Consider the following 57,671-nt stretch of genomic DNA (forward strand, 5'->3'; position numbering starts at 1 on the left):
CCTGAGGTATCCCCAGAAATTTTGTAGTTAAAATAAAAATTTAGGTGATTAGGGAACATTCATGGCGGTTCCCGATCTGATCATTCGCCAAAAATCCCACACCGCGGATGCTCGCCATGAATGTTAAAACTATGCTCGCTGATTTCCTCCGATTTGTCACCCCAAAAACCATGCATAAAGCCAGATTTTCTGTCTTGTTAGATGCGGTTACTGCTCTTGCTAAAGACGCTCGTTGCACCGTTACAGCAATTGGTCGCGCTATGCCAGGGCCCTCAGACAAAATCAGCATCAAGCGAGCCGACAGATTACTCAATAATGCCAATCTGCAACGAGAGCTACCATTGATTTATGCCGCGTTGACTGCTTCTGTTGTAACCCCCCATTCCCATCCAACGATTTTAGTCGATTGGAGTAATGCGGATACCGCCAAGCGTCACTTTATTTTACGAGCGAGTATTGCTGCGGACGGCAGAGCATTAACGTTGTTGCAAAAAATCGCTGCTGAAGAAGAGTACACCAGCCCCCGTTTGCATCAGGCATTCTTAGAACAACTTAAAGCTATGTTACCAGAAGGCTGCAAGCCAATTATCGTGACAGACGCCGGATTTAAAGTGCCTTGGTTAAAACAAGTACGCGAATTCGGCTGGCATTATGTCGCCAGAGTCAGAGGGAATGTGAAGCTGAAAGTGGCAGAGCAGGAAGAGTTTATCACTGTTAACCAATTTTATCGTAAGGCCAAAGCCAAGCCCAAGCATGTCGGCAACATCTTACTCACCCAATCTCAGAGCTATGAAACACAAGCTGTTTTGGTTGGAAAAGGTTACAAGTTATTGAAAAGAGATAAAAACAGGCAATACAAAGAGCCTTGGCTATTAGTTTCCTCTTTACCAGAAAGTCATGGATATGCCGAGAAAATTGCCAAATGCTATAGCTGCCGAATGCAGATAGAAGAAAGCTTCCGGGATCAAAAAAGTTACCGTTACGGGTTAGGTAGCGATCTACATGGTACTCGCAAGAAATCACGCTTGGAGATCTTACTGCTCTTGGCAGCCCTGGCTAACTGGTTTCATTACCTGCTTGGCAGTGCGGGTGAGAAGGCTGGCTTACAACGACGTTATCAGGCTAATACCGTTAAGCATAGACGAGTGCTCGCTCTTTGTTCCCTTGGGATACTGCTCTGTAAAGAGCAAAAGCTTAATATAAGTAGGCGATATTATCAGCAAGGGCTAAAGCAAATTTTGCAGTGGATAGCTCAGTGGTGCTGGACACCGGACGATCTGATAGAGTGTGGATAATATGGGGGAGCAATTTGTGGGGATCCCTCAGCTATTTCGCTTTATTATCATTTATTTTGCAATCTCACAATCCATTCGACAGCCGCCCTGCGGTGTAACTACCCCGTAAAATAATACAGCTCGCTCGTAGAATTTCTTTTAAACTAAAGCAAAGGAGTTTTACGATGAGCAAACGCATGACTGAAAGCCAAATTGTGGCGATTTTAAAAGAAGCCGAAGCCGGGATGCCGGTGAAAGATATTTGCCGTAAGTACGGCATCGGTAATTCAACGTTTTACAAATGGCGCGAAAAATACGGTGGTATGGAAGCGTCTGATGTGCGCCGCTTAAAAGAACTGGAAGAAGAAAACCGCCGACTTAAGCAGATGTATGCTGAGTTAAGCCTCAAGTCACAGATGCAAGAAGACATCATAAAAAAGCTTTAGCACCTGTGGCAGAAAGGAAAGTCTGGGCACGCGAGTTACAGGTGCGGTATGACGCAAGCGTTGTAAAGTGCTGTGATGTAGTCGGCATCAGCCGTACTGCTTACTATTACGAGCCAAAATTGACCGATGATGACGAAATCATTGATGCCTTGAATGCTTTAATCGACAAGCACCATCGGTGGGGGTTCCCGAAGTGCTTTAAACGCCTTCGAAAGCTAGGCCATCGATGGAACCACAAGCGTGTTTATCGCGTTTATACTGAGCTAAAACTGAACCTGCGACGCAAAGGCAAAAAGCGATTACCCAACCGCAACCCAGAGCCATTGGCTGCACCGAATGCATTGGGTAAGTCCTGGTCAATGGACTTTATGAGTGACAGCTTGCACAACAAAGTCAGGTTTCGCACATTTAATGTCATTGATGACTTTAATCGCGAAGTTTTAGGTATCGATATTGCGACCAGCATGCCGTCGTTGCGCGTCATACGCTATCTTGACCAACTTGCTGAGTGGCATGGTTACCCTGAGAAAATTCGGGTTGATAATGGCAGCGAATTCACCTCGGAAGTGTTTGTAAATTGGGCAAAAGCACATGACATTATGATTGATTACATTAAACCTGGTTGCCCATATCAAAACGCCTACATTGAACGATTTAACCGAACTTATCGTGATGATGTACTCGATTGCTACATCTTCAACAACCTGAACGAAGTGAAGCAAATAACCGAAGATTGGATTGAGCTATACAACAACGAACGACCGCACGATTCACTCAATGACATGACGCCATTTGAGTACCGAAATGCGGCATAAATACTCTACGAGATGACTGTGTTAGAAATGGGGTATTTACACAACATCGCTATAAACACTCTATATCTAAAGGGAAAAGGTCAGGCTAGTAGCCGAATGTTGGCGATTTTTTACGTTTGCTCTGATTAGTCAATGTCGATTACTTTGTTCGGTTATACTCGCTTTCGGAATTTCGAACATCGAAGTATTTACGTTGCGATCTGCTTTTCTTCTTTAATGCTAAGATAAACTTCTTCACGATGAACGTTAACATCTGTCGGTGCTTTAATACCAATCCCAACTTGATTACCTTTCACTTCAAGAACCCTAACATCTACTTCATTCCCGATTTTTAAAGTCTCACCGATTCGTCTTGTTAAAATTAGCATATTTTTGATTCCCTTTAGTTAACTACATTGTATCGCTTAATTTCATCTTGAATACAGCCAGAGTGCGATTGTGCATGAAAGCGTACAATCATTTACGACATATCATGACATGCTGTGTCCTAGAATCTGCAATGCAGAATCACTAGGCTCTGCCAGTGGTATTTAGAGGTTTAATAAAACCTCCCTTGGTAAAGTCCACTACTCGTTTGAGTAGATCAGAGCTGAGAAATTCGTGTGTTGAATTGTCTGATTAGATTCATTGTCATAGGAAGTTTGTGTCTATAACGTGTTAGCCACCCATGATTTCCGACAACTTTGTCTAGCTTTGTGAGAGAAATCGGCGTTTCAGAAATTGTCAGGATAGGCTTTAATCTTTCTTTAAGCTCAATATCTCGCCTATGCCAATTAACTTTTGGATGTGACTGAGGCTTGGTCGCTTTCGGTAGTGTGGAATTCAACCAATCTCGCTCATGTCTGTAGAGCCAATAGAATGCAGCATAACAAAGACTCTTTATGTCTTGTCTAATGGCTGATGGATTTTTTTCTAACTCCCTACGTATTGAATGTTTGTGCCTTCGTCTATTCGACTCGTACTTATAACGCTTGCGCCTTTTTACCAAACCACACTCGGTCGAGATTATTTGCTCTACGCTCCCTGTCGAAATTCCAAATTGTTTAGCTATCGCTTTTCGGTGGAAGCCTTTATAAGCCATTACTAATACAGATGTTCTCATTCTCTCATTTATAATATTCGGTTTGAGCCGAGCTGTTATGTTATTTCTTATCGCAAGCGACTTTAAGTAGCATCTACTTTTACCGGTGATAGAACTTATTTTAGCCAACGTATTACCAGCCTTAAGCATACTTAGGCAAACATCTAGGCTCTTTTTGTCTGGCGAACTGTGGTTGTTATTAATTGCCTTGGGCTGAGCTTCAGACAAAACGAATCGATTGTTATTTAACCAAAACAAAATTAGCAGATATTTGAACGGATGTTGACCAACATTGCCTGAAAGTAAGTAGGATAAGTATCGATAATCAGTATTAGAGCTAGGCAAAAGTTTCGTTGGTGTGCGCTCCAGAGCTTTTGTAAATCTAAAGAAATCTGAAGTTAACTCTTTTCTTTTAAAGCGACCGGTATCCCGAAGATAGCCCTGTTTTTTTAAGAGCAATAAGAGCGTTGTATTGCTAAAAAACTCCTCTTTTGCCGCTATCGCCGTTAGAAACTTCTTTGTAAACTTCGCAAATTGATAACTTAGCTGAGTACAGTTAACGGCTTCCTTTGAATACGAAGGCAGAAATAGTGGTTTCAAATGTGGCCTCTTAGGCAAATCTTCATGAATCAGCCAGACCTCATGAATGGGGCAGGCTTCGACTCCAGGGACTTGATGGATTAAGTGCCAGTAGGCCACTCCAAAATTTATTATATCTTGCGTGCAACAAGTAGGACAAAACTTTAAGGATAAAACTTCAGATTCTTTGAAAGTGACTAACTGACTTGCTCTTAATGCTTTACTACTATCGTTTGCAAGGAGGGAATCATAGATAGCCTGGGAATGTTGTGGTAAGAAATATGCGAAGAATCTAGCTAGTGTTTGTTCATTATAAATTTTAGAAACCGAATCCCCAGATATTTGCGAAGCCTGTTTGATGCCTATGGTTAAGTAGGGGTGTATGCTGGCTCTAGGTTCCTTTAATAGGCGTTGAAGGTATTCGGTTTCACTCAAACCAAGCAAGGACATATGTCGAATAAAACGACTGAAAAGTGTTTCGTCTGGAAGCGAATTTGGAAGTTGCATTTGCACCTCGCTAGCCAATATTCGTTTTTATACTTTAGTCCATCTTACTTAAAGTGCTTTAATGGTGAATCGCACAGAATTTGATTTTCCCTTAAATACTGAAGGGAGTCATTGGCATCAATTGCTCGTCGCATTAGATCTGGGTCAGATATGCGAGCGGGTATGTCGATTGCGTATTGTAACTCTCGAAGTTGGCGAGCGAACTCCGAGTGTTGAGGGCGAGTGATATCACCTACGATCACTTTAGCATCGCTTACAACGTCTCCGTTTGTAGTCGGGGGGCTAGATGTTGGTGTATTTCTCCTCCTCGGGAGAGGGTTTTCTTGACGTAACTTCTTCACGTCCTCTGTTTGTGATGATAGCCCACAAGCAGCGACATAGGCGTGCTCCAGAACGGCGGTTGTTATTCTTTCGTCCCCAGTTCCAATAACCAACCTCTGGGCATTGCGATAAATTCGGTGTGCCATATCAATATTTCCAACCGAAAGCTCGAATATTTTATCGTTTAGATGGTCAGTCAGTTCAGTTGAAACGTTAGTCCAATGTAGTTCCCAGAGCTCATGAATAAAGCTGTTCCACCCATCGCTATTGCGAGCTAACGGCTCCATCACAAAATACCCACCACTTTCCGCGCGCCGGGCAGCCTTTAGAGTTCGCGCTAATGTTTCATCAAATGGGGGATTGGCGCAAAAGAATAAAGGCACTCCTAGCTTATTGACGAGACTGTGCAAAAAATTCAGTAGGTTATTTTCTCCACCAGTCCGTCTAAAGACTAAGCGTTGCATTTCATCTATGACTAAAATACCCAAAAAGTTAGTCTTTATCCTTTGCTCTATTTGTCGAGTGAGTTTACCAATGGTTTTCTCCGGGGAAGTTCGTCTGCTACCGACGGCTAAATCAAGAGCTAATAGAATTTCCTCACACAGATCTCTAACACTGGAATTGTTTGGGCAGTCTACTTTTAACCAGACTATTTGAAGCTTTTGCTCCATACTCTGACCTTCATATTCATCATGTTCGATCACATTCGGAAAATAATTTAGTACCTGTTCCAGCATACTTGACTTCCCAACACCGCTTTCGCCAATGAGGGTGATACCGTCACCTTTTGGTACAAAGTACCCCGTTTTTGGGGCTACGTTCGGTCGCTCGTCAACTGGGTAATGTAAATACTGAGCTGTTGTGGGACTTAATGGATTTTTAACAGAATATCCAGCCTTTATAGCCATTTCGATCGCTCTGAAACACTCATAATAAAGCGGTAGTGGCTGTCGTAAGCTTTTTAAGCGGGCTGTATACTCTTCTCTTACCAACGGGTTAGGATGCTTCCGTATCTCTTTATCGAGCTGAGGATAGTTACTAAAAGACTCCATCACCTCTATTTGAGTAGCTTTGGGCTTTAAAGCTTCAATAAGCGGATTACCTTGGTGTTCTGGTAAGATAGCTTTATTGTATTCGGCTTTTTCTCTACGCATCTTTCACCACCTTACGATCGCCTACGAGGCAAATAAACAACTCGATTGAGTGTGGTAGCGTTATTGACGGGTATATCCTTTGTTGAAGTAGAGTTTTCCTGTATTTGGTTGGCGATTTCACTTATCTCCGCTTTGCGATGTGTTCTAGTATCCTTTATTTTTTCATTTGGAGTTAAATCGTCATTTTCAGCTCTAGTTCTTGCTTTTTTGTCAATATTCGCTCTTGCTACTTTACTGTCGATAGACTCGCTACTGATGGGCTTTGTCTCTTTGCTTCTATCAAGCCAATCCAGAATGAATTCTGATTCGTGCATGGGGTTATCTTTTAGCATGCTGCTCTTGCCAAGCAGGTTGCATTTGATAAAGCCACTTTTTTTATCAAATTTAACGTAAATGTAGTTAGTAGTATTCTCATTAATCCGAGCATCTAACTGCCATTGACCATATATTCGCGCTCTCGATGCCAAATTTTCTTTTATGACATGATCACAAGAGTAAAACATGTTGTTATATTCAACTCCGTCACGAGTCATTCGAACTTTAGCAGGCGGATACAATTGACTAATAATTTGGTCGCAATCTGCAAGTTTAAGTGCATGTTTATGCTCTAGTACGTGTGCTTTCCAGAAATTTAAAGGAGTGGGCGAAAGGTCCTTCTTAATCAATAAAGGGCTTGTGGTAGCTAAGGCAGTGTACATACTGCGGTTTAATTCTAACGTGGCATCTATTAACAAGGCGGTGAACTCCTTCAAAGTAAAAATCGCGTCTTTTCTAGGGTCCTTATCACCACGTATTACTATTCCACCTCTAGTTGTACCTTGTAGTTTATGAATAACTTCATTATTTAATAACCCAAACCGACGTTCGACCATGGCTTTAAAAACTGGGCAGTATGGCGGCGATAATTGTAATTCAGTTAATGGAACGACTAACTTTTGAGGTTGTAAGCCAATCATTTCACCATTATCGCACATTAGTCTTAAGGGAACATGAGCAGAAGGCCAGTCTGAGTCCAAAATATCGATACCAAACTCTTTACAATATGATGATTTTGGCAAAAATGTATTTGCTAGCGCCTGCCGAGCTGCTCGCCATGATGCATGATAGAGTGATACGTTCAGCCCTACCACCATGCCGCTAGCGCGATCAACAACGGAATATATTGTCGGTCGACCTAATACATATTGCTTTCCAAAGCTAGACACTATGTGAACGTCAGCGACCGTGGCGTCAATTTCAAAACAACTTCCAGGCACGGGCCATTTTTCTCGAGCACTTCCCAATAAACCTTTTTTATTCAGATAGTAATCTCTTTCAGTAGTGGACTTTCGAGAAATTTCATCGGCAGAAAAAAGTTTGTTTTTCCAAGAAGCGACTTGTTTATAGCTTGGCACATAAGGAGCGTCGCCGAGAGCTTCTGCCTTTTTTATTTCTTCAGCATAGTAGGTTCTTAGTAGTTCCTTTCTAGTTTCGACTAAATTCTTGCCATGAGGCTTTAAGTGATGTTTCTTAAGAGCTTTGCGAATATTCTCCTTATCTAAATCGGTAAGGATAAAAGTTTTGGCCCGTTTAATGGCCAATGTCCGAGAGGTCTTAGGAGCACCAAGAGCTTTGGATGGGCTTCTACGTTGCTGTCCTGCTCCGCCACTATATTGATATGCAGGTAACAGAGCATTTTTTTCTTGGCCGTAACGCCAGTAGGTATTTAGTAATCTTGCTAAGGTAGTACGAGATTTGTTCTTCTTTTTTGCGTGCTCCGCAAGGTCTGGCAGCCTTTTCCTTGTTGCATAATCAAATAGAAACATGGGCTTAGTAATGAGGTCAATTAAGAGACTGAAATTTTCATTTCTTATTCGTAAATGGGTTTTATCTATTTCTTCTTCGCTACAGCTCAGATGTGGCGGGAGCGTGTAATGGCCTGCCACAATCGATCCTTCTTTTATACCTTGCTTAAACCTTTCGATATCTATTACTATCGGCCGAATTAGCGCTTTTGGATTATTCAAATCGAACAGAATCAAGCACGAAATGTCATCAAAAACCTGCAGCAGGCGATACTGACTCGGTTCGACTCCATCGATCTTGCTAAGGCTCCATACACTATTTCTAATAAGTTCCACTCATCAAGCCCTCTTGTGCATGGTCTATATTTAAAACGTCTATGAAATCAGCTTGTTCTAACGAATACGATAGGTCGACGGTGATTCTCTTTGTTCCTATTAGGCATCTCAACATATTGAAGGCATTTTCATGTCGCATATTCATATTGCTGACAAATAGGTCGCAAATATCACTAATCGCATATTTTCCTTTATTTAGAAACGATAGAGCGAAGTTGAAATCATGTTCTGAAAAAAGTTCTCTGTCTGACCGCAGGGGGTGAGTAGCCCAGTTGATGTTGTTACTCTGAACCAAAGTTAGCTCATTACCAACAAAATAAGAAAATTTTACACCAAGCAAGTCCCACCAAACGCGCTCTAGCTCAATCTTCTCTAAAACTCTAATCTCGTCTGACTTTTTTTCGGGTTTAACCGAAACAGCCTCGTAAATTATTTTCCCTTCAATCATTCTCGTAATGAGAAAGTCTGTCGTAACAATAATTGGGGTTTTCGTTTTAGGATGAGCCGGATGTTCGATGCCCAATGACTTTGCAATTTTTATCGACAAGTTGATAGGCAGTAGAGGGAACTGCTCTCTGATGTCAATTACAGAGTCTGAATACTCAACTAAGTAAAAAAACTCGGTCTCGATAGAGGAAAGTGTATGGTGAATTCTATTGGTTTTTAGACCTGCTATCTGGGAGCGTACACCTCTAGACATTACATCCTGAACACGATACCACGGCTTGTAGAGCTCGCCCTCACCAACTCCATATTTGTTCTTCAATGCTCGACTGAAGTCTTCGAAAGTCTCAAGCTTTCTGCCTGCCATGAACGTTCCTCAATGATTGCTTCATACGTTGTAGATTAGTAATACCTTCCCTTTAGTGCAAACTTTTCGGGGAATATTGGTGCTATCGTGCAATCTTTAGAGTCTTCGTGCGGACTTTATTGTCAATGCACAGAATCACACACTCTCGCCACAGGCGTAGGCGCTGCTCCAGGCCCACTGGAAGTTGTAGCCGCCGAGCCAGCCGGTAACGTCGAGCACTTCACCGATGAAGAACAAACCAGGCTGCAGCTTACTTTCCATGGTTTTGGAGCTGACTTGATCAGTATCAACGCCACCTAAGGTGACTTCGGCGGTACGATAGCCTTCAGTGCCATTGGGTTTGATGGCCCAGTGATGCAGTGTGCCTGCTACCGCTTGTAGCAGCGCGTTGTTGCAGTCTGCGAGGTTTTTATCGGGCCATTGAAACTGCTCGGCTAAGGTCAGCGCTAGGCGCTTCGGGAACCATTGCTGCAGGGCGGTGCGTAGGCTCATTTTAGGGCGTTCGCGGCGCAAGGTTTGCAGCGCCTCAAGTAAGTCAGCTTGCGGGTGCAAATCAATGATCAAACTTTCACCTGGCCACCAATACGAAGAAATCTGCAACATGGCTGGACCACTTAAACCGCGGTGGGTGAATAGCATGGCCTCTTTGAAGCTGGTGCGTTCGTTGCTGGCCAGCACATCCACGGCGAGACCAGAAAGTTCGGCAAAGCGTTGTTTATCGGCATCGTGCAAGGTAAAGGGCACCAAGCCGGCGCGCACCGGCAAAATACGGTGACCAAACTGTTCGGCTAATTGATAGCCAAATGGAGTAGCGCCCAGCGCTGGCATGGATAAACCACCGCAGGCCACCACCACCGATTGCGCGCGAATACTGTCATGGCTGGTGCCGAGCAAATAACCTTGAGCATCATGTTGCACGGTGTTGATGCTGGTACGCAGTTGCACTTCAGCGCCATGATCAGCACATTCGCGCAGTAGCATCGCCACAATGTCTTTGGCGCTATCATCACAAAATAGTTGGCCTAAGGTCTTTTCGTGGTAACCGATACCGTGTTTTGCCACCAGCGCAATAAAATCCCACTGGGTATAGCGTTTGAGCGCCGATTTGCAAAAGTGTGGGTTGGCCGATAGGTAGTTTTCTGGGCTGGCGTAGATATTGGTAAAGTTACAGCGTCCGCCGCCGGAAATGAGGATTTTCTTGCCGGCTTGTTTGGCGTGATCAAGCACCAACACCGAGCGACCACGGGCTGCGGCAATTGCGGCGCAGTGCAGACCTGCTGCACCAGCGCCGATAACCACTACATCAAATTGACGCACTAGCCTTTAAGCGCAGCCAATACGTGTTCAGCGCTTGATACGCCAAAGCTCTTCTCGTCTTCAACAAACAGGTGGGTAACCACGCCATTGTCGATCACCATGGCATAACGCTCGGCGCGCAATCCGCCGAAGCTACCGGTTTCTTTGGTCAGGCCAAGAGTTTGATGATAGCTGCAGTCACCATCTGACAATAAACGTACGCTATCGTTGACGTTGAGCGCTTGGCCCCAGGCTTTCATCACGAAGGCATCATTGGTGGCAGCACAGCTGATGCTATCAATGCCAGCGGCTTTGAAGTCAGCAGCATGGGCGACAAAGCCCGGTAAATGCTTCTCTGAACAGGTTGGCGTGAACGCACCAGGTACGGCGAACAAAATGTGTTTGCCGTTAGCGAATAGCTCGGCTGGGTTGAGGTTTTGTAAGCCCAATTCACCTAATGCGGTGAGATTTCCTGCGGCGATACGGTCGTTTACCTTAATCATGCTGTACTCCTGTGAGATAAATATCAAAACGATGTTTGCTACCAACCACCTGCAAATCAGGCTTACGTTGGTTTAAGAAATCGGCATGCTGCGGGCGTTTTACCACAACCCGTTTGCGTGCAATGGTTAAAGCCGGTGTTAACAAATCATCGGCATCATGGTCGGCGCCAATGAGCTGTTGAAACATCTGCATGTCTTTTTTTACCGCGGCTTTAGCTTTACGGTCACCCTTAGGATACATGGGATCGAGATAAACCACATCATAGCTGCCGGCTAAATCGCTGCGATTGAAGCAATCGGTTCCAGCAAAATACAGCCGCTCGGCTAGTTTTGGATCAGCCTGTTGTAACCGTACTAAGGCATCTTGCAACAGTGCAACCACCATTGGATGACGCTCATTCAGCCCCACTTTGGCACCCAGTTGCGCGAGCACCAGGGCATCGCGGCCTAGACCTGCGGTGCCATCCAAAATATGCACATTGGCAATCTTACCCAAGCCGCAAGCGCGGGCAATTGCTTCATCTTTACGGGTGGCTTGAGCGGCACGATAAGCGCTTTTGCCGCTACAAAAATCAATTCGTAGTGGTAGCATTTTAGGCTGTTCTAGCCACCGTAATGCTAACCCTTCAGCGCTGTGCTCAAGGGCAAAGTTCATGCTGGGCGTTCCATATCAATATGGGGAATATCGTCTTCGAGGTATTCTTCACCTACTTCGATAAAACCAAAGCTGGCGTAAAATTCGCGCAAGTAGGTTTGCGCACTTAATACCACAGTGATTTGCGGCGCATGATGTGCGCAAAATGCCAGCGCCTGGTGCATCAGCTCGCGGCCAATGCCTTGCCCGCGTACCCGAGGTGAACTCACCACTCGGCCAATGCGCACTTCACGGCTGAGCAGCTCTGGTAAAAATACCCGCGCGCAAGCGACCATTTGCTTAGCACCGTTGTAGGCAAACAGATGCCAGGCGTAGAAGTCTTTGCCATCAGCGTCTAAATAAGGGCAGGTTTGCTCGACCACAAATACTTCTTGGCGCAATTGCAGCAGGTCGTAGAGCTCACGTGTAGTGAGCTCATGAAAGGGTTTGGCATACCAGTTCATGGTGCTATCTTCCGTTGCAAAGGGGTGAGAGCCACGACATTGCTGGCGGCAGCGGGGCTCGTATAAAGCGCCAACAACTCGGCCACTTTGCCGCGGCTGGCGCCGTTCTGGCTGATAAAACGCGACACTTGCAGACTATGCAGGTCGGCATCGGCGTAAAGTAAGCGCGTTAGGTCAGTATCATGGTTGCTAATAAGTACCGGAATTCCGCGTTTGTGCGCGGTATGGGCAGCGCGTCGCGCGAGTTCGTGCTGATGTTCAAGGCTGAAACCGGTGCTGGCGTAACTGGTGAAATTAGCGGTGGTGCTGAGTGGCGCATAGGGTGGGTCGCAATAAATCACGTCGCCTTTGCGAGCGCGGCGAAACACCTTCTCAAAGCTCAAGCAGGTGAAGGTAGCGCGTTGTGCTTTTTCCGCGAAAACTTCAATTTCGGCTTGCGGAAAGTAGGGCCGCAAATATTGCCCAAACGGTACGTTGAATTGACCGCTACGATTGTAGCGGCACAAGCCATTGTAGCCATGTCGGTTAAGGTATAAGAACAATAATGCGCGCCGGTAGGGGTCGCTACAGGCGTTGAATTCACTGCGCAGGGCGTAATAGGCGCTGGCGTTATTGTTGAGCGGAGAAAACAGCGCCGCGGCGTCGGTAATAAAGCGTTGTGGGCGCCGTTTGACAATGTTGAATAAATCAATCAGGTCGGGGTTCACGTCATTCAGCAGATAGCGTTCATAATTGCTGTTGAGAAACACTGAACCAGCACCCACAAAAGGCTCAATCAGGCGGGCGCCGTCTGGTAGCAAGCGATTGATCGGTTCGACCAAGCCGAATTTGCCACCCGCCCATTTGAGAAAAGCGCGTTGCTTAGTCATGCGTGGTCGCCACGATCGCTTGATAGACACCTGACCAATCTTTCACCATCCGCAGTTCTGCCGCACCAATGGCGGTGGGCAGGACTAGCCGCAGCTGACCGCCTTTGACCTTTTTGTCGCGCAGCATGTAGCTGCGCCAGTCGTGCTCGGGCATGATCGGTGCTTGGGTTGGTAAGCCGCAACGGCCAATCAGGGCAACAATACGCGCGGCATCGGCAGCATTAAATTGCTGCTGTTGCAGCATATATTGGGTGGCCATCACCATGCCTACCGCAACCGCCTCACCGTGACGCCAATGCTCATAATCGTGAGCTTCTATGGCATGGCCAAAGGTGTGCCCGAGGTTGAGTAGCGCGCGTACACCTTGTTCGGTTTCATCGGCGCCAACAATGGCGGCTTTAATGTCGCAACTGCGGGCGATGGCGTAACTTAATGCGGTGGTGTCGCGGGCCATTAAATCGTTAGCGTGACGTTCTAACCAAGCAAAGAACTCCGCATCGTAAATGATGCCGTACTTAATAATTTCGGCCAGCCCACAGGCGTAATCGCGGTCGCTCAAGGTGCTGAGGCACTGGGTGTCAATGAGCACCCCAAGCGGCTGATAAAACGCGCCAATCATGTTTTTACCGTCGGGATGATTGACCGCGGTTTTGCCACCCACCGATGAGTCGACTTGTGCCAACAAGGTAGTGGGGATTTGATAGAAGGCTACGCCACGTTGGTAGGTGGCGGCCACAAAACCGGCCAAATCACCCACTACACCGCCGCCGAGGGCAATAATGGCGCAATCGCGGTTCAAACCCCAAGCCATCAGGGTATCCATGACTTCGCCGTAGTGCTGCAGGCTTTTATACTGCTCACCATCGCCAATCAGATGCACCACCAGTTCATGGCCAGCCAAGGCTTGTTTCACCGCAGGCAGGTAGAGCTCGGCAACAGTTGGGTTGGAGATAATTAGTAGTTGTTTGGGCAGGGCCGGGAAATGCTGTGGTAGCTGAGCCAGTACATGGCTGCCAATAATAATCGGATAACTGCGCTCATCCAAACCCACGGTTACAACCTGATGAATCTGTTGCGTGGAATTATGCATGAGCGCCTCCGCGGTTTATAAGCCGACTTTTTCGATAATCTCGTCGATTACAACTTTTGTGCTTTGTTCATCGGTACGAACCACGATGTCAGCAATTTCTTCATACAGGGCATTACGTGAATCGGCTAATTCTTCTAATACTTCACGTGGATTGTCCGCTTCGGCAATTAGCGGCCGACGTTTGTCACGCTGGGTACGGGCCAATTGCTTATCAATGGTGGTTTGCAGGTACACCACGATACCACGGGCCGATAACCGATTACGACTCTCTTTACTGAGGATCGATCCGCCACCGGTTGCTAATACAATACCTGTGTTTTCAGTGAGTTCTTCAATGACTTTTTCTTCGCGTTGGCGAAAGCCTTGTTCACCTTCCAGTTCAAATACCCACGCAATATCGGCGCCAGTACGGCGTTCAATTTCGGCATCAGAATCAAAGAATTCAAGGTGGAGTTGGCGGGCGAGTTGCCGACCGATGGTGCTTTTACCGGCGCCCATAGGGCCGATCAGAAAGATATTACGTTTTTCAGCCATAGTGTTGCTTTACTTCACTCAATTAAATAGCTGCGAACCACGGAATCTGGAGTGTCTGGTGACCTTCCTTAACCCAACGAAAAAAGATGGGCGATTATCGCAAGTCGCAGCTATTTACGCAAGGATTACGGCGTATTCGTGACAATTCGCGGCGTTACGAAAATCAGCAGTTCACGCTTTTCGTGAATACGGCTTTCATTTCGGAACAACACGCCAACGTATGGAATATCACCGAGCAACGGCACCTTGGTAATGTCATTGAGAATTTGCTGTTGGTAAATACCGCCAAGCACAATGGTTTCACCGCTTTCTACCAACACTTGGGTACCAATTTCTTGGGTATCGATAGACACCGCTGGGCCAGTTGGCGTGGTAACCGTTTCACCACGGGTATTTTGGGTGATGACTAAGTCCATGATGACGCGGTTATCAGGGGTAATTTGCGGGGTCACCCGCAGCCCTAATACGGCCTTTTTAAACTGCACTGAGGTGGCTCCTGAGCTGGAGCTTTCTACATAAGGAATTTCAGTACCTTGTTCAATGTAGGCTTCTTTTTGGTTGGCCGTAGTGATGCGTGGGCTAGCAATGATTTCGCCTTTACCTTCGCGCTCTAACGCAGATAACTCGAGGTCTAACAGGCGACCATCGGCTAACTTGGCAACCTGCATGCCAAAGGTTGCAGCGGGTGCAGAAACCGGCAGGTTCACGTTAAAGCCGCTATCTACCGTGCTACCTGAGCCAAATACCGCCGGCGAGCTGCCATCGGTATTGGATATGCCCCACATGATACCTAGGTCGTCACTAATATTGTCGCGGACGGTGACCATACGCGCTTCAATCACCACTTGGCGCACGGGCACATCAAGCACCGCCACCATGGCTTTAACGTTGTCAATTTGTTCAGCAGTGTCACGCACCAATAAGGTGTTGGTACGCTCATCGACCGTTACCGCACCTCGCGCAGATAACAGGTCAGAGCTTTCGGTGCGCAGAATTGAGGCAATCTCAGCAGCCTTGGCGTAGTTGATCTGAACATACGATGACTCTAGCGGTGCAAGCTCAGTCATACGCTGGCTGGCTTCAAGTTCTTGCTGTTCACGCTGCGCCAATTCGGCCGCTGGTGCCACCATCAAGATGTTGTCGTCGATGCGCTTATCCAAACCTTTCACCCGTAAAATGGTCTGTAATGCACGTTCCCACGGCACGTTTTCAAGGCGCAGTGTGATGTTGCCGCTGACTGATTCACTGGCGACTAAGTTGAGCTGATTTTCTTCCGCCAAAATCTGCAATAACTGACGCACTGGTACATCCTGGAAATTCAGTGAAATCGGTTTTTGCGCGCCTGCAATATGCTCGGTTTGGCTATTACGGGTGACCGCAAATAGTTTTAGGTTGAGCTCATTATCAAGCTGTTCAAGCTGATGACGGAATTCGGTTTTACCGGTGATAACCAACCGTGTATTGCGGCCTTCACGGAAGGTTTCAATGTGCGCCACAGGGGTAGCAAATTGGCTAACATCCAGCACGTAGAGCAATTCTTCAGGCAAATCCGTATCGAACAGGGTCAATTCTAAGCGACGGCCAGAGGCACGTGCTTCATGCTCAGCATCGGCGTTGTTGAGCGCGATACGTAATAAACCTACGTCATCAGGTAGACGGGTAAAATCAACGTTGGTCAATGTAGCAGCGGAGCTCTGAGCTTGGCCCTGGGTGGTGATTTGTGCCTGCTGCTGCGGTGGCTGAGGTTGTTTTACCGGCTGCTCAACCTGTTGCGGTTGGCGCAGCGGTGCTTGCCGAGCATCTGGAATTTTGTCAGAGGCAACAAACACTAACACCATCACATCTTTTGAACGACTGAGTAAATGCTCGAGAGGCTGTTTGGTGGTTACGCGAAGTAATAAATCGTCGCGTTGCTGTTCCACCTCAACTTTGTTTAACAGCGGGTGGTCGCCGATCGCTAATTGGCCAGTGCCGGTGTTACTGCTGGTACCTAACAATAGGAATTCATGCACGTTCGGGTCGGTGGTGCGGCGCACGATAGGGGCGTCAACGCGGCCTTTGAAATGCGCTTCGAGATTGAAGCGGTCATTCGCTAAGGGAACCTGTTCGACGCGGACCAGTTCATTGGCCAATGCGGACATTGGCAGCAGAACCAATAAGAAGAGCGAGCGAAGTAGCTGCGTCATGACTAAAAACTCCTTTGCGAAATACTGATGCGCAATTCGGCATCACGCTGTTGCCAACAACCGTCACCGGTTGGGACCCATTCACGGATGTCAATTTGTTGTGGGTTTACGGCACTTACGCGGCCATAGTTGGGGCCAATGTAATCACCGCGGTTAACCCGATGTAAACGCCCGTCATTACTCATGACTAGGGCTGTGTAACCACTATTTCCGCTGCGCAGAGTGCCAGTAAAGGTTAGCTGGTCTAAGGCAAAGTTCTCTAACCCTGCGCGTACCCGTTCTAGGTCAGGCTGCGGACACGTGCGCGTATCGCTGTTACGGACCGCAACACGCAGGGCTTTGGGTTCAAATGGATTACGTTTTTGCTCACCAATATACTGCACCCGCTCTAGCTCAGGCAGTTCCGGTAACGGCGGAATGCCGGCTACGGTGGTGCGTTGTACCTCGGCCATATACTGTTCTAGATCGCTGTTAGTAGCTGGTGCACAGGCACTTAAAGCGGTGCTACAGGTGATCGCAACAAGAGTCATTGAGAGGCGTTTCATTTGGTCGCCCTCAAGGTTTGTTGCCGATAGGTTTCAGCATTGATCGAGAGGCTCAAGCTACCGTCATCTTCGGCCATTTGTAAGGTGAAATCTTTGACGCTGATAATACGATGTAAACCAGCAATTTTACCCACAAAACTACCGATTTGATGATAACTCCCAGCGAGTTCTATGCGCATTGGCAGGGCGGTATAAAATTCACGCGATTGCGGCGCTATCCACTCGATGCGATCAAATTTAAGCCCGCTTTGCATGCCTACGGCAGTAATATCTTCGATTAATTTTGGCGTTTCATCGTCATTCGGTAACATCGCCAGCAAGGTTTCTAAATCACCGTTCAGTTGCTCCAGTTGTTTACGATACTCCGGCAAATTCACTGCAGTTTGGTATTTGGTGCGGTAATCGTTACGCAGCGTGGTCTCGCGCGCTTGCTCTTTGTTGTAGGCTTTTACCTCGTCAGCAATCAGCAAATAGTGACCGAGACCCAGTACTAGGCCAGCAATAATAACCAGCACGGCGATTCGAAATGGCGCCGGCCAAAACGGTAATTCGTTGATGTCCAGTTCGTTCAGATTCATCTTACTCATTTCGGCTTCACCTCTGCGGCAGTTGCAGTGATGGTAACAATCACCGTGAAGGCGCTAATTTGCTCACCACCCGGCGCCGGTGTCTTATCACTGACGACTTGGCGAATATCCGGCCTGTCAAAAATTGGTGAATCTTTCAGCATGCGTAAAAATTCCGCTACTTGATTATTCGATACGCTGCGGCCTTGTAGCGTCAACACATTGCCTTTTTTGCTGGCGCTGGTTAGAAAAATACCGTCTGGTGTGCGCGCCGCTAACTCGTTAAAAATGGTAATAGCGGTGTTGCGGTCTTGATGTAATTGCTGAATCAGCTTCATACGATTAATGATCTGATCTTTTTGCTTATTAATCTCAGCAATTTCAGCGATCTGACTATCGAGCAGAGAAATTTGGCTTTGCATAAAGGTATTACGATTACGCTGCTGTTGTTTCAAATCACTAATCACGAAATACGCCGCCGCTAAAATCAGTGCTGCCACACCAATGGCAATACCGGCATGGATACCAAATTGTTGTTTGGCGCGTTGTTTTGCCGTTTCACGCCACGGCAGCAGGTTTACATGTGCCATGGGACAAAACTCCGTAATGCTAAACCGAAGGCTTCAACGAACAATGGGCCTTGGTAGTGAAAATGAACCAGCTTATCGGGGAGCGCAAATTGCTCAAATGGGTTGAGAGCCAGCACTGGCACCTCCACCTGCTTGCGAATTGAATCAAGCATCAGCGGTAAGGTGGCGCCAGCATTGATGACCACAACGCCGGCAAACTCTTTTTCAGCCGAGTTACCTTGGAAGGTTTGAATACCGCGGGTCACTTGTGCGGCCATGCTGGCGAGAAAATCTTGCAACACTAGCGCTGACATATCGTCGGTTTCGTTGGCCCGTAATTTGGCCATTAACTGGGCATGCTCAATGGCGCCATCGTCATCAATAGCACCGAGCAGATTATTCAAGCCACCACTTTGATAGCGAGTAAAAATCACTTCACCCTGCTGTATAACAATAATTTGTACGGCGGCGTAGCCAATATCGAGCACTAAAATAGGGTGCGGGCTGGCCACGATTTCTGGTGCTAACTGCGGCAGTAAGTGGTCACAAGCACGCAAAATAGCTTGGTTATCAACATCCATCACTTGCGTTTTAAAGCCAGCATCCTCGAGTGCTTGCACACGCGTATCGACACTAATGGTGCGGGTAGCTGTCACCAAAACCCGTTGCTGGCCGGCCATAGTGGCGTGTTCACCTAAGCTTTCAAAGTCATAACGCACTTCGGCAATTGGGAATGGAATCAATGCTTCGGCTTCGGTTTCAATTTTTTCTGAGATAGCTTCATCATCGAGATCAGACGCCATCAGCACTTGTTTTGAAATAGCTTGGCTACCTGAAACTGCGGCAACGACTTGTTTGACAGCTGTTCCACTTTGCTTACGAAGCTGGGTAAGCGCTTTGGTGAGGCCTTCTAAATCAGTAATTTCGTCATCAACGATGAGCTTTTTCGGCAGCGTCACAGACGCCACACGGGCAACAGTATAACTGTCCGCGGTCGGAAGTAATTCAATAGCGCGAATGGCATCACTGGAAATATCGATACCAAGCCCTGGCTTTTTGCCGAAACCAAACAACCCCATAAATCTCTCCCATCTGGAGTATAATGGCATGTATTATTAATTATGTTCTATGCCGATGATCATAGTACGCATAAATGTAAGCTTAGTGCAAAGCCCTTTGCAATGCATAATTAAGTAATATGATTCTTAAAGTTAACTTTCTATAATAAGCGGCGACTGATAGCAACCGCCAAAGGTGTCTGTGGTGAAATACTTAAAGTGGTCATTTTACGGCTTTCTCGGCTTAATTGCTGCGGGATTACTGACGACTACTGCGCTATATTTCTACTTCGAATCGGAGTTGCCCTCGGTTGAAGAGCTGAAAGATGTGCGTTTACAAACACCTATGCAAGTTTATTCGGCAGATGGCGAGCTCATTGCACAATTTGGTGAAGTACGCCGAATTCCGCTTAAATTAGACGATATTCCGCAACCTTTAATAGACGCATTTCTTGCTACCGAAGACCAACGCTTTTATCAGCACTTTGGCATTGACCCCATTGGTGTTGGTCGTGCCTTCGTGCAGCTGATCCTAACCGGGGATATTCAAGGCGGTGGTTCCACCATTACCCAACAGGCAGCGCGTAATTTTTATTTGAGTTTTGAGCAGACTTGGTCGCGCAAAATCAAAGAAGCCTTTATTGCCCTGCGGATGGAAAGCGAACTCACCAAAGACGAAATTCTCGAGCTCTACCTCAATAAAATCACCTTTGGTCATCGTGCTCATGGGGTTGGCGCAGCTGCGCAAGTGTACTATGGCCGCGATGTCAAAGACCTGACCCTAGCACAAATGGCGATGATTGCTGGTCTGCCGAAAGCACCGTCCACGCTGAACCCTATTTCTAATCCAGAGCGCGCGCGTGAACGTCGTGCGGTCGTTCTTGGTCGCATGCTGACTGAAAAGAAGATCACCATTGAGCAGTATCGTCAGGCGCTGGCGGAACCGATTGAAACTCGCTTCCATGGCCCAGAAGTGACCATGAACGCTCCATACTTGGCCGAAATGGCGCGTGCCGAAGTCGTGAGTATTTACGGTGAAGAAATTGCCTACACCAGTGGCCTCAAGGTCTATACCACCGCTAATGCCAAGCAACAGCGGGCAGCGCAAGCAGCCATTCAAGACAATTTACATGCGTATGATGAGCGCCATGGCTACCGTGGCGCCGAAGCCGTGTGGTGGCAACCCGATAGCGCTGCCCCTGAGCGTGCTGGGTTGGTGCAACGCTTGCGTGAGCTCCCTACGATTGGGTTGACCCTGCCGGCTGTGGTGGTCGCGGTGGGTGAGCAACAAGCGACGGTGTTACTGGGTGATGGTCGCGAACAGTTGCTAGAGTGGGCTGGGTTAAGCTGGGCGCGCGCCTACATGCATGCTGAGCGGCAAGGTCCACCACCCGCTACGGCGACTGAAATTTTAGCCGTTGGCCAGCAAGTGCGGGTGCGCGTGGTTGGCGAGCAATGGCGGCTAGCGCAGGTACCAGAGCCTAGTGGCGCTATTATTGCACTGCGGCCGCACGATGGCGGAATCGCCGCGGCGGTTGGTGGCTACAGCTTTACTCTCAGCCAATACAACCGCGCCACTCAAGCTAAGCGGCAGGCTGGTTCGAACATCAAACCGTTTATGTACTCGGCGGCATTAGAGAATGGCTTTACCTTGGCCACCTTAGTCAATGATGCGCCGATTAACCAATGGAACCCCGGTAGTGGCATTGCTTGGCGCCCGCGCAATTCACCGGACGTTTACGAAGGCCCTATCACCGTACGCGAAGCCTTGGCGAAGTCGAAGAACGTAGTATCTGTGCGCTTACTGCGTGCCATTGGTATTGATACCGCAGTGAATTATTTGACGCGGTTCGGTTTCAATATCAATGATTTGCCGCGTAACGAGTCGTTGTCGTTAGGTTCAGGCTCGCTGACCCCGCTAGAAATGGCGCGTGGTTATGCGGTGTTTGCTAACGGTGGCTATTTAGTGACGCCGTATTTTATTGAGCGCATCACCGACAGTTTTGACCAAGACATATATCAAGCGCGCCCCGCGGTTGCCTGTGTGGAGTGCGAACTCGGTGATCGTGAAGTAACCCAAGCACCACAGGTCATCAGCGAGCAAAATGCCTTTTTGGTCACGCAAATGATGCATTCAGCGGTGTGGGGCGGCGGTAGTTGGGCCCATCGTACGGGATGGAACGGTACCGCCTGGCGGATTCAGCGCTCGGCGGATTTAGTGCGACAATCGAACCGCAATATCGTCGGTAAAACCGGTACCACCAACGACATCAAGGACACCTGGTTTTCTGGCTTTGTAAGCGGCTTAGTGACCTCGGCGTGGGTTGGTTTTGATAACCTCGAGCGGGCACTGGGTAGCACCTCAATCAATACCAATTTGAGTGAAGGCGAGCAGGAAGTATCAGGCGCCGAAGGTGGTGCTAAAACGGCCTTACCGATGTGGATTAAGTTTATGGAGTTGGCCACCCAAGATGTGCCGGCAGAGCCGTTTCAAATTCCACCGGGCTTAGTATCGGCGCGAATTGATTTAAAAACTGGATTGCTGAGCCGGCAGAGTGATCACACCAGCCGCTTTGAGTACTTTTTACCGGGTACCGCACCTACGCAGTACACTGAAGAAACGTCGTCACCGGATCCGTTCGATGACGACGATAGCATTTTCTAGTTAGTGATGATCTAGCTGGTCACTTTGCTGAGGCGGCTGAGTAACTGATTGAGATCAGATTGCACGCCGCCGGCAGTGACTTCCTTGCCAGCCCCTGGGCCACTGATCACTAATGGCATTTCGTGATACCAGTCGGTGTAAATCACAAAGATATTTTCGCCGGGAATCAGGTTGGCTAACATATCGCCTTCAGGGATGTACTCAATACCGACCCGCGCTTGCACGCTATCATCGTCGCGTACCGCAAAGCTAGCCAGCAAACGTGGCACTTTGCCGGTTTGCTGCGCGTCGTGATACAGCGCATCGAGTTCCGCATCGAGCTCTGGCAGCCGTTGCATAAATTCATCCATGGGAATGTCAGCCAGTTGTTCAGGCAGTAAGCTGTCTACATCGATATCGTGCCAATCTAGTTTCAGGCCAATTTCGCGCGCAAGAATCAGCAATTTACGAATAATGTCGCGGCAGGATAAGTCTTCACGCGGGTCTGGCTCGCTTAAGCCTTGTAGTTTAGCTTCGCGGACTAAGTCGCTGAATTTCACCTCAGCGTGGAAATTCTCAAACAACCACGACATGGTGCCGGAGAAAATACCGGAAATACTACGGATGGTATCGCCCGAGTTGCGCAAGTCGTTGAGCGCGTAATTCAGCGGTAAGCCGGCGCCAACGGTGGTGTTGTAATACCACTCGCGCTCGTATTCGTGCTGAATGGTACGAATTTCATCGTACATGCGTTTATTGGCCGAGCCACCGCGCTTGTTGGCACTGATAATATGTAGGCCGTTGGCGAACATGCTGGGGTACTGCTGCGCCACCGCATCGGCATCGGTGAGGTCAAGCGCCACCAGCTCATCATAAGGCGCATTAGGCATGTCGCTAATCAGTTGACCGAGCTCGTACGGAGTCGCCAACTGCTCAAAACTAGCTTCCCAGTCACTGAGTTCGACGCCGTCGTAATCTAGCCAGCAGCGTTTGGAATTCATGATGGCGATGATACGCACATCCATTTGCTCGTTGATCCGTTCACGCAAGCGTTTGTAGAGGGCCAGCCAAGCACTGCCAATGTTACCGCGACCAATTACCAACACGCCTAGGCTACGGCGATCGTTGAACAATTGGCTGTGGACGCGGTTGAGTAGGCGGTTATCGAGTTTCTGCTCAAGAATCGCAATCACCGCAGTGTTGTCTGGGCTAAAGCTGAGTTGACGCAGATTCTGTTCGCTTAGCTCACGTTTAAACACCGCATACTGCTCGGTTTCTTGAATACGATTACCCACCAAGGCCATCATCGAAAAGCCCGTGATGAGCTCCACCTGTGCGGCATCAGCAAGCTGCGCCACCCACTTACTCATGAAGTCGCGATGGTTTTGGTGATAGGCATAGTAGGCGTGTTGCTGCGCTAAGTCATTCCAGCTCACCAGTGGGGTGAGGTCGAGTTCTTCAAATTGGTCAATCAGTGCAGGGTTACGCAAGTCAGCGCGGAATAGCACCACCTCTGATAGCGCGGTCAGCACTTTGCCTTTAGCAGCGGTATCGAGGTATTGGCCAATACGGGTTTGTTGGTTTTCCACTTTTAAGCTAGAGCGCACCGCAATCACCATGCGCTCGCGGTCAACTGGCTGGAAGGTACGCGGATGCAGCACCGGGCTGCCAAGGCGCGCCAGCTCTTCGGCTTCTTGCCAATCGAGCAGGGGTAAACTGACCACGCGCTCTACTTTGCGCGGATCGGCGGAGTACACCCCAGCAACATCTTTCCAGATGGTCACTTGTTTGGAGTCTATGAGGCTGCCGACCAAGGTGGCCGAGTAGTCACTGCCGTTGCGACCTAAAATCAACGAGCGGCCACTCGGGTCGCGGCAAATAAAACCGGTCACAATAAAGCGCGTGCCGGCATGGGCACCGATGCGGTTTAGCAAGCCCACGCGCGATTCAGCCACATGAATTTGCGGCTCGGGGGCATCATCGGCAATCAAGAAGCTGCGGGCATCAATATAATCAGCGGTGGTGCCTTGCTGTTGCAGCAAATGCGCTAATAACCGCGCCGACCACAGCTCGCCGTAAGACAGTAACTCCGGTTGGTGGTCAATCTGTTCCTCACCACGTAGCCAGCCGTACCAACGCACAAAGTCCTGTTTGGACAGCGCCATCACCTGCTGATGAAAGTCACCAATGAGCAAATCGTCAATCAACCCTTGCTGGTACTTCTCAAGTTGTTTGAGCAGCACTTCAGCAATGCCGAGGTCGTCATTCTGTTTGGCCTCAATAATGGCCAAAATGCGGTTGGTGGTGTCACCCGCGGCGGATACCACGACCAGGTCGCTGGCACCGGCGTAATCGGTGACAATACGTGCCACGCGACGGTAACAATAGGCATCAGCAAGGCTGCTGCCACCAAACTTATGGACTTGCACGGTATCTGCTACCGTAGCGATTTGCTCTGGGGTTACGGTCACCTCAACGGTCATGATGCGTGTGCGTTCTCCTTGTGGTAAGTGGCATCAACAGCGATAATTATACACAACCAGTGGCGAGATTCTTTAAATTTCATGGAGCCCTATGCGCCTCGATAAATATATTTGTGATTGCACCGGGCTGACCCGCAGCCAAGCGGGTAAATTGATTCGCCAGCGCGCTATTGTGGTGAACGGTGCTATTGCCAAACAAGCGGCCATGAAGCTCAGTGCTGGCGATGAAGTACAGCTTGATGGTGAGGTCATCAGCCCAATTGGTTTGCGCTATTTAGTGATGAACAAGCCAGAGGGCTATGTGTGCGGTTTAGATGACCCCCATCATGCGGCGGTATTTACCCTGTTGGATGAGCCGGCGGTGGAGAAAATTCACAGTGTTGGGCGGCTCGACGTGGATACTACCGGCTTGTTGCTGCTGACCGATGACGGCAAATGGTCGCACCGTATTAGCTCGCCACGGCATCACATTGCCAAGACCTACCGAGTATGGACTGCTGATGCGATTAGCGAGGATGCCGCCGCGCGCTTTGCCGAGGGCGTGGTGTTGCGTGATGAGCCCACCGCCACTAAGCCGGCACAACTTGAGCTGGTGGGCAGCCATGAGGCCTTGTTGACTATTCATGAAGGCCGCTATCACCAAGTAAAACGCATGTTTGCGGCGTTAGGGAACCGGGTGGAGCGCTTGCACCGTGAGCGTATTGGGCAGCTGCAACTGCCTACCGACCTAGAGCTGGGTGAGTATCGCCCACTCACCGACGCGGAGTTGGCGGCGGTGTTTATTGGTAATGATTAGCGGCAATGTTCAGCAATGAAGACGCATAGCTGTCTATACGGATAAAGTTGACTGTGCCGCTGAGGCTAGTAGAATTCACCACAGTCAGCAGGGTTTTTAGCCGCGTGTAGCGTAAGAAGGGTGCAGCATGAAGTGGGATGGCGAATACATTTATCCGTATGTCGAGCATGGTCAAAAGAGTGAGCGCGTGAAGAAGATCACCGTATCCATTCCTACCCGTGTGCTCAAAGTGCTCACCGACGAGCGTACCCGCCGTCAGGTTAAGAACCTACGCCACGCCACCAATAGTGAATTGCTGTGTGAGGCATTTTTGCATGCCTTCACCGGCCAGCCGCTGCCGACCGATGATGACCTGCGTAAAGATAACCCACAGCGCATTCCTGCTTCGGTGCGTGATGAGCTCGAGCGTCGCGGTTTACCGTTACCGACGCTCGAGTTTGACGACGACTTTTAGAGCGAGTTTTAGAGAAAGTACTCCAGCGCGATCTCGTCACAATTATGCTTTTTCGGGCATATTTCGCAGTCTTTCATGACTTTTTCGGGTAACTTTTCTTTCACCGTGAGGCGGAAGTTCAAGCGCCCGAAAAACTCCGGTACGCGGGTCAGCACGATGGTACGGGTGATACCCAGTTCGCGCGCTTTCCACAGCAACCAGGCGACTAATTCTGCGCCTAAGCCTTTGCCCTGCGCTTTAGGGAACAGCCCCAGCGAGCGAATTTCAGCAAGCCCGGTGCTATACACATAAAGCGCCGCACAACCTACTACTTCATCATCAATTTCTGCTACCGCAAAACCGTGAATAGCTTGCATGATGTCGGCTTTATTGCGCGGCAGGTTTTCACCTTGCTCGGCCCAATAGGCAATTAATTCGCAGATTTTATCGACATCACTCAAGCGTGCTTGGCGTACGTGTTTGCTGGCAGCTTCGGCGGCATGCAGCCAATCTTGCGCATGTTTCAGGGCAATTTTCACCGCCGCCGGAGCAGTACCACCGAGCGCGGTACGCTTATTAAGGCCATAGCGTAGCTCTAACACCGGGTACACATCATCAGCTATCAGTTGATTGACGGCTTGAAACTCGGCCAAGGGTAATTGCTCTAGTGGCAGGCCTAATTGCTGCGCCTTGACCACCAGCTCACCGGTGATGTGATGGGCATCACGGAACGGAATACCCTTGCTGACTAAGTAATCGGCCAATTCGGTGGCGTTGCTGTAGCCCATGGCCGCTTGCTTTTCTGCATGCGCCACGTTGACCGTCAGCTCCGGAATAGCGAAGGCGGTCATAGCTAGGCACTGCTGATAGGTATGCAGCGCGTCAAACAGCCCGACTTTGTCTTCTTGCATGTCTTTGTTGTACGCCAGCGGCAAGCCTTTCAACGTGGTTTGCAGGGCATGCTGGTGACCCAGTACACGGCCGGTTTTGCCGCGTAACAACTCAAACAGGTCGGGATTTTTCTTCTGTGGCATCAGCGATGAGCCGCTACTGATCTTATCACTCATGCTGAAACAGCCTGATTCGCCAGAGCAGTAAAAAATGACATCTTCGGCTAAACGCGACAAATGCAGCATGCCGTTGGCGGCCGCATTGAGTAAATCGAGCGCGAAATCACGGTCAGATACAGCATCTAAGCTGTTTTCTGCCGCCGCGCGGAAGCCTAGCTCATGGGCTAAGGCTTGCCGATCAATACTAGCTGTGGTGCCAGCCAACGCACCGCTACCGAGCGGGCTGACATCCAGGCGCTTGAGTGCTTCGCGCAGACGGCTGACATCGCGTTGCAGCATGTTCACATAGGCTAAGGCCCAATGCCCGGCCACAATTGGTTGGGCGCGTTGCAAGTGGGTATAGCCCGGCAGCAAGGTTTGTTGATGCTGCTCGGCAAACTGCAACAACGCTTGTACCACAGCTAGATTGGTGCTGACCAATTGCTGGGCAAAGGTTTTGCAAAACAGGCGTAAATCGGTGGCCACGAGATCGTTGCGGCTGCGCCCGGTGTGCAGTTTTTTCGCTGTTGCACCAATTTTCTCAATGAGCTGTGCTTCCACCCAACTGTGGATATCTTCTTCCTGCGTTTGCAGCGGCAATTGTGGATTCTTAGCCACTGCTGCGGCCAGCTCACCCAACGCAGTTTGCAGCTGCTGATTTTCTTCAGCGCTGAGTAATTGTGCTTGCAACAGTGCTTGCGCCCAAGCTTTAGAGGCCTGGATATCAAACGCTGCCAGCACATAATCGAAGCTCAGCGAGTCGTTAAATTGTTTGAACTCAGCGGCGCTTGGCTCGCTGAAACGTCCACCCCATAAACTCATTTAGGCGTCTCCACCATGGTTGTCGTTGCCACCGGCTTGGTGCAGCGCACGGATACGTGCGGCCAAGCTGTATAACCGAATAAAGCCTTCGGCGTGCTGCTGGTTGTATACTTCGTCTTCGTCAAAGGTAGCGAAGGCGTTGGAGTACAAGCTGTTTGGGCTACGCCGCTGAGTCACGGTGACATTACCCTTGTAAAGCTTCACTACGACATCGCCGGTTAACGGCTCGGCGATACTGTTGATGGCCGCTACCATGGCCTCACGCAATGGCGTAAACCAGCGACCATCGTAAATCAGCTGGGCAAATTCATGCCCTAAGCGCAGCCGATAATCCAGCACGCTGCGGTCTAGCACTAAACTTTCCAAACCTTGTAAGGCGGCTAGCAGCACCGCGCCGGCTGGAGTTTCATAGCAACCGCGCGACTTCATGCCGACCAAACGGTTTTCCACCATATCCAGGCGGCCAACGCCATGGGCGCCGGCAATGGTATTGAGCAGCACGATGGCATCAGCAAATTTGTGCTGTTCGCCGTTGATGGCGCTCAATTCACCCTTACTAAAGCTAAGCTGCAAATACTCTGGCTTATCTGGCGCAGCTTCAGGCGAAGTGGTCCAAGTCCAGACTTGTTCCGATGGCTCGTTCCACGGGTTTTCCAGCTCACCGCCTTCGGTAGAGATATGCCATAAGTTGGCGTCGCGGCTGTAAATTTTGGTGGCAGACGCGCTGGTTGGGATATTGCGCTCAGCCAAGTAAGCCAGCAGCTGCGGGCGTGAGCGCATGCTCCATTCGCGCCACGGAGCAATAACGGTCAGCTGCGGCGCTAAGGCGGCAAAGCATGATTCAAACCGAACTTGGTCGTTACCCTTGCCGGTACAACCATGGGCCAGTGCATCAGCGCCAACGGCTAACGCACATTCTACCTGGGCTTGGGCGATAATTGGCCGTGCCAAGGCGGTGCCTAACAGGTACTGACCTTCATAAATAGCACCGGCTTTGAGCGCTGGGACAATTACGTCTTGCGCGAACTTATCTTTTAAATCAGCGATATAGCAGCTGCTCGCCCCTGAAGCGATAGCCTTGGCTTCTACCCCAGCCAATTCTTCATCACCTTGACCAACGTCGGCGACAAAAGCCACGACTTCGCAGTCATAATTTTCTTTCAGCCACGGCACAATCGCCGAGGTATCAAGACCACCAGAATAGGCGAGGACAACTTTCTTAACAGACTTATTCATGGCTGGCTCCTTGTAACAGCTTAACTAAAATGGCGTTTTGGGCATGCATACGGTTTTCCGCTTGCTGCAAAATCAATGATTGTGGACCATCGAGCACCTCGGTGGTGACTTCGCGGCCACGGTAAGCTGGTAAACAATGCATAAAGAACTTAGCGTGTAAGCGCTTCATCAATTCACAGTTGACTTGATACGGGGCAAAGTCATGCATGACTTGATTGTTGTCGCGCTCTTGGCCCATGGAAAACCAAGTATCGGTATAAATAGCATCGGTTTGTTGCAGTGCGGTTAAATCGTGCGTGACGGTGATGACGGCACCAGTTTGCGCGGCAATTTGCTGGGTCTGCGCGAGTACCGATGCGGCTGGCTCATAACCGGCTGGGGTGACCACTTGCATACCCATACCCATTTGCGCGGCACCGAGCATCAGCGAATGACACACGTTGTTGCCATCACCGACCCAAGTCAAATGCGCTTGCGATAAGTCACCGAGTTGCTCTTGCAGAGTCAACAAGTCAGCCATGGCTTGGCATGGGTGATCAATATCACTGAGAGCGTTGATGACCGGCTTTGGCGAAGCTGCAGCCAGCTCAGTCAGGGTCTCTTGGCTAAATACCCGCGCCACAATGGCGTCATGCCATAGCGCTAAGTTGGCTCCGACATCTTTGGCTGGTTCCCGCACGCCCATTAAATTAGCTGCATCGAGGTAAATGCTGTGACCGCCTAAGCGGTTAATACCAGCGGCAAAGCTGGCGCGGGTGCGCAGCGATGGCTTTTCAAACAGCAAGGCAATACTTTTGCCGGCCAGCGCTTGCGACCACGCCGCGGGGCGTTGCTTAATGGTATGCGCCAGTTGCAATAACTCGGCGGTTTGTGAGGGGGCTAAATCACCCATCAGCAAAAAATCATTCATGTCATGTATCCAATAATCGAGAGTAAATAAGTTCTGGCGAGTTAAACGCTAATGCGGGTTCCGGCCGCTTCACCCTTAGCCAAACGGGTGAGTGCGTTGGCATCTTGCCAGCCGGCTACCGCGATGCTTCGTCGCGATGCGTGAGCGGCTTTGAGCGCCGCTTCGAGTTTGACTTGCATGCCATCGCGTACAGTGCCGTCAGCAATCAAGGCTGCGGCTTGGTCGGCGTGGATGTGTTCGAGAAGTTGTCCGTGGTGATCAAGAATACCGGGAACGTCGGTTAATAAAATCAAATCAGCGTGTAAAAGTTGCGCAATACTAGCGGCCGCTAAATCCGCATTGACGTTTAAGCGCTCACCGCTAGCGCTCACACCCACGGAGCTAATCACAGGAACAAAACCCTGATCGATCAGTTGCTCCAGTAATTTGCTGTCGCCTGGCTGTGGAATGCCCACGGCGCCACGCGCTGTATCGACTTGGCAGCGCACACTATGACCAGCAAATAAGGTCAAACCTACAGCATTGAGGCCGTGTAACTGCGCTTGCGCACACAGTTGTGAATTCACATCACCGGCTAATACCCCAGCAACAATAGGAATATGGCTAGTCGGCGTAATACGCTGCCCAGCTGATTTAATACTTTGCTGACCGAGTTGCTCTAACAGTTGCTGTACTTGATCGCCACCGCCGTGCACTAGCACCAACGCACGAATGACTGCGAGCTTGCTGATGATGCGCAGTAAATGTTGCAGGCTGTGTTGGTCGGTAAGCACTTTACCGCCGAGTTTAATGACCAATGGCGTACTCATACGATACCCCCGGTCAAGCCCAGCCCTTGCGCGCTCGGTAGCCCAAAATATTGGTTGGCTAATTGCACGGCTTGGGCTGCAGCACCTTTCAATAAGTTATCAATGGCGGCACAAATGATCAGTTGCTGGCCCGCTTGCTGCCAATGGATATCGCAAAATGGCGTACCCGCCACTTGGCCGATGCTAGGTGGTTTGTCACACAAGCGCACTAGCGGCTGCTCTGCATAGGCATTGTGATAGGCATGTGCGACCTGTGCAGCATCTACCTGCTCCGCCAGTTGCACATAAATAGTCGCCAAAATACCCCGTTTAAAGTTACCTAAATGGGGTACAAACAGCACCTCACGGCCTACGGCTTGGCTGATTTCAGGCTGATGGCGGTGACTGGCAACGCCATAGGCTTGCAAGCTTACTTCGCAAAAGCTGGTGTGTGTATGGGCTTTACGACCAGCACCAGAAACACCACTGACGGCATTAACAATAGGTGTGCAATGCTCAGCTAACAGCGGTATCAGCGGTTTCAATGCCAAGCTTGCCACAGTGGGGTAGCAGCCAGGCACCGCAATCAGCGGCTCGTTACCCTGTAATTGCGTCCACTCAGCAAGACCATAAGGCGCCGCTTGTGGTAGTTGTGGTTGGGTAAAACCATAGGTTTGTTGGTGCAGGGCAGCATCGTGCAAACGAAACGCGCCAGATAAATCAAATACCACCAAACCAGCCGCAATCAATGCTGGCGCAAGTTCGGCACTGGCTTCATGAGGCAGCGCTAAAAAAACCACCCGCACTTGCTGCGCCAAGTGGCTCAGCAAGCTCGGGTGCCAAGGTTGCAGGGTTAAATCAAGCCGTCCAGCCAAAGCCGGATACAAGCTAGCTAGCGACTCTTCCTCGCGTGCGCTGGATGAAAAAGTATGACTGAGGTGAAATTGTGGATGATTATGCAGTAACCAAGCCAGCTCGACACCGCTATAACCTGAGGCCCCAAAAACAGCACAAGATAGGCTGTCAGCAGATTGCTCTGATGCCTTATTTGCAGATGTCTGTAGTGGTAATTCAGTAGCCATAACTCAGGTCATTCCGTCAGCATTAAAAAAAGCGCTTTACAGCGCTAAAAGTGAGTTGATTATAGTGAATACAAATTCATAAAACAAGCATAAATATATTTAATTGTCATTAGTCGCTATCATTAGCTAAGCTAGAGTTGAACACGTTGTAAGAGGAAGGACACCATGGCCGCAAGTGACAATCGTTTCACCCCCGTACAGCCGCCGAGCGACAGTGAGCTAGCTGTTTTTGCTGGCTTGCACGTGCTGGTATGCGAAGACAATCATGTCAGTCAGCTGGTGATTCGGCACATGCTATCGAGTGTGGGGGCTGAATGTGTGGTGGTCGGGGATGGTGAAGACGCAGTTCGACAGTTTGCATATATCGAGTTCGATCTGATTTTGATGGATGCGATGATGCCGAAAATGGATGGTAGTCGTGCCATTGCGGTATTACGTGACATTGAGCGTCGCGAGGGGCGCAAACGTGTGCCGTTGCTGATGCTCACGGCTGATTCGGTGGGTGTCGCTCGAGGTCGTTACGACGGTGATGGTGTCGATGGTTTCATGACCAAGCCGTTTACCCGTAACGAGTTATTATTTATGTTGATTCGCCTGCTGGCGGAGCGTCAACCGTCAGCGTAAAGGTTGAGCCTTCGCCCGGGCGGCTTGAGCACAGTAAATCGCCGCCCATCAAGCGGGCTAATTGGCGTGAAATCGTTAATCCTAAACCGGTACCACCAAACGTCTTAGTGGTGGATAAATCAGCTTGTTCGAAAGGTTCAAAAATAGCATCAATACGCTCAGACGAAATACCAATACCCGAATCGGTGACGCTAATTGACAGTATCGGCGCACGGTAATCCAATTTAACCTCAATCAGCCCCTGCGCGGTGAACTTAACCGCATTACTGAGCAGATTATCGATGATTTGCCGCAGCCGTGTTTGATCGACGAGGACTTGCTCAGGCAATTCTGCGCTTATCAGGTGAATGGTTAAGCTACTCTCTGCGGTACGCTTTTGGTAACTCGTAATCAACGGCTCAACGAAGGCTAAAACCGCTGTCGGCACCGGTTGCAACGGTAGTTTACCTGCCTCAGTTTTGGCGAAATCAAGAATATCATCGACGATACTTAGTAAGTGCCGGCCGGATTGCTCGATCAGCTCTAATTTGTCGTGGAATTGCTCAGCGCTTGGGTCGGCGAGCAAAATTTCCGTCAGCCCCAACACCCCATGCAATGGAGTCCGTACTTCATGACTCATATTGGCCAAGAATTGCGATTTTACATTACTCGCGGCACTGGCCGAGTGCAGGGCAATTTCAAGCTGCTCGGTGCGCTCTTGCACACGCTCTTCTAACAGGTCGTTGGCTTGCTGTAAGCGTTTGTTCAACTCACTGTTCATGCTGTTACTTTGGCGCAGGTCGGTTAAGGTATCGCGTAACCGATTGGTGAAATTACTAAAACTTTGCTGCAGCTCAGAGAGTTCATGCACGTAGCGGGTCGTGCCGGTGTGGGTGAGTCTGGATAGGTTACCGAGATCATGGTGATTATGCAGTTTTTCGACCAACTCCGCGATAGGGCGAGTGAGTGAATTGGTGAGTCTAAAAATCGCCATAATACTCAGCATAGCAAGCCCAGCTAAGAGCACGATAGAGCCGAGCAAATACTCGCCAAGACTCTCTTCATAGCTATCCATCGACCCCGCTACCGTGATCAACCACTCCTTTTGCGACATTAGCTGCCGCTCGATGATAAAACCATGGACGCCCTCGGCACTATTCATCATTAAACTGCTTTGATCAGTTGTAAGCAGCGCTGAACCGCTGAGTTCATCAAGAAAATCAAAACCAAATTGCGGAGATGCAAAGACAACGCGGTTATTGCTATCGGTGATCAGGTAATAGTGTTGGTCTGCACCGATACCATTGCCAAGCTGTGCCAGCATAGTCAGGTTCAGTGAACCCTCAACAACACCCGCGAAATTGCCGTTATTAAAATAAGGCACACTCAACGCCACAATAGGATCGTTACCAAAGCCGCGGCCACGAAACGCATTCGAGCTAAAAGGTAATAGCGTTTGCTGTACTTGATAGAAATAGTCTCGATCGGCAACGTTGATTACGTCAGTAGCGCTAGCCAGAGCGTCTATGGGTGAAGTAACCAGAATGTCGCCGCGCTCATCGGTGACAAGTAGGGTAATAAATTCGGGATACTTGTCATGAATGGCGCTTATGGAACGCTGCAGTTCTAACAGCGTTGGCTGCTCAGATAGTTGCTGCGCAGCCGCTGCTAAAGCCAGATGATTTTGCTCAAAGTGAGTATTGGTGCGATCTGCAATCAGCTGAGTAACGAACTGAGTTTGCTTTTCTGTTTGTAAATACAACTCAACGTTAACAGCGCGCAGCCAAAAATAAATCACCAAGCTTGCCACGAACAGCACGGTAAATAAGCCGGTATTGACCAGCATTTCAGCCAGCTCGGTGCGATATCTAACCCGCGGCTCTGCATTGATTGCGCGCAGGCCGTGAAAAATAGCAAAGCCCAACAACACGGTGAAAAAGCCATTGAGAATATATTTGAGGATGATGCCGCGCAGCACGACTTCGGAATAGTCGCCCAAACTGCCGTAGAGCAATGCCACAACAAGCCAGCCAATAGTCAGCCAATAAATTACACCGATCAGCAAAATACTTCGCTGACGGTGCATCGCCAAGGCAATGGCGAGCACTTCAAGGACAAACGGCGTTATGCCGTAAAAGTGCTCCCACTGATAGAAGCTCACCAAACTCGCCAGCAGGGCAACCGGCAAGCCAACGCGAATACCATAGATAATGGTCAGCGCAATAGCGAAGGCGTTACCAAGTAAGATTTGGTTATCGTCAAACAGTGGGATACGCAAAAAGTTGACCGCGACAGCGAGCAAACTTAAGCCAGCGATTAGCCAATAATTTGATTTTTTGCTGCTATCAACAGTGCGTTGCACGACGAACCGCCTAGGTGCATGTTCCGTAAATGAGTTAATCCTCTAGATATTTAACCGGTAAGTCAATACGCGCTGTTCCTGAGTTTACAGCGGCCTGAGCCACGGCCCGTGCTACATGAGTTTTTAAGCGCGGGTCGAGTGGCTTCGGAATAATGTAGTCAGCGCCAAATTCTAAACTGTCAACGCCACAGGCAGCTAAGACTTGCTCCGGCACCGGTAGTTTTGCCAGTTCACGTATGGCGGTTACCGCCGCCAACTTCATCTCATCGTTAATGCGTCGCGCGCGCACATCTAAGGCACCCCGGAAGATAAACGGGAAACACAACACGTTATTGACCTGGTTCGGATAATCCGAGCGACCGGTAGCCATAATTAAATCTTTGCGCACCGCCCATGCCAGTTCGGGTTTGATCTCTGGGTCTGGATTTGAGCAGGCGAAGACAATAGGATTGGGTGCCATTAATTTTAATGCTTCGGCGCTCAATAAGTTGGGCCCTGATACACCAATAAAGACATCCGCTTCGGTAATGACCTCTTCCAGCGTGCGCTTATCGGTGTTGTTCGCAAAAGCCATTTTGTATTCGTTGAGGTCATCGCGACGGGTATGGATAACGCCCTTAGAATCGAGCATGTAAATGTTTTCGCGCTGTGCGCCACATTTAATCAGTAGTTCCATACAGGCAATGGCTGCGGCACCAGCACCAAGACAAACGATATGTGCTTTGTGAAGCTCTTTGCCCTGAATTTCTAGGGCGTTCAGTAAGCCTGCCGCGGTCACGATAGCGGTACCGTGTTGGTCGTCATGAAATACCGGAATATCGCAGCGTTCAATCAATGCTTTTTCAATTTCGAAGCACTCAGGTGCTTTAATGTCCTCTAGGTTGATACCACCAAAACTGTCGGCAATGCTGGCGACGGTATTGATAAACTCCTCAGTGGTGTTGTGCGTGACTTCAATATCAATCGAATCGAGCCCGGCAAAGCGCTTAAATAGTAACGCTTTACCTTCCATCACTGGTTTCGATGCCATAGGCCCTAAGTTACCTAAACCTAAAATAGCGGTACCATTGGAAATCACCGCAACCATGTTGCCTTTACCCGTAAAGCGGTACACATCATCAGGATTTTCTGCAATGGCACGTACCGGCTCCGCAACGCCAGGGCTGTAGGCGAGAGCGAGATCTTTACTGGTTTCAGCCGGCTTGCTTAACTCGATGGTGATTTTGCCTGGGCGTGGAAACTCATGATAATCAAGTGCTTGCTTGCGGAAATCGGACATTTTCTGGATACCTTGCAATGATAAATGCGAGTGAATAATGACTATAACATGGCTGAATATGTGAACCATTGTAGATGCTGCGGCGAGATTAACAAATCTTACCTGATAGAATTTCTCGGTAAGCTCATTGCGGGGCGGTAAAGATGTTGAGTGACGTAATTTAAAGCAGGTAAAAATTCAATTAATTCAAATTGATAGTAAATTGCAGGCAAAATAAAGGCGCCTTTTGGCGCCTTTATTAGAAATCTGCACGAAAGCTTTAAAAATATTAAGCTTTTTTGCCCAACACGCTGAAGCGCTTGTTGAACTTCTCGATACGACCACCGGTATCCATGATACGTTGTTTGCCGGTATAAAACGGGTGACACTCTGAACATACGTCCAAGTGCAAGTCGCCGCTTTTGGTAGAGCGAGTTTCAAATGAGTGACCACACGCACAGGTTACTTTCATGGCGGTGTAGTTAGGATGAATACCTTCTTTCATGGGATTACCTCTAGTCAGGCCGCATCGCCATCCGATCTTTTGCCGGACACCATGCGTGGTTAATGTTAATAAGGGCGCGAATTGTACTGCACAGCGCTATTTTGATCAAGCAACTTTGCGCCAGGTACAAGCCACCGCTCGCTGCGCTTGCGTAGGGCTTTATCGCACCGCACAATAGCAGGCTATGACAGTTTCATCGGCGCCGACTTATCGTTATGTGATTCAGGTGGCACTGCCCGTGCCGTTGTATCGTAATTTTGAATACGATAGCAACGAGTTACCGGCGGTGGGTGCGCGAGTGCGGGTGCCATTTGGGCAACGTCAGTTGATTGGTATTTGCCTGGGTGAGAGCCCGCAGCCTGATAGCCGCTTTGCCCGTAAACCAATTCATGAGGTGCTGGATCAGCAGTCGGTATGGCCGCCGGCATTATGGCGCTTGTTGTACTGGGCGGCCGATTATTACCAGCACCCCTTGGGTGACGTGTTGCATCATGCCCTACCGGTATTAGCGCGGCAGGGTGAAGCCCTCAGCTATCAAGCGACTGAGCGCTATGAAGTCACCGACGCCGGTGCCGCGTTAGCTTTGACCGAGCTGGCGCGGGCGCCACAACAGCAACGACTGCTGGCAGCATTGCAACAACGACCGCTGTTGGCCCGCGATGTTCGCGCTGGTGAGTACAGTGTGAGTGCGGTGAACGCTTTGCAGCAAAAGCAGCTCATCTGTAAACAGCGCCATATTCCGCAGCAGCAGAGTGATTGGGCCTTTGGGCTGGATGCCGAGCCGCTACAATTGAACCCGGAGCAGGCCTTAGCCGTGGCTGCTATTGCCGCCTCACGCAAGGCGCAGGCGTACTTACTGGAAGGGGTGACCGGCAGTGGTAAAACCGAGGTGTACTTGCAGGTGATGGCAGAAGTTCTGCGCGCCGGTAAGCAAGTGCTGGTGTTGGTGCCTGAAATTGGCCTGACCCCGCAAACCTTGCGACGTTTTCAGCAGCGCTTTAGTGTGCCGGTGGTGATGTTGCACTCGGCACTGACCGACCGCGAGCGACTCGATGCTTGGCTCGATGCCCAACAAGGTAGTGCGGCGATTATTATTGGCACCCGCTCGGCGGTATTTACCCCTTGCCAACAACTGGGCTTGATCATCATTGACGAAGAGCACGACGGCTCACTGAAACAACAAGATGGTTTTCGTTACCATGCCCGTGATGTGGCAGTACTGCGTGCACACGAAGAAAAAGTGCCGATTATTCTTGGCTCGGCTACACCTTCGTTAGAAACCATCAACAACGCTCAGCAAAAACGCTATGCCCACTTGCGTTTAACCCAACGAGCTGGGCATGCCAAACCCGCTAAGCACGTGATCATTGATGTGAAAGGGTTGCCATTAAAGGCGGGCTTGTCGGCGCCGCTAATTAGCATGATGCGCGAGCAACTGCAGGCCGGTCAGCAAGTGTTACTGTTCCTTAATCGGCGTGGCTTTGCGCCAGCGTTGATGTGTCATGAATGTGGTTGGCTGGCGCATTGTGCCCGCTGTGACGCCTACTTTACTGTGCACCAGCAGGCTCAGGAGTTGCAGTGTCACCATTGTGGCTCGCAGCAACGTATGCCGCGCCAGTGCCATGATTGCGGATCAACTCAGTTGGTCGGTCGTGGCACCGGTACTGAGCAGCTTGAGCAAGTGCTGGAAGAGGTGTTTCCAGAATTTCCGGTGCTGCGTATTGATCGCGACACGACGCGTCGCAAAGGCAGCTTGCAGCAGCATTTGAGCGATGCCCGTGCCAATAAATATCAGCTGTTGGTCGGTACCCAAATGCTCGCCAAGGGCCATCACTTTCCCGAAGTGACCTTGGTGGCGCTACTGGATGTCGATGGCGCACTCTACAGCGCTGATTTTCGTGCCGCCGAACGCTTAGGGCAGCTCTATACTCAAGTCGCTGGTCGCGCCGGTCGCGCCAGTAAACAAGGTACAGTGGTGCTGCAAACCCATCATCCTGAGCATGAGCTAGTGCAAGATTTGGTCAACAACGGCTATGGTCACTTTGCTGTCACCGCGCTGCATGAGCGCCGATTGACCCAATTACCGCCGTTCTCGCAGTTGGCACTATTTCGTACCGAGGCGTTGCAAGCGCAAGCGGCTAGCGATGCGCTGCAAGCTATCGCGCAGCTGTTCCCAAGCGTTGACGGTGCTATGGTTTTGGGGCCAATGCCGGCGGTGATGGAACGGCGTGCCGGCAAATATCGCTATCAACTGTTGCTGCAATGTCGTGACCGCGCCTTGCGCACGCAACTACTGCGGCATATTTTGCCGCGTTTAGAGGGGCTTGCAGAGTTACGTCGGGTGCGCTGGTCGCTCGATGTCGATCCACAGGATTTTAGCTAGCTGCAGGCGCACGATTGCGGTTTTTTTTCTGCCGCCAAACCAGTAAACTATCGCCATATCAGCTCAAGTACTGAGCCATCACCTATCCGGTCGTCAAGGATCTCCATGAAAGAAGCGTTGGAACACTTACTCGCAGAGGCAATTGCCAGCCTCCAATCACAACAGCAGTTGCCGGCGGACTTGCCGGTGCGTATTCAGTTGGATCGTCCGCGCGATAAAAGTCATGGTGATTTTGCCACTAACTTAGCCTTGCTGCTGGCTAAGCCAGCGGGTATGAATCCGCGCGCCCTGGCTGAAGCTATTATTGCTGCTATTCCGAGTAATTCACTGCTGGCCAAGACTGAGGTTGCCGGGCCTGGCTTTATTAACTTCACCTTCAGTCAACAGCAATTACTGGATCAGCTAGAGCGCGCCTACAGCGATGACAAGCTAGCCGTTGATGTCGCTGCCAGCGGTAAAACCATTGTCATTGACTATTCATCGCCAAACCTTGCCAAAGAAATGCATGTGGGCCATTTGCGTTCAGCAATCATTGGTGATGCGGCGGCACGGGTACAGCGCTTCATCGGCAACACGGTGATTGCGCAAAACCATGTCGGCGATTGGGGTACCCAGTTCGGTATGCTGTTAGCGCACATGGAAGAGCTGGAAGGCGACGCCATGGCCATGGAGCTCAGCAATTTAGAAACCTTTTATAAAGCCGCTAAGAAGCGCTTTGATGATAGCGAAAGTTTTGCTGCGCGGGCCCGTGAGCTCGTGGTGGCATTGCAATCGGGTGATGCCAAATGTCGGGCTTTATGGCAGCAATTTATTGACGTATCGCTGAGCCATTGCCAAGAGGTGTATGACCGCCTTGGGGTGCAGCTGACACGCGCCGATGTCATGGCCGAGAGCGCCTACAATGATGATTTAGCGCAGGTGGTTGCTGATTTACAGGCACAAGGCTTACTGGTTGAAGATCAGGGCGCACAATGCGTATTTCTGGATGAGTTCCGTAACAAAGACGGCGACGCACTGCCGGTTATCGTGCAGAAGTCTGGTGGCGGGTTTTTATATGCCACGACCGACCTTGCCGCCATTCGTTATCGGCAAAATCAGCTCCATGCTGACCATGTGATGTATTTCGTTGATCAGCGCCAAGGCTTGCACTTTCAACAAATTTTCACCTTGGCCCGCAAGGCTGGATTTGTGCGCGAAGACGTGCAGCTCGACCATTACGGGTTTGGTACGGTGATGGGCAAAGATGGCCGCCCATACAAGAGCCGTGATGGCGGTGTGACCAAGCTGGCTGATCTTCTCGATGAAGCTGAAAAGCGCGCCTTAGATCTGTTGCAGAGCAAAAACTCGCAGCTCAGTGCTAGCGAGCAGCAGCACGTTGCCAAAGTGATTGGTATCAGTTCGGTAAAATATGCTGATCTGTCGAAAAACCGCACCAGCGACTACATTTTCGATTGGGACACCATGCTCAGCTTTGAAGGCAACACTGCGCCGTATTTACTGTATGCCTACACTCGTGTCACCAGCGTGTTCAATAAGACCGACATGGATGCAACAGCTATTAGCGCGCCTTTTGTACTCGACGACGAGCGCGAGCTAGCGCTGGCTAACCTGTTGGTACGCTTTAATGAAACCGTCTACAGCGTTGCCGATAAAGCCATGCCGCATTTTCTCTGCGGCTATTTATTTGATTTGGCCGGTGCTTTCTCAACTTTCTATGAGGCCTGCCCAATTCTTGCTGAAGCGCGTGACGAGGTGCGATTGAGCCGATTGAAACTCGCTGCACTGACCGCCAAAACGCTGAAAACCGGATTATCATTGCTGGGTATTGATACCCTCGAGAAGATGTAAGCTATGGATTACGCTAACCGTAAACGTCCGCCGCCGAAAAAGAAGCAAAGTGGCAAGCCGGCGAAAAAGTCAGCAGCCAAAGCTGCAGCACCAGTATCGTGGCTGTTAGTGGTTGTCACCTTAGCGATGGTGGCCGGGTTGGTATGGTTCTTGTACAGCATTGCTGGCAGCAGAGACCAGCAACCGGTGGTTGTGCAACCGCCGGAAGTTACCGAGCAAATGCAGCGGCAAATCGACAAAGATGCCATTCCAGAGTTGCCGAAGGATGAATACAGTTACCCCGATGTGCTAGAAAATCAGGAAGTGATTGTCGATGTCCCCGAGCGTGAACTGGGGCCACCTAAGCTCATGCAGTGCGGCTCGTTTCGCAGTGAAAGCGATGCGCAAACCTTGCGCGCACGCATCGCACTGACCGGGCTGGAATCGCAGGTGCGGCGCTCCGAAGGGCGCAATGGTGTGTGGTTTCGGGTGATTCTAGGCCCATACGCTACCAAGCGTGACGCTGAGCGTGATCGTCACAAACTTCAACGCGCGCAAGTGCATTATTGTGAGATTTGGAACTGGAATCTCTAAGCGGCTATTGAAATGTGGTGATGCCGTCCTCATCTAGCTGTCATAGCAACATGAGGATGCAAATGTGACTACAATCGTTTCAGTACGCCGCGGCAATCAGGTGGTGATAGGCGGCGACGGCCAGGTGTCGCTCGGCAACACCGTGATGAAAGGCAATGCCCGCAAAGTTCGCCGACTCTACAAAGACCAAGTGCTCGCTGGCTTCGCTGGTGGCACCGCAGATGCCTTTACCCTATTCGAACGCTTAGACCTCAAACTGGAAAAACACCAAGGCAACTTGATGCGTGCCGCCATTGAGTTGGCCAAAGATTGGCGTACCGACCGTATGCTGCGCCGCTTAGAGGCGATGCTGGTGGTGGCTGACAAGCATGTATCACTGCTGATTTCGGGTAACGGTGATGTGGTGCAACCCGAGCATGATCTGATTGCTATTGGCTCAGGTGGTGCGTTTGCCCAAGCTGCTGCCACCGCTCTGCTCGACAACACCGATCTCAGTGCCCGCGACATCGTTGAAAAAGCCCTCACCATTGCCGGTGATATCTGCGTATTTACCAACCAATTCCAAACCATCGAAATGCTGGAGACCGTTGACCATGTCTGAAATGACCCCACGTGAAATCGTCGACGAGCTCAATCAGCATATTGTTGGCCAAGACAATGCCAAAAAAGCAGTAGCCGTTGCCTTGCGCAACCGCTGGCGGCGCATGCAATTAAGCAGCGATCTGCGCCAAGAAGTTACGCCCAAAAATATTCTCATGATTGGCCCAACCGGGGTGGGTAAAACCGAAATTGCTCGGCGTTTAGCCAAGCTCGCAAACGCTCCGTTTATTAAGGTTGAAGCGACTAAATTTACCGAGGTAGGTTATGTGGGTAAAGAAGTCGAGAGCATTATCAAAGACCTGACTGATATTGCTTTTAAGCAAACCCGTGAACAAATGATGAAGAAAGTGCGTTTTCGTGCCGAAGAAGCCGCCGAAGAACGAATTTTAGATGCCTTGCTGCCGCCACCTAAGGGTTGGGCCGACGATCAAGAGCCGCGCGAGCAGAGTAACACCCGCCAGGTATTTCGCAAAAAGCTGCGCGAAGGCCAGCTCGACGACAAAGAAATTGAAATTGATATCGCCATGTCGAGTATGGGCGTTGAGATCATGGCACCGCCAGGTATGGAAGAGATGACCTCGCAATTACAAAGCATGTTTCAGAATATGGGCCAAGGTAAGAGCAAGGCGCGCAAGCTGAAGATCAAAGATGCGTTCAAGCAACTGGTTGACGAAGAAGCCGCTAAAATGCTCAATCCAGAGGACGTGAAAACCGCGGCACTGCATGCGGTGGAGCAAAACGGTATCGTGTTCTTAGATGAAGTGGACAAAATTTGTAAGCGCGGCGATGTCAGCGGCCCAGACGTGTCACGTGAAGGGGTGCAGCGTGATTTGCTACCACTGGTTGAGGGCACCACGGTATCGACCAAGCATGGCATGGTGAAAACTGACCATATTCTATTTATCGCCTCAGGGGCGTTTCAGATGTCTAAGCCGTCTGATTTGATTCCCGAGCTGCAGGGGCGGTTGCCGATTCGGGTCAGCCTTGATGCGCTGACCAGTAACGATTTTGTCCGTATTCTAACTGAGCCAAATGCGTCTTTGACGACCCAATATCGGGCTTTGATGGCCACCGAGGGTGTCACCATCGACTTTACTCAAGACGGTATTCAGCGCATTGCCGAAACTGCGTTTTATGTCAATGAGACGACTGAGAACATTGGTGCGCGCCGGTTGCACACAGTACTCGAGCGGCTGATGGAAGAAGTGTCCTTTAAAGCCAGTGACTTAACCGGTGAAACTATTGTTATTGATGCTGCTTATGTCGAGCAACATTTAGGCAAACTGGCGCAGGACGAAGATTTAAGTCGCTATATTCTGTAACCCTTGCTGTTGCCCCGTGCAGTTACCCGCTATACTATGCCCAACAATGCCATAGCATATGCGGGTTATTCACAGTTAGGGGAACGGCGATGGAATACAATACTTCTGAACTTTGCGATTTATACCCCGACATGGTCGATGTGGTCGAGCCGATGTTTATTCATTACGGCGGCTTGGTCTCGTTTGGCGGGCAAATTGTCACCATCAAGTGCTTTGAAGATAAAGGCCTGATTGAAGAAGTGCTGCAACAGCCCGGCACCGGCAAAGTGCTGCTGATTGACGGTGGTGGTTCAGCGCGTCGCGCCCTCATCGACATTGGTATTGCCGAGCAAGCGCTGGACAATGGCTGGGAAGGCATTGTCTGTTTTGGCGCAGTGCGCGATGTGGATGCTCTCGACGAACTCGAACTTGGCATTATGGCACTGGCATCGATTCCAGTCGGTGCGCCGAGTGAAGGTATTGGCGAAGTCGATACCGCGGTCAACTTCGGTGGCGTCACCTTCTTACCTGAAGATCATCTCTATGCCGATAGCACTGGCGTGATCCTGTCACCAGAACCACTCGATATAGAATAATTCATGCTGCTGCAACCAGTTGATTGCCAAGCCTTGTTCAGTCCACGTGTGGGTGAGCATCGGCTTGGTGAAGTGCTGGCGCAGCTCAGCCCTTGTGATGATCTTCAAAGCTATCAACATGCTCTAGCGCAGGCCTGGAACCAGGGTCAGCGCATTCTACTCGTGGGTGTACCCGAATCTATTGGGCCACGCGCCAATTTGGGTCGCGGCGGTGCAGAGCATGGCTGGCAGGCGGCACTGAAAGGGCTGCTCAATCTGCAAGCCAATGAGCTCGTTGCCAGTGATTTGTTACTGCTGGCGGGTAGTGTGGTGACCGACGACCTCCAGCAAGCCAGCGCCGATTTAGACCCACAGGATAGCGCTCAGTTGGAGCAACTGCGTGATCTGTGTGCGCAGCTCGATGAACGCGTCAGCGCGGTGCTACAACCTGCCTTTGCGCAGGGCTTTGCGGTTATTTTGATTGGCGGTGGACACAATAACGCCTATCCGTTATTGACCAGTCTAGCCGAAGCAACCGAGCATCAAGTTGGCGCGATTAATCTTGACCCGCATGCAGACTTTCGTGCCTGCGAAGGTCGCCATAGTGGCAATGGCTTTAGTTATGCTTATGAACATGGCGCGTTAGGGCACTATCATGTGGTGGGCTTGCACCCTGCCAAGAATAACGCGCGCAGTATTCAACGTTTACAGCAAGCTGGATTTGGCTGGGTTACACTGCAACAATTATGGCAGCAGCCGTGGGCCGAGCAGTTGCTAGCACTGAAGCAGTTAAGTGACAATTGGCATTGCCCGTTCGGTATTGAGATTGATGTCGATGCACTTTACGCTGTGCCTGCCAGCGCTATCAACTTTATTGGTTTGTCGGTCAGTCATGCTGCCACCCTAGTCAGCAGCCTCGCCAGTCACCGCAACGCCCGTTATTTACACCTAGCTGAAGCAGCACCCAGCTTGCACCCGCAGGGGCAAAGTAGTGGCGACATCGTCACTGCACAACTACTGAGTGAGTTAGTACTTGCTTACCTTGAAGGCTTTTGCCGTAGGGTACCTTGATACCAGCATGCCGCTAGGCGCTGATTGGAAAAGCTATAACTGAGCTCTGCTGCATCGCTGACATTCCAGCAACATAAATCAGCCCGTTGTCCCACTTTCACCTGCCCCCGGTCGCTTAGCCCAAGTGCTTTGGCAGCATTCACCGTGACCCCACGCAAGCACTCTTCGGGGGTGAGTCGAAACAGTGTTGCGCCCATATTCAGCATCAACTGCAAACTCAGCAACGGCGAGGTGCCGGGGTTAGCATCGGTGGCCAGTGCCATAGGTACGCGGTATTCACGGAATAGCTCCATGGGTGGTCGTTTTGTCTCGCGTAGAAAATAGAACGCCCCCGGTAGCAGCACCGCTACCGTGCCACTAGCAGCCATTGCCTTTACGCCAGCCTCATCGAGATACTCTAAATGGTCGCACGATAGTGCCTGGTAGCGTGCCGCCAGCTCACTACCATGTTGGTTGGATAATTGTTCGGCATGTAATTTCACCGGAATACCGAGCGCCTGGGCGGCAGCAAACACTCGCTCGGTTTGTGCTGGGGTAAAGCCCACCGATTCACAAAAGGCATCCACTGCATCCACGAACCCTTCGGCGGCTAGGGTTGGTAAAATCTCCGTAACAATGTGCTCGATATAGTCATCGGCGCGCTGCTTAAATTCAGGCGGCAAAGCATGCGCCGCCAGCAGGGTGGTTTGCACCGATACCGGCGCATTATCACCAAGCGCGCGTGCCGCGGCTAGTTGCTTGCGCTCGTCGGCCAGCGACAAACCATAACCGGACTTGATTTCAATCGTGGTGACACCTTCGTCCATCAGTGCCTGCAGGCGCGGCCGCGACACCGTAATCAGATCATCTAAACTGGCAGCACGGGTGGCGCGTACAGTGGCGGCAATACCACCGCCGGCGGCGGCAATATCGGCATAGCTAGCGCCATGCAAGCGTTGGGCAAATTCATCGGCGCGCGAGCCAGCCCAGACCAAGTGGGTATGGCAATCAATGAGCCCCGGGGTAACCAGCCCACCGTTGCCATCAAACACTTCACCATCATGCCGAGGGGCGGTTGCAGCCGGCCCCACATAGGTGATTACACCATCGGCAAAATCCACCACTGCCTGCTCCTGTAAGCCATAGCCGCTGCCGACCATAGTGGCAATACTGACATTGGCAATGCGCTGTGGCTGATGGCTCATGACGACTCCTAAAAATAACTTGTATATACAATTAAGGTTTTCTACACTTTAACACATCATTCGCTCGGTGACAGGAGCTCAGGGGGCAACATGGCCAAATTTTCCGGCATCAAACAACATTTATACAGCAAAATTGCATCAGGTGAATGGCCTGAGCATCATCCTGTAAGTTCTGAAAATGCGCTCGCACAACAATTCAATGTGAGTCGTATGACGGCGCGTCGAGCACTGCAAGAACTGGCCGATGAGGGGCTGGTGATCCGCAGCAAAGGCTCGGGCACCTATGTGGCGCCTATTAAGTCGCAAACCTCGTTTATGGCTATCCGCAACATTGCCGATGAAGTGCGTGGTCGCCAGCATCAGTATCGCGCTGAGGTACATGTCTTGCGGCGTGAGCCAGCTACCGCACAAGTGGCGGAATTGCTGAAGTTGGTGCCGAATGCACCGGTCTATCATTCAGTCATTAGTCACTTTGAAAACGACCTGCCGGTGCAGGTTGAAGAGCGGTTTGTAAATCCAGCGTTGGTGCCGCATTACCTCAAGCAAGATTATCGTGTTATTACCCCGCATGAGTATTTGTGCGCGGTGTCACCGCTGACCGAAGCCAGTCATCAAATTGAAGCCATCAGCCCATCTGCACAGGTGTGCCAGTGGCTGAGTTTAACCAAGCCGGAGCCCTGCTTACGCATTAATCGACGCACTTGGAGCGATGCCGGTGTGGTCACCTATGCAGTACTGACTCATCCAGGCTCACGCTTCAGTTTGGGCGGTCATTTACATTTTTCTAGTCCCCGTAGTAAGGATAACTCATGAGTCAAAGTCGTTTAGATACCAGCCGTAGTATTCGCGCTGCCCGTGGTAATACCCTCACCACCGCCAATTGGCAGATCGAAGCCGCTAAACGCATGTTGATGAATAACTTAGACGCTGAGGTGGCGGAACACCCGCATGCTTTGGTGGTGTATGGCGGTATTGGCCGCGCCGCGCGCAATTGGGAAAGCTTTGATAAGATTGTTGAGGTACTGGAACGCCTGCGTCCAGACCAAACCTTGTTGATCCAATCAGGCAAGCCGGTTGGCGTGTTCCCCACCCACGAAGACGCGCCGCGAGTGCTATTAGCCAACTCAAATTTAGTGCCGCAATGGGCCACGTGGGAGCATTTCAACGAGCTCGATAAAGCGGGTTTGATGATGTACGGACAAATGACCGCCGGGTCATGGATCTACATTGGCTCGCAAGGCATTGTGCAGGGCACTTACGAGACCTTTGTATCCGTTGCGAAGCAGCATTTTGATGGGGTGGCTAAAGGCCGCTGGATCCTCACCGGTGGTTTAGGGGGTATGGGCGGTGCGCAACCGCTAGCCGCCACCATGGCTGGCTACTGCATGTTAGCCGTTGAAGTGGATGAGTCGCGCATCGATTTCCGCCTGCGTACCCGTTATGTCGATCATAAGGCCACTAGTTTGGATGACGCCCTAGCGCTGATTGATACAGCGCGCCGCGAAGGCCGGGCTATTTCAGTAGGGTTACTCGGCAATGCTGCCGATGTATACGCTGAATTAGTACAACGCAACATCACCCCTGATGTGGTGACTGATCAAACCTCCGCACATGACCCGCTACATGGCTATGTACCGCAGGGTTGGAGCTTAGAGCAGTATGTGGCTGAGCAGCAACGTGATCCGCAAGCCACGGTAACAGCGGCTAAGCAAGCTATGGCGGTGCAGGTGAAGGCAATGTTGACCATGCAACAACGTGGTGCTGCTACCCTTGATTACGGCAACAATATTCGGCAAATGGCTAAAGACATGGGCGTAGCCGATGCCTTTAACTTCCCGGGCTTTGTACCGGCCTATATTCGGCCATTGTTCTGTGAGGGCATTGGCCCATTCCGCTGGGTGGCGCTGTCGGGCGACCCAGAAGATATTTATAAAACCGATGCCAAAGTGAAAGAACTGATCCCGGATAATCCGCATCTCCACAATTGGCTCGATATGGCGCGGGAACGCATCGCCTTTCAGGGCCTACCCGCACGAATTTGCTGGATTGGTCTAAAAGACCGCGCCCGTATTGCGCTGGCTTTTAACGACATGGTACGTACGGGTGACGTATCAGCACCGATTGTGATTGGTCGTGATCACTTAGATTCTGGCTCAGTGGCCAGCCCCAATCGCGAAACCGAAGCGATGTTAGATGGCTCTGATGCAGTATCTGATTGGCCGCTTTTGAATGCGCTACTCAATACCGCTGGCGGTGCCACGTGGGTTAGTTTGCATCATGGTGGCGGTGTTGGCATGGGTTACTCACAACATTCCGGTGTGGTGATTGTAGCCGATGGCACTGAGGCTGCTGGCAAACGCTTGGCGCGGGTGCTGTGGAACGATCCAGGTACAGGAGTGATGCGTCACGCGGACGCTGGTTACCCCATTGCCCAACAATGTGCCCGTGAGCAGGGCTTAGATTTACCGATGCTGGAGAATTTATAATGGCTGCACAGTTTGTATTACGGCCAGGCGAACTAAGCCTTAATGACCTACGTCAATGGTGGCAGCAGCCGCAGCATTTGCAACTGCATGCCGATGCAACTCCGGCCATTGCTGAATCAGCCGCTACGGTTGCCTCGGTGTTGGCCGCCGGCAAAGTGGTATATGGCATCAATACCGGCTTTGGTTTGTTGGCCAATACCCGTATTCCGCGCGAAAAGTTAGAAGATTTGCAGCGGCGTATTGTGCTATCGCATGCTGCTGGTACCGGCGCACTGATGCAGGACACTGTGGTGCGGCTGATGCTGTTGCTGAAAATTAATAGTTTGAGCCGCGGCTATTCGGGTGTACGCCCGCAAGTGATTGATGCCTTAATAGCGCTATTAAACCATGAGGTCTACCCCTGTGTGCCGAGCAAAGGCTCGGTCGGTGCCTCAGGTGACTTAGCGCCACTGGCACACATGGTGTTGCCGTTATTGGGCGAGGGCCAAGTGCGCTATCGTGGACAGATCATGAATGCTGTCGAGGGCCTTGCGCTGGCCGGCCTAAAACCGCTCGCGCTGGCGCCGAAAGAGGGCTTAGCGCTACTGAACGGTACTCAAGCATCAACCGCACTGGCGTTGCATGGTCTGTTCCAAATTGAGCGGGTCTTCCACGCCGCACTGGTGGTCGGAGCGACCGCCGTTGAAGCCGCTCTGGGCTCACGATCTCCATTTGATGCACGGATTCACGCGGTACGTGGTCAACCTGGGCAAATCAAAGTCGCGGAAAGCTTCCGTGCCCTGTTGGGCGACAGTTCGGAAATTGCCGCCTCGCATGTGGATTGTGAAAAAGTACAAGACCCGTATTCACTGCGCTGCCAACCGCAGGTGATGGGTGCGGTGTTTGATCAGCTGCAACATGGCAGTGCTATTTTGTGTCGTGAAGCCAATGGTGTGACCGATAACCCGCTGGTATTTAGCGATAACGGCGACATCATTTCGGGTGGTAACTTCCATGCTGAGCCAGTGGCCATTGCTGCGGATATTCTTGCCATTGCAGCGAGTGAAATTGGTGCATTGTCTGAGCGCCGCAGTGCTTTGTTAATCGACAAGCATTTGACCAATTTGCCGCCATTTTTAGTCAACGACGGTGGCGTGAATTCTGGTTTTATGCTGGCGCAAGTGACCGCCGCGGCCTTGGCTTCTGAGAATAAAACCTTGGCACACCCTGCCTCTATCGACAGTTTGCCAACCTCGGCGAACCAAGAAGATCACGTGTCGATGGCTACTTTTGCCGCACGCCGACTGACTGATATTGCCGAGAATATTCGCGATATTGTTGCGATTGAGTGGTTAGAGGCGGCCCAAGGGTTAGATTTCCGGCGCCCACTAAAAGCCTCAGCGGCGGTTGAGCAAGCACAAGCGTGGCTGCGGCAGCGGGTCAGCTTTTACGATCAAGACCGCTACTTTGCCCCAGATATTACTGCGGCCGCAGAATTAGTCGGTAGCGGTCAGCTCAGTCAACTGGTACAGGTTGGTGCCCTGTTGACCAGCGAATAGCGTGCTAATGAAGAAGACAGTTAGCTGTCTTCTTCATCCTTTAAGGTCTGGCAATCGAGGCACAGGGGTGCTTCAGGCTTTGCCGCTAAGCGCGCTGTGCTGATCTCATCACCACACTCCACACATACACCAAACTCACCATTTCGCATACGCTGCAAAGCGGCGGTAGCTTGTTCGGCCCGAGTTTTGTTCGAGGGGTCGGCCACCATGGCTTCGAGCTTACTGCGGATCCGTAACAACTGGGGTACGGATAGTGAATCACTCATGTTGATGTCCTTCTAGTTCAATCACTGTTGCTGACTGACTCAGCTAATACGACAAATTGCCCGGAGAACTCTGCCACTGCTTTATGCCCATCAAATACTTGTGACTTCAGCGTCATGCGGGCATTGCGGCCGTCCGTAAGCGCAGATAAGTCACCGACCATATTGGCGACATGGGCAACTGCGCGTGGCTCGCGCGTTAGTGGTTTATGGTAATGAATGGAGCCGTCAGCCAATACCACCGCCCCGCTCAAGTTACGCTCGCGCAATTGTAAATGCAGGAGCCCCCAGCAAGTCAAGGTCGCCAACGAATAAATACTGCCAGCAAACATGGTGCCGTGCACATTGATGTTGCGCGATAAAATAGCTTGGGTTTCAAACTCGCGGCCACTGTATTGGCGAATTTGAATACCCATAGTTTCCGAAATTGGAATATCGTGATGCCAGGTTTGCTGCAATTCATGGCACCAGTCGGGTCGATAGATAATACGGTTGATGTCGTTAAAGGTTTTACGCAGCTGATGTTCAGCCGATGGGTTTTTCACAGTATCGGCTTGCTCTTTGTGTTCGTAGCCGCATTTCAAGTAAAAGCCCAGAGTATTATCGCGCGAGTTGATCACCACATGACGCGCTCCTTCGCGGCGTGCTAACTGTTCCAGTTCGTCTAAAATAGCCACACCATGGCCTTGGCCGCGATATTCCGGTGCCGCCGCCATAAAGCGAATTTGCGCTTCCTCTGGGCTGTTAAAATGCAGTCGCCCAACGGCAATAGCTTCGCCTGCGTTGTTCACCACCATGCGATGAACACCCACCTGATCGTACTCATCTTGTTCGGAGCCACGTGGCCGTTGAAACGGTTGCCGTAACACTCGCCAACGTAACTGATAGTAGCGCTCCAGTTGCTCGGCGGTAGTTGGCTCGATGACCTGATACATACGCTTTATTTGCCCTTGCTATTGAGTAAAAAGGTGACTGGACCATCATTGGTCAAGTTCACCTGCATATCCGCCCCGAACTGACCGGTAGCAACGTAAATACCCAGTTGTTGCAGTTCAGCTACAAACTGTTGATACAAAGGTTCGGCTTGCGCGGGTGCCGCAGCGCTGGAAAAACTGGGGCGCCGGCCGCTATTGGTATCTGCCGCTAAGGTAAATTGCGATACCACCAGCACACTGCCAGCAATATCGGTGACACTCAAGTTCATTTTGTCGTCGGCATCGCTAAATAATCGATACTGAGCTACCCGTTGAGCTAGTTTTTTCGCCTCACTGGCTTGGTCGTCACGCTCTATACCAAGCAACACCAACAGCCCTTGTTGGATGCTGCCTACGGTGGTACCCGCAATAGCTACGCGAGCCTCAGTCACTCTCTGCAGCAGCGCTATCATGCTCCAAAAACTCCTCAATACTTGCAGTTAACTCAGCGCCTACTAAGACGATGTTCCAGCTCACAAAGATCCACAGCAACATAATTGGAATAGCCGCTAACGCGCCATAAATGGCTTCATAGGAAGGGAACGCGGTGATATAGGCGGCAAAACCGCGTTTGGCCAGCTCAAACAGAATAGCAGCAACCAATGCGCCCCAAATAGCATGGCGCACTTTCACCACGCGGTTGGGCATCATCACATATAAAATCACAAAGGCAATCAGCGAGGTAAGCACTGGAACCACGCTTAACAGCATGGTGCGAAAGCCAGACACATAATCATCGGCAAATGCGGTCAGTGAGATGACGTACGAGGTCACTGCCATACCAGAGCCCATCAATAATGGCCCCAGCGTGAGAATCATCCAATACACAGCGAGGGCAACCGATAAGCGGCGGCGTTGCTTGTTACGCCAAATACGGTTCATGGTGGCATCAATGGTGGAAATCAAATTAACCGCCACCACAATCACAAACACCACGCCCACACCGGTCATTTTCGACACGTTGCCAATAAAGGTGTTGAGATACTCGGACAAGACCTCGCCTGAGGTCGGCATTAAGTTAGCAAATAAGAATGTCTCAAGTTGCAACCGCAGGTCGGTGAACATGGGAAACGCAGAAAAAATCGAAAACACCACTACCAGCATGGGCACTAAGGCTAGCATGCTCACAAAGGTTAGATGGCCGGCGATAATGGTAATACGGTCTTCCAAACAGCGCTGTCCGAAATAGCGCAAAAAGCGTCCAGCGCTAACTAGTTTATCTTTTGCGCTCATGAGCCAAGGAGGTTGTTCTGCCATGCAAGTAATCCCATTGATGCGTTGCTGCGTAATCACAAGCTACAAAGTATAGCGAGTTGGAGCAAGAGATGATTGTCATTTTTGGTGCCGGTGGCGGTTTAGGCCAGGCGTTAGTCAACCAGTATGTTGAACGCGGTGAGCAGGTGCTGGCTATTAGCCGTCAGGTTGCCCCTGCCAATAGTGGCGGTCAATGGCTGCAGGTACTCGGCTACGAGGCTGAGTATTTACAGCCACTCGCTGAGCAGCTGGCGCAGCAGCACATCACCGGTGTAATTAGCACTCTTGGGGTGCTTTACGATGACCATTTTATGCCTGAAAAGCGTCTTGATGAACTGGATACCGAGCATTTGCTGCGTAGCTACTATGTGAATGCGGTATTACCGGTCGCATTATTGCAATGGTTAAAGCCTTATTTGCCGACCAAACAATCGTGTTTTTGGGTGCAGTTGAGTGCCAAAGTAGGCAGTATTACTGATAATCAGTTAGGCGGGTGGTATAGCTACCGAGCCAGCAAAGCGGCACTGAATATGCTGTTGAAGACTGCCGCCATAGAATTAGCGCGCAGTCATAAGCAACTCACTATCGCCGCGATTCATCCAGGAACTACCGATACGCAGCTATCCAAGCCATTTCAAGGGCGCTTGAGTGCCGATAAATTATATTCACCCAGGTTGTCGGCGCAGCGCATTGCCGCAGTGATCGATAGCCTTGAGCCCAGCGAAAGCGGCGGTTTATGGCATTGGGATGGCACCCGCTTGCCTTACTAGGCAGATGTGCGCTGCTGTAAACCAGCAATAAAGGTATCGAGGGCGTGCTCGGCCGCCTCAATGATGTTGAAGTACTCTGGGTCGAGCAGCCAGTTATAAATAATGCCATCAATCATCGCCACCATGCTCACAACAATTTGTGCTGGGTTCGCTGAGGCTGGTAACTGACCGCGTTCAATGGCCTGTTGTAACACCAGTGTACATTCATCAATACAGGTGTTGCGAGCGCGCAAATGGCGGAAGTGAATCGGTAAGGTGTCATCCACATATTCGCATTTGTGGAACAAAATGGTCAGTACCGATTGGGTGTGCGGATCACGGTCTAACAGCTGCACAATATTGAGCAACCGCGCTCGTAATAACGCTAGTGGGTTGTCTACTAAGCGCTGACTGGTTTGCTCAATCATTTGATCAAAAGGAAGACGCACGCGTTCCATCATTGAATCAATCAAATCTAATTTGTTTTCAAAATGATGATAGATAGCGCCTCGCGTTACCCCTGCGGCTTCGGCAACTTGCATCATGGAGGTATTGGCAACGCCCTGCGCACTGAACAGGCGTTCAGCGGCATCCAGCAATTCTGCTTTAGTAGCTAATGCATCGGCTTTGGTACGACGAACCACAACGAATAACCCTTTTTAATGATTGTGGATGATTATACAGCAGTTTATATAATCATGCATGCATGTATGTAAAGTGCTAACCCATAGAATAGACAACTTTGCGTTTAGCGGAGATTTCTCCGATACTGAGCGAACACCATGAGGAGGATCTATTCATGCGCATTATGACCTGGTTACTGATGAGTTTGTGCGTGCTGCTGGTGCCCACAGCGAACGCGGGGGAAGAGCCTGATTTGCATCCGCAATTAGAATTTTTTCGACCCTATCTCGATACCTACTGGATCGGTGACTTAAGCGAGCCCGGTAGTGACCAAGCTAAAATTGATCGTGCGCATTGGCAGCGCGCGCTCAATGGCAATGCGATTAAAACCATCCATTCTCTGAACGATGGTGAATACGGTGGCGAATCGATTATTTTTTGGGATGAGCAAAAACAGACTTTAGCCTATTACTATTTCACCACCGCTGGCTTTTATACCCATGGCACCATGACCTTTCATGCCGACACCAACGTACTAGAAGCGTACGAGCAGGTTGAAAATAACGCCAACGGCATCACTGCGGTGAAATCGACCTCACAGTTTGATATCAACGCTGCTACCCTGACCTCGAGTTCACAGTATTTGAAAAACGATGAGTGGGTTAGCGGTCATAGTGCGGTTTATCGCTTATCGGGTCCACTCGATATCATCTTCCATTAAGCGGCAGTCAAGGGGATTCATGAAAAACGAACTGGATACGCACCTGATTCTCGATGTCTATGAAATTGTCCATACCCATGGTGAGCATAATGGTGACGAGTATGAGCTAGAGGGCATTAAAGTGTCGACCGACCACGATGGCTATACCGTCTATTTATCGGGTCATGGCGTGGACATGCGTTTGGAATTCCACAACAAGTATCACCTCGATTACCAAACCGAGCGCGAGTTAGAGCTATTTGTGCGCAAACTCGAGCATTTGCGCAAAACCTATCATGGCAATAAAGGTTGAGCATGCAGTCGACTAAAAAAGGCTATAGTTTTGGTGAAGAGGTTGCGCACGCACTGACCCATGGCGTGGGGGCTGTAGCAAGTATCATTGGCTTGGTGGTGATGTTGGTATGGGCGGTACGTTATGGCGACAACTGGCATGTGGTTAGCGCGGCCGTTTATGGTAGCAGTCTGATTCTGCTATATACAGCATCTACGCTGTATCACGCCTTGCCGTGGCCGCGGGTAAAGCATTTCTTTCAGCAGGCCGATCATGCCGCTATTTATGTACTCATTGCCGGCACCTATACGCCATTTTTGCTGGTGAATTTGCGTGGGCCTTGGGGTTGGTCGCTGTTAGCACTGGTTTGGTCCATTGCGATTTTAGGCGTAGTGATTGAGCTGGTGTTGAAAGAGCGCAAAAAATGGCTGTCACTGACACTTTATCTGGGCTTGGGCTGGATGGCGCTCATCGCAATCAATCCAATGCTGGATAACGTTGCTGCCAATGGTTTATGGCTACTGCTGGCTGGCGGATTAGCGTATAGCTTAGGGGTGATCTTCTATGTCTGGAAGTCGCTGAAGTACCATCACGCGGTGTGGCATGTGTTTGTGTTGGCTGGTAGCGTACTGCACTTTTTGTCAGTGTTCTACTACGTGCTGCCGCAGGCGTTACCGAATTAGACTCGAGCTGTGTTCGGCAAGCCAAGTGCTGAGCTCTGAACTTGGGAAGGGCCGCTCAAAATAATAACCCTGAGCGAGTTGTACGCCGAGTTTTTTCACCGTCATATATTCAGCCGCAGTTTCTATTCCCTCTGCCACGGTGCTTAATTCAAGCGCCGCAGATAACTCAACGATGTGGCGCACGACAATTTGATGCACGCTGTTGGTATTGATGTCTTGAATAAAATTGCGATCAATTTTGACCTCATTCAACGGCAGCTTCATCAAATTATTCAGTGACGCAAAGCCGGTACCAAAGTCATCCAGTGACAGGGAAATTCCACAGGCCTGATAAGCGCGCAGATAATCTTGTATCAGTTGTAGATTATCAAATGAGTCACTTTCTAATATTTCTAAGCAAAGTTGCCGAATCAGTTGCGGATATTGCGTTGCATATTGCTCAATCTGGCGGCGGAATAACGCATCAGTGATTTGCCGAGGGCTGATATTCAGACTCAGGCTAACGTTGCAATCAAGAGTGCGTAGCAACTTCAAGAGTTCAATACCTTGGTCTAATACAAAATGCCCCACTAGGATCTCGGTGTCGGTATGTGCAATGACAGGCAGAAAGTTCAGTGGTGAGATAATACCGCGCTCTGGGTGATACCAACGAATTAAAGCCTCAAACCCAGCTAAGCGACCGTCCGCCAGATTTACCTTAGGTTGCAGGAACAATTGAAACTGATTGTCGCTCAGTGCCGCAGTTATTTCGCGCAACAGTGCTGACTTGTTGTGTTGAATCAACAGCCCTTCATCGTCGAATATCTCATAGCGACCACCACCATTGTTCTTGACCGTAATACAGGCATGCAAGGCGTTTCGAATGGCTCGATCCGGTGATTTTTGTTGTGAAGTAACTAACGCGATACCAATCGATGCGGTCAACGAGCAAATATGCTCGCCGAGCCGAAAGGGGATCTCGATTTGCTCTTTGAGCTGACGAAATATCGGTTTTTTGTCGGATACATCAAGGCAAAGATAAAATTGGTCGCCCGCACTGCGCGCCATAAAGTCGCTCGGGCCCAGAAAGCGTCCGAGGCGCGCCTCAAGCTCGTGCAAAACTTGGTCGCCCATTGCCATACCGAAATCGCTATTGAGGGCTGAAAAATTATCGATATCAATGCAACACACAGCAAGTGCTGGCGTTCTTTTGGGGGCCACCAGCACATCGGCAAGCATGGTGTAGAATTGACCAAACATGGTTAGTCTCTCTGCTGCCAACGCTCTATTTTTCGATAGAGTGTGGATGGGCTGACTTCAAGGATTTGTGCGGCGGCCCGAATATTTCCCTTACAGTGGCTTAAGGTGAATTCAATGATTTGTCGTTCTGAGTGCTCTAATGGTTGTAACTTAAATGCGGCTAAATCTGAGCTACTAGTGTGCTGCTGCTCTACTACGGGCAACGCAACGGCAAATTTTTCGGCTTCTAATAGCTCACTCGGCAGCATTTGAGGTGTAACGATTTCACCATCATGTAACACCACAATTTTACGAATGATATTACTGAGTTGGCGGATATTGCCTGGCCATCTATAAGCGTTCAGCACTGATTCCACTGCCGGTGCGAAACGCTGGAACTGCTTGCGCTCTTCTACGCTGAAGTCGCGTAAGAATTGACGCGCCATCAGAATTACATCGTTGCCACGCTCGCGCAGCGGCGGAAGCTGAATGGGTATGACGTTAAGCCGATAATATAAGTCTTCGCGCAGCAGACCCTCAGCGACTGCCTGCTTAGGATTGCGGTTAGTCGCACAGACAAAGCGCACGTCTACTTGTACCAGTTGGTCGCTGCCGACTGGCTGTAACTGCTGTGTTTGAATGAACCGCAATAGCTTACTTTGCAAGTCAATGGGCAGCTCGCCAATTTCATCGAGAAACAGGGTGCCGCCGTCGGCGCGTTGTGCCGCACCAACACGGTTACTATTGGCCCCGGTGAAGGCGCCTTTGACATGCCCGAATAGCTCAGACTCTATGAGTTCGCGAGGTATTGCGGCGCAGTTGATGGCAATAAAGGGTTTATGCCGGCGGTCGCTTTCTAAATGAATGGCTTCCGCGCAGAGTTCTTTACCAGTACCACTTTCACCAGTAATAAAAATGGCTGCGCGGCTACCCGCGGAACTACGAATGGTTTCAAACACATT

General features: G+C 50.2%; 54 protein-coding genes (1 of these 54 running past the window's edge). 20 read left to right on the forward strand and 34 right to left on the reverse strand.

The window, feature by feature from the left end:
- The first annotated feature begins 107 nt into the window (after positions 1-107).
- The gene (locus EFO84_RS00810; protein WP_127346155.1) at positions 108-1,295 is read left to right on the forward strand and encodes an IS4 family transposase; all 1,188 of its coding nucleotides are present in this window, start codon (positions 108-110) and stop codon (positions 1,293-1,295) included.
- 164 nt (positions 1,296-1,459) lie between these two features.
- A protein-coding gene (locus tag EFO84_RS00815) for an IS3 family transposase (protein WP_431355310.1) occupies positions 1,460-2,535 on the forward strand; the annotation gives its coding sequence in 2 pieces (ribosomal slippage) (positions 1,460-1,709 and positions 1,709-2,535; 1,077 coding nt in all).
- Positions 2,536-2,723: 188 nt separating this feature from the next.
- On the opposite strand, the gene csrA is transcribed toward EFO84_RS00815, so the two are convergent.
- The 17 genes from csrA to pilM form a co-directional block, all read right to left on the reverse strand.
- The gene (gene csrA, locus EFO84_RS00820; protein ID WP_127346166.1) at positions 2,724-2,903 is read right to left on the reverse strand and encodes a carbon storage regulator CsrA; all 180 of its coding nucleotides are present in this window, start codon (positions 2,901-2,903) and stop codon (positions 2,724-2,726) included.
- 215 nt (positions 2,904-3,118) lie between these two features.
- Positions 3,119-4,702 carry a TnsD family Tn7-like transposition protein gene (locus EFO84_RS00825; RefSeq protein ID WP_127346167.1) on the reverse strand — a complete coding sequence of 528 codons (1,584 nt, stop codon included), beginning with the start codon at positions 4,700-4,702 and terminating at the stop codon, positions 3,119-3,121.
- Between the two features lie 44 nt (positions 4,703-4,746).
- Positions 4,747-6,177, reverse strand: a complete 1,431-nt coding sequence (locus EFO84_RS00830; protein WP_127346168.1) for an ATP-binding protein — start codon at positions 6,175-6,177, stop codon at positions 4,747-4,749.
- 11 nt (positions 6,178-6,188) lie between these two features.
- Complete coding sequence (locus EFO84_RS00835; RefSeq protein ID WP_127346169.1) at positions 6,189-8,297, reverse strand: transposase; 2,109 nt, start codon at positions 8,295-8,297, stop codon at positions 6,189-6,191.
- A complete protein-coding gene (locus tag EFO84_RS00840) occupies positions 8,284-9,108 on the reverse strand; it encodes a TnsA endonuclease N-terminal domain-containing protein (RefSeq protein ID WP_127346170.1) in 825 nt (274 codons plus the stop codon). The genes EFO84_RS00835 and EFO84_RS00840 overlap by 14 nt, the downstream gene beginning before the upstream one ends.
- A gap of 135 nt (positions 9,109-9,243) precedes the next feature.
- Positions 9,244-10,425 carry a BaiN/RdsA family NAD(P)/FAD-dependent oxidoreductase gene (locus tag EFO84_RS00845; protein WP_127346171.1) on the reverse strand — a complete coding sequence of 394 codons (1,182 nt, stop codon included), beginning with the start codon at positions 10,423-10,425 and terminating at the stop codon, positions 9,244-9,246.
- Positions 10,425-10,907: a peroxiredoxin gene (locus EFO84_RS00850; RefSeq protein ID WP_205701917.1), complete on the reverse strand. Its 483-nt coding sequence runs from the start codon at positions 10,905-10,907 to the stop codon at positions 10,425-10,427. Before EFO84_RS00850 ends, EFO84_RS00845 begins: the two co-directional genes overlap by 1 nt.
- Positions 10,900-11,562, reverse strand: coding sequence for a class I SAM-dependent methyltransferase (locus tag EFO84_RS00855; protein ID WP_127346172.1), 663 nt, complete (start codon positions 11,560-11,562; stop codon positions 10,900-10,902). Before EFO84_RS00855 ends, EFO84_RS00850 begins: the two co-directional genes overlap by 8 nt.
- Positions 11,559-12,005 (reverse strand): GNAT family N-acetyltransferase, encoded by a 447-nt coding sequence (locus EFO84_RS00860; RefSeq protein ID WP_127346173.1) that lies wholly within the window; start codon positions 12,003-12,005, stop codon positions 11,559-11,561. The genes EFO84_RS00855 and EFO84_RS00860 overlap by 4 nt, the downstream gene beginning before the upstream one ends.
- Entirely contained in the window at positions 12,002-12,874 is an 873-nt protein-coding gene (locus EFO84_RS00865) for a Dam family site-specific DNA-(adenine-N6)-methyltransferase (protein ID WP_127346174.1), read from the reverse strand. Before EFO84_RS00865 ends, EFO84_RS00860 begins: the two co-directional genes overlap by 4 nt.
- On the reverse strand, positions 12,867-13,964 hold the full coding sequence (gene aroB / locus EFO84_RS00870; protein ID WP_127346175.1) for a 3-dehydroquinate synthase: 1,098 nt from the start codon (positions 13,962-13,964) through the stop codon (positions 12,867-12,869). The genes EFO84_RS00865 and aroB overlap by 8 nt, the downstream gene beginning before the upstream one ends.
- Before the next feature lie 15 nt (positions 13,965-13,979).
- Entirely contained in the window at positions 13,980-14,498 is a 519-nt protein-coding gene (aroK, locus tag EFO84_RS00875; protein ID WP_127346176.1) for a shikimate kinase AroK, read from the reverse strand.
- Between the two features lie 125 nt (positions 14,499-14,623).
- A complete protein-coding gene (locus EFO84_RS00880; protein ID WP_240642613.1) occupies positions 14,624-16,684 on the reverse strand; it encodes a type IV pilus secretin PilQ in 2,061 nt (686 codons plus the stop codon).
- Positions 16,685-16,686: 2 nt separating this feature from the next.
- Complete coding sequence (locus tag EFO84_RS00885; protein ID WP_164742346.1) at positions 16,687-17,214, reverse strand: pilus assembly protein PilP; 528 nt, start codon at positions 17,212-17,214, stop codon at positions 16,687-16,689.
- Positions 17,215-17,225: 11 nt separating this feature from the next.
- Entirely contained in the window at positions 17,226-17,816 is a 591-nt protein-coding gene (locus EFO84_RS00890; RefSeq protein WP_127346178.1) for a type IV pilus inner membrane component PilO, read from the reverse strand.
- On the reverse strand, positions 17,813-18,385 hold the full coding sequence (locus tag EFO84_RS00895) for a PilN domain-containing protein (protein ID WP_127346179.1): 573 nt from the start codon (positions 18,383-18,385) through the stop codon (positions 17,813-17,815). Before EFO84_RS00895 ends, EFO84_RS00890 begins: the two co-directional genes overlap by 4 nt.
- Positions 18,373-19,443 carry a type IV pilus assembly protein PilM gene (gene pilM, locus EFO84_RS00900; protein ID WP_164742347.1) on the reverse strand — a complete coding sequence of 357 codons (1,071 nt, stop codon included), beginning with the start codon at positions 19,441-19,443 and terminating at the stop codon, positions 18,373-18,375. Before pilM ends, EFO84_RS00895 begins: the two co-directional genes overlap by 13 nt.
- Positions 19,444-19,627: 184 nt before the next feature.
- Between pilM and EFO84_RS00905 the strand changes: the two genes are divergently transcribed.
- A complete protein-coding gene (locus tag EFO84_RS00905; RefSeq protein WP_240642614.1) occupies positions 19,628-22,087 on the forward strand; it encodes a penicillin-binding protein 1A in 2,460 nt (819 codons plus the stop codon).
- An 11-nt stretch (positions 22,088-22,098) separates the two neighbouring features.
- On the opposite strand, the gene metL is transcribed toward EFO84_RS00905, so the two are convergent.
- Complete coding sequence (gene metL, locus EFO84_RS00910) at positions 22,099-24,549, reverse strand: bifunctional aspartate kinase/homoserine dehydrogenase II (RefSeq protein WP_127346181.1); 2,451 nt, start codon at positions 24,547-24,549, stop codon at positions 22,099-22,101.
- Positions 24,550-24,640: 91 nt separating this feature from the next.
- Here metL and rsuA point away from each other — a divergent pair, with 91 nt between their 5' ends.
- Together rsuA and metJ are read left to right on the forward strand one after the other, a co-directional pair.
- Positions 24,641-25,345, forward strand: a complete 705-nt coding sequence (rsuA, locus tag EFO84_RS00915) for a 16S rRNA pseudouridine(516) synthase RsuA (protein WP_127346182.1) — start codon at positions 24,641-24,643, stop codon at positions 25,343-25,345.
- Positions 25,346-25,472: 127 nt separating this feature from the next.
- Entirely contained in the window at positions 25,473-25,799 is a 327-nt protein-coding gene (metJ, locus tag EFO84_RS00920; RefSeq protein ID WP_127346183.1) for a met regulon transcriptional regulator MetJ, read from the forward strand.
- An 8-nt stretch (positions 25,800-25,807) separates the two neighbouring features.
- Here metJ and argH read toward each other — a convergent pair whose 3' ends face one another.
- Genes argH through argC form a run of 5 tightly spaced genes read right to left on the reverse strand, consistent with a single transcriptional unit; the run spans position 25,808 to position 31,665 of the window.
- Positions 25,808-27,649 (reverse strand): argininosuccinate lyase, encoded by a 1,842-nt coding sequence (gene argH, locus EFO84_RS00925; RefSeq protein WP_127346184.1) that lies wholly within the window; start codon positions 27,647-27,649, stop codon positions 25,808-25,810.
- On the reverse strand, positions 27,650-28,885 hold the full coding sequence (locus tag EFO84_RS00930) for an argininosuccinate synthase (protein ID WP_127346185.1): 1,236 nt from the start codon (positions 28,883-28,885) through the stop codon (positions 27,650-27,652). It abuts the gene before it with no gap.
- Entirely contained in the window at positions 28,878-29,795 is a 918-nt protein-coding gene (locus tag EFO84_RS00935; RefSeq protein ID WP_127346186.1) for an ornithine carbamoyltransferase, read from the reverse strand. The genes EFO84_RS00930 and EFO84_RS00935 overlap by 8 nt, the downstream gene beginning before the upstream one ends.
- 41 nt (positions 29,796-29,836) lie before the next feature.
- Entirely contained in the window at positions 29,837-30,604 is a 768-nt protein-coding gene (gene argB, locus EFO84_RS00940) for an acetylglutamate kinase (RefSeq protein ID WP_127346187.1), read from the reverse strand.
- On the reverse strand, positions 30,601-31,665 hold the full coding sequence (argC, locus tag EFO84_RS00945; RefSeq protein WP_127346188.1) for an N-acetyl-gamma-glutamyl-phosphate reductase: 1,065 nt from the start codon (positions 31,663-31,665) through the stop codon (positions 30,601-30,603). The genes argB and argC overlap by 4 nt, the downstream gene beginning before the upstream one ends.
- Before the next feature lie 165 nt (positions 31,666-31,830).
- Here argC and EFO84_RS00950 point away from each other — a divergent pair, with 165 nt between their 5' ends.
- A complete protein-coding gene (locus EFO84_RS00950) occupies positions 31,831-32,289 on the forward strand; it encodes a response regulator (protein ID WP_127346189.1) in 459 nt (152 codons plus the stop codon).
- Here the strand turns inward: EFO84_RS00950 and EFO84_RS00955 are convergent.
- From EFO84_RS00955 to rpmE, 3 genes are all read right to left on the reverse strand, one after another.
- On the reverse strand, positions 32,246-34,630 hold the full coding sequence (locus EFO84_RS00955; protein WP_127346190.1) for a sensor histidine kinase: 2,385 nt from the start codon (positions 34,628-34,630) through the stop codon (positions 32,246-32,248). The two genes, EFO84_RS00950 and EFO84_RS00955, sit on opposite strands and share 44 nt — an antisense overlap.
- Positions 34,631-34,664: 34 nt before the next feature.
- The gene (locus EFO84_RS00960; protein WP_127346191.1) at positions 34,665-35,909 is read right to left on the reverse strand and encodes a malic enzyme-like NAD(P)-binding protein; all 1,245 of its coding nucleotides are present in this window, start codon (positions 35,907-35,909) and stop codon (positions 34,665-34,667) included.
- 268 nt (positions 35,910-36,177) lie between these two features.
- Positions 36,178-36,393, reverse strand: coding sequence for a 50S ribosomal protein L31 (gene rpmE, locus EFO84_RS00965; RefSeq protein ID WP_127346192.1), 216 nt, complete (start codon positions 36,391-36,393; stop codon positions 36,178-36,180).
- 184 nt (positions 36,394-36,577) lie between these two features.
- Between rpmE and priA the strand changes: the two genes are divergently transcribed.
- The 7 genes from priA (at position 36,578) to EFO84_RS01000 (ending at position 44,744) form a co-directional block, all read left to right on the forward strand.
- Complete coding sequence (gene priA / locus EFO84_RS00970; protein WP_127346193.1) at positions 36,578-38,776, forward strand: primosomal protein N'; 2,199 nt, start codon at positions 36,578-36,580, stop codon at positions 38,774-38,776.
- A gap of 105 nt (positions 38,777-38,881) precedes the next feature.
- Positions 38,882-40,624, forward strand: coding sequence for an arginine--tRNA ligase (gene argS, locus EFO84_RS00975; RefSeq protein WP_127346194.1), 1,743 nt, complete (start codon positions 38,882-38,884; stop codon positions 40,622-40,624).
- A 3-nt stretch (positions 40,625-40,627) separates the two neighbouring features.
- Positions 40,628-41,197 (forward strand): SPOR domain-containing protein, encoded by a 570-nt coding sequence (locus EFO84_RS00980; protein ID WP_127346195.1) that lies wholly within the window; start codon positions 40,628-40,630, stop codon positions 41,195-41,197.
- Positions 41,198-41,261: 64 nt separating this feature from the next.
- The gene (gene hslV / locus EFO84_RS00985) at positions 41,262-41,798 is read left to right on the forward strand and encodes an ATP-dependent protease subunit HslV (RefSeq protein ID WP_127346196.1); all 537 of its coding nucleotides are present in this window, start codon (positions 41,262-41,264) and stop codon (positions 41,796-41,798) included.
- Positions 41,791-43,119: an ATP-dependent protease ATPase subunit HslU gene (hslU, locus tag EFO84_RS00990; protein WP_127346197.1), complete on the forward strand. Its 1,329-nt coding sequence runs from the start codon at positions 41,791-41,793 to the stop codon at positions 43,117-43,119. Before hslV ends, hslU begins: the two co-directional genes overlap by 8 nt.
- A gap of 89 nt (positions 43,120-43,208) precedes the next feature.
- Positions 43,209-43,694, forward strand: coding sequence for a ribonuclease E activity regulator RraA (gene rraA, locus EFO84_RS00995; RefSeq protein ID WP_127346198.1), 486 nt, complete (start codon positions 43,209-43,211; stop codon positions 43,692-43,694).
- 3 nt (positions 43,695-43,697) lie between these two features.
- Positions 43,698-44,744: a formimidoylglutamase gene (locus tag EFO84_RS01000; protein WP_127346199.1), complete on the forward strand. Its 1,047-nt coding sequence runs from the start codon at positions 43,698-43,700 to the stop codon at positions 44,742-44,744.
- Here EFO84_RS01000 and hutI read toward each other — a convergent pair.
- A complete protein-coding gene (gene hutI, locus EFO84_RS01005; RefSeq protein ID WP_127346200.1) occupies positions 44,711-45,928 on the reverse strand; it encodes an imidazolonepropionase in 1,218 nt (405 codons plus the stop codon). The two genes, EFO84_RS01000 and hutI, sit on opposite strands and share 34 nt — an antisense overlap.
- Before the next feature lie 90 nt (positions 45,929-46,018).
- Here hutI and hutC point away from each other — a divergent pair, with 90 nt between their 5' ends.
- Genes hutC through hutH form a run of 3 tightly spaced genes read left to right on the forward strand, consistent with a single transcriptional unit; the run spans position 46,019 to position 49,952 of the window.
- The gene (gene hutC / locus EFO84_RS01010) at positions 46,019-46,741 is read left to right on the forward strand and encodes a histidine utilization transcriptional repressor HutC (RefSeq protein ID WP_127346201.1); all 723 of its coding nucleotides are present in this window, start codon (positions 46,019-46,021) and stop codon (positions 46,739-46,741) included.
- Positions 46,738-48,414 carry a urocanate hydratase gene (gene hutU / locus EFO84_RS01015; RefSeq protein WP_127346202.1) on the forward strand — a complete coding sequence of 559 codons (1,677 nt, stop codon included), beginning with the start codon at positions 46,738-46,740 and terminating at the stop codon, positions 48,412-48,414. The genes hutC and hutU overlap by 4 nt, the downstream gene beginning before the upstream one ends.
- Complete coding sequence (gene hutH, locus EFO84_RS01020) at positions 48,414-49,952, forward strand: histidine ammonia-lyase (protein WP_127346203.1); 1,539 nt, start codon at positions 48,414-48,416, stop codon at positions 49,950-49,952. The genes hutU and hutH overlap by 1 nt, the downstream gene beginning before the upstream one ends.
- Before the next feature lie 20 nt (positions 49,953-49,972).
- On the opposite strand, the gene EFO84_RS01025 is transcribed toward hutH, so the two are convergent.
- Genes EFO84_RS01025 through EFO84_RS01040 form a run of 4 tightly spaced genes read right to left on the reverse strand, consistent with a single transcriptional unit; the run spans position 49,973 to position 52,446 of the window.
- Positions 49,973-50,218: a TraR/DksA family transcriptional regulator gene (locus EFO84_RS01025; protein ID WP_127346204.1), complete on the reverse strand. Its 246-nt coding sequence runs from the start codon at positions 50,216-50,218 to the stop codon at positions 49,973-49,975.
- A gap of 17 nt (positions 50,219-50,235) precedes the next feature.
- The gene (locus tag EFO84_RS01030; RefSeq protein ID WP_127346205.1) at positions 50,236-51,150 is read right to left on the reverse strand and encodes a bifunctional GNAT family N-acetyltransferase/hotdog fold thioesterase; all 915 of its coding nucleotides are present in this window, start codon (positions 51,148-51,150) and stop codon (positions 50,236-50,238) included.
- A 5-nt stretch (positions 51,151-51,155) separates the two neighbouring features.
- A complete protein-coding gene (gene dtd / locus EFO84_RS01035; RefSeq protein ID WP_127346206.1) occupies positions 51,156-51,602 on the reverse strand; it encodes a D-aminoacyl-tRNA deacylase in 447 nt (148 codons plus the stop codon).
- On the reverse strand, positions 51,574-52,446 hold the full coding sequence (locus EFO84_RS01040; protein WP_240642615.1) for a virulence factor BrkB family protein: 873 nt from the start codon (positions 52,444-52,446) through the stop codon (positions 51,574-51,576). The genes dtd and EFO84_RS01040 overlap by 29 nt, the downstream gene beginning before the upstream one ends.
- A gap of 68 nt (positions 52,447-52,514) precedes the next feature.
- On the opposite strand from EFO84_RS01040, the gene EFO84_RS01045 reads away from it, so the two are divergent.
- On the forward strand, positions 52,515-53,213 hold the full coding sequence (locus EFO84_RS01045) for an SDR family NAD(P)-dependent oxidoreductase (RefSeq protein WP_127346207.1): 699 nt from the start codon (positions 52,515-52,517) through the stop codon (positions 53,211-53,213).
- On the opposite strand, the gene EFO84_RS01050 is transcribed toward EFO84_RS01045, so the two are convergent.
- Positions 53,210-53,836, reverse strand: coding sequence for a TetR family transcriptional regulator (locus EFO84_RS01050; RefSeq protein WP_127346208.1), 627 nt, complete (start codon positions 53,834-53,836; stop codon positions 53,210-53,212). The two genes, EFO84_RS01045 and EFO84_RS01050, sit on opposite strands and share 4 nt — an antisense overlap.
- Before the next feature lie 155 nt (positions 53,837-53,991).
- Between EFO84_RS01050 and EFO84_RS01055 the strand changes: the two genes are divergently transcribed.
- The 3 genes from EFO84_RS01055 to trhA are packed head-to-tail and all read left to right on the forward strand — an operon-like array spanning position 53,992 to position 55,491.
- On the forward strand, positions 53,992-54,537 hold the full coding sequence (locus EFO84_RS01055) for a hypothetical protein (protein ID WP_205701918.1): 546 nt from the start codon (positions 53,992-53,994) through the stop codon (positions 54,535-54,537).
- Positions 54,538-54,556: 19 nt separating this feature from the next.
- Complete coding sequence (locus EFO84_RS01060; protein ID WP_127346209.1) at positions 54,557-54,829, forward strand: DUF3081 family protein; 273 nt, start codon at positions 54,557-54,559, stop codon at positions 54,827-54,829.
- A gap of 2 nt (positions 54,830-54,831) precedes the next feature.
- Positions 54,832-55,491, forward strand: coding sequence for a PAQR family membrane homeostasis protein TrhA (trhA, locus tag EFO84_RS01065; RefSeq protein ID WP_127346210.1), 660 nt, complete (start codon positions 54,832-54,834; stop codon positions 55,489-55,491).
- On the opposite strand, the gene EFO84_RS01070 is transcribed toward trhA, so the two are convergent.
- Entirely contained in the window at positions 55,480-56,730 is a 1,251-nt protein-coding gene (locus EFO84_RS01070) for a putative bifunctional diguanylate cyclase/phosphodiesterase (RefSeq protein WP_127346211.1), read from the reverse strand. The genes trhA and EFO84_RS01070 overlap by 12 nt on opposite strands.
- 2 nt (positions 56,731-56,732) lie before the next feature.
- Positions 56,733-57,671 carry the 3' portion of a sigma-54-dependent transcriptional regulator gene (locus tag EFO84_RS01075; RefSeq protein ID WP_127346212.1) on the reverse strand. 462 nt of this gene lie beyond the right edge of the window, so 939 of the gene's 1,401 nt are visible here — the last part of the coding sequence; the start codon falls outside the window, past its right edge — the gene reads right to left on this strand; the stop codon is at positions 56,733-56,735.

Source organism: Pseudidiomarina mangrovi (assembly GCF_003999375.1).
Lineage (GTDB): Bacteria > Pseudomonadota > Gammaproteobacteria > Enterobacterales > Alteromonadaceae > Pseudidiomarina > Pseudidiomarina mangrovi.

Coding starts and splice junctions, on each gene's coding strand:
- argH (WP_127346184.1), bottom strand. CDS start 27,649: ATGAGTTTATGGGGTGGACGTTTCAGCGAGCCAAGCGCCGCTGAGTTC.
- EFO84_RS01060 (WP_127346209.1), top strand. CDS start 54,557: ATGAAAAACGAACTGGATACGCACCTGATTCTCGATGTCTATGAAATT.
- EFO84_RS01040 (WP_240642615.1), bottom strand. CDS start 52,446: ATGGCAGAACAACCTCCTTGGCTCATGAGCGCAAAAGATAAACTAGTT.
- hutU (WP_127346202.1), top strand. CDS start 46,738: ATGAGTCAAAGTCGTTTAGATACCAGCCGTAGTATTCGCGCTGCCCGT.
- EFO84_RS01045 (WP_127346207.1), top strand. CDS start 52,515: ATGATTGTCATTTTTGGTGCCGGTGGCGGTTTAGGCCAGGCGTTAGTC.
- rraA (WP_127346198.1), top strand. CDS start 43,209: ATGGAATACAATACTTCTGAACTTTGCGATTTATACCCCGACATGGTC.
- aroB (WP_127346175.1), bottom strand. CDS start 13,964: ATGCATAATTCCACGCAACAGATTCATCAGGTTGTAACCGTGGGTTTG.
- EFO84_RS00825 (WP_127346167.1), bottom strand. CDS start 4,702: ATGCAACTTCCAAATTCGCTTCCAGACGAAACACTTTTCAGTCGTTTT.
- EFO84_RS00880 (WP_240642613.1), bottom strand. CDS start 16,684: ATGACGCAGCTACTTCGCTCGCTCTTCTTATTGGTTCTGCTGCCAATG.
- EFO84_RS00865 (WP_127346174.1), bottom strand. CDS start 12,874: ATGACTAAGCAACGCGCTTTTCTCAAATGGGCGGGTGGCAAATTCGGC.
- EFO84_RS01000 (WP_127346199.1), top strand. CDS start 43,698: ATGCTGCTGCAACCAGTTGATTGCCAAGCCTTGTTCAGTCCACGTGTG.
- EFO84_RS00850 (WP_205701917.1), bottom strand. CDS start 10,907: ATGATTAAGGTAAACGACCGTATCGCCGCAGGAAATCTCACCGCATTA.
- EFO84_RS00960 (WP_127346191.1), bottom strand. CDS start 35,909: ATGTCCGATTTCCGCAAGCAAGCACTTGATTATCATGAGTTTCCACGC.
- trhA (WP_127346210.1), top strand. CDS start 54,832: ATGCAGTCGACTAAAAAAGGCTATAGTTTTGGTGAAGAGGTTGCGCAC.
- EFO84_RS01055 (WP_205701918.1), top strand. CDS start 53,992: ATGCGCATTATGACCTGGTTACTGATGAGTTTGTGCGTGCTGCTGGTG.
- rsuA (WP_127346182.1), top strand. CDS start 24,641: ATGCGCCTCGATAAATATATTTGTGATTGCACCGGGCTGACCCGCAGC.
- hutC (WP_127346201.1), top strand. CDS start 46,019: ATGGCCAAATTTTCCGGCATCAAACAACATTTATACAGCAAAATTGCA.
- EFO84_RS00950 (WP_127346189.1), top strand. CDS start 31,831: ATGGCCGCAAGTGACAATCGTTTCACCCCCGTACAGCCGCCGAGCGAC.
- metL (WP_127346181.1), bottom strand. CDS start 24,549: ATGACCGTTGAGGTGACCGTAACCCCAGAGCAAATCGCTACGGTAGCA.
- EFO84_RS01070 (WP_127346211.1), bottom strand. CDS start 56,730: ATGTTTGGTCAATTCTACACCATGCTTGCCGATGTGCTGGTGGCCCCC.
- hutH (WP_127346203.1), top strand. CDS start 48,414: ATGGCTGCACAGTTTGTATTACGGCCAGGCGAACTAAGCCTTAATGAC.
- EFO84_RS00855 (WP_127346172.1), bottom strand. CDS start 11,562: ATGAACTTTGCCCTTGAGCACAGCGCTGAAGGGTTAGCATTACGGTGG.
- pilM (WP_164742347.1), bottom strand. CDS start 19,443: ATGGGGTTGTTTGGTTTCGGCAAAAAGCCAGGGCTTGGTATCGATATT.
- hslU (WP_127346197.1), top strand. CDS start 41,791: ATGTCTGAAATGACCCCACGTGAAATCGTCGACGAGCTCAATCAGCAT.
- priA (WP_127346193.1), top strand. CDS start 36,578: ATGACAGTTTCATCGGCGCCGACTTATCGTTATGTGATTCAGGTGGCA.
- rpmE (WP_127346192.1), bottom strand. CDS start 36,393: ATGAAAGAAGGTATTCATCCTAACTACACCGCCATGAAAGTAACCTGT.
- argC (WP_127346188.1), bottom strand. CDS start 31,665: ATGGCTACTGAATTACCACTACAGACATCTGCAAATAAGGCATCAGAG.
- csrA (WP_127346166.1), bottom strand. CDS start 2,903: ATGCTAATTTTAACAAGACGAATCGGTGAGACTTTAAAAATCGGGAAT.
- dtd (WP_127346206.1), bottom strand. CDS start 51,602: ATGATAGCGCTGCTGCAGAGAGTGACTGAGGCTCGCGTAGCTATTGCG.
- aroK (WP_127346176.1), bottom strand. CDS start 14,498: ATGGCTGAAAAACGTAATATCTTTCTGATCGGCCCTATGGGCGCCGGT.
- argS (WP_127346194.1), top strand. CDS start 38,882: ATGAAAGAAGCGTTGGAACACTTACTCGCAGAGGCAATTGCCAGCCTC.
- EFO84_RS01025 (WP_127346204.1), bottom strand. CDS start 50,218: ATGAGTGATTCACTATCCGTACCCCAGTTGTTACGGATCCGCAGTAAG.
- EFO84_RS00860 (WP_127346173.1), bottom strand. CDS start 12,005: ATGAACTGGTATGCCAAACCCTTTCATGAGCTCACTACACGTGAGCTC.
- EFO84_RS00930 (WP_127346185.1), bottom strand. CDS start 28,885: ATGAATAAGTCTGTTAAGAAAGTTGTCCTCGCCTATTCTGGTGGTCTT.
- argB (WP_127346187.1), bottom strand. CDS start 30,604: ATGAGTACGCCATTGGTCATTAAACTCGGCGGTAAAGTGCTTACCGAC.
- EFO84_RS00980 (WP_127346195.1), top strand. CDS start 40,628: ATGGATTACGCTAACCGTAAACGTCCGCCGCCGAAAAAGAAGCAAAGT.
- hutI (WP_127346200.1), bottom strand. CDS start 45,928: ATGAGCCATCAGCCACAGCGCATTGCCAATGTCAGTATTGCCACTATG.
- EFO84_RS00840 (WP_127346170.1), bottom strand. CDS start 9,108: ATGGCAGGCAGAAAGCTTGAGACTTTCGAAGACTTCAGTCGAGCATTG.
- EFO84_RS00895 (WP_127346179.1), bottom strand. CDS start 18,385: ATGGCACATGTAAACCTGCTGCCGTGGCGTGAAACGGCAAAACAACGC.
- EFO84_RS00810 (WP_127346155.1), top strand. CDS start 108: ATGCTCGCCATGAATGTTAAAACTATGCTCGCTGATTTCCTCCGATTT.
- EFO84_RS01030 (WP_127346205.1), bottom strand. CDS start 51,150: ATGTATCAGGTCATCGAGCCAACTACCGCCGAGCAACTGGAGCGCTAC.
- metJ (WP_127346183.1), top strand. CDS start 25,473: ATGAAGTGGGATGGCGAATACATTTATCCGTATGTCGAGCATGGTCAA.
- EFO84_RS00830 (WP_127346168.1), bottom strand. CDS start 6,177: ATGCGTAGAGAAAAAGCCGAATACAATAAAGCTATCTTACCAGAACAC.
- EFO84_RS00935 (WP_127346186.1), bottom strand. CDS start 29,795: ATGAATGATTTTTTGCTGATGGGTGATTTAGCCCCCTCACAAACCGCC.
- EFO84_RS00890 (WP_127346178.1), bottom strand. CDS start 17,816: ATGAGTAAGATGAATCTGAACGAACTGGACATCAACGAATTACCGTTT.
- EFO84_RS00885 (WP_164742346.1), bottom strand. CDS start 17,214: ATGACTCTTGTTGCGATCACCTGTAGCACCGCTTTAAGTGCCTGTGCA.